Consider the following 57,671-nt stretch of genomic DNA (forward strand, 5'->3'; position numbering starts at 1 on the left):
AAGGAGCGATTGTCTTATGAAGCCTACGCGCAGGCCCAATATGACTATAACCGGGGGCTTGAGCTGCGGGTACTGGGCGGGGCGGGCATCCGCTATGCATTGGTGCAGAAAGAGAACATTAGGGTGCATTTGGGAACGGGCGCCATGTTTGAGCATGAGCGCTGGCATAACCTGGAGGAAGACCGCTACATTATGAAGGATATCCCCAAGCTTTCTAACTACGCCAGCGTGCGCTTGCCGCTAAACCCGTTTCTGGAGCTGAACACCATCCATTATTACCAGGTAGGGTATGACCAGCCCGCCGGCATGACCCGCCACCGGTTCAGCGGCGACATTTCCATTGTGGCCAAGATCAACAACCGGTTCCAGCTCACCACCAATTACTCGCACACCTATGAGAACCGGCCCATTGTGCCCATCCCCAACTACCTCTACAGCCTCACCAACGGCATTCAGCTAAGCTTCTAAAACTCGTGTATTTTTCCGTTTAGGGGCTGTTTTTGGAAAAAGAGGCCCTAAACGGAAAAGTGGTTCCGGGTGCTTTGGGCCCTAGGCTATTTGCTGGCTTCTTTCACCACTTTCATCTGCACCGGCACCACCCCACTTTTCACCATGTCCAGCTTGCGGGCCGCCGATTTTGACAGGTCTATGATGCGGCCGCCGGCGTAAGGTCCGCGGTCTGTGATCCTCACCTTCACTGACCTTCCGTTGCGTGGATTGGTGACCTTCACCTTGGTCCCGAAAGGTAATTTCTTGTGCGCGGCGGTGCGCTTGCTGGGGCGGTAGCGCTGCCCGTTGGCCATTTTGTTTCCGCGGAGCTTGTCTGAGTAATAAGAGGCCTTTCCGCTCTCTGTATACCCTTTCTCCCCGAAGGCGGGTGCGCTGGCACCACAGCCACTGAGCAAGGGAATCAAGATGACTAAACTAAGAAGAAGGTGACGGAGGGGAAAGAGAAGCTTACGCATATTAGAAAATAAAAATAAAGCCAGGCCTACAGCGGCCAGTAAGAGTGCGCGAGAGCGCGGTTAATGCTTGGTTCTGGTCCACTACGCTAAAGAACCAAGGTGCCATTGCCCAAGTTAAGGCTCTTTAAGGCGTTGGCCAAATGATGGCTGGTTTAGGGCTTGTTTGGGAAAAAGAGCCGCTAAACGCACATGCGCCAAAGGTAGCCGCCGCTCAGGAGTGGGCTACTCGGGTTATAGTTTCTTCAGGAAGTGGAAGCCTTTGATCACAAACCCCTCGCGGAGGTAGAACTTGTGCGCGGCGTGGTTCACCACGTAGGCGTCCAGCATCATGGTCTCGCATTGGTGCCGTTCTGCCTCCTGGGTAAGCCAGTCCAGCAGGTGTTTCCCAATCCGCTGCGAGCGGTACTGCTCCTCTACCACAAAATTGTCTACCTCCAGGTATTTGCCGCTATACAACTTGGTCCCAATCCAGTACCCAGACAACCCAACGCAGGTAGCGCCTTTGAACACACCCACCATGCGGTAGTTGAGCGGGAGCATCTGGCGGAGCAGGGCCTCATACCGCTCGGGCTCCATCTTGGGGTTGAGGTACTGAATGAGCGGGAACTGCTGTGCCATCTCGGCCCATCCCTCTATCTGCTTAATCTGAAAAGACGCATCCATGAGCTTACAACATCAGCCGCAAAGGTAGGGATGGGGAAAGGGTTGTAAAAGTTATGCTAACAAAATGTTAAAAGGAAGAGCGTTTATAGGAGCGAAGGTTAAATGTCTGTTAATTAATGCTATTGGTTGTTTTTAGGAAAATAGGACCTGTATATTTACTGCTGTATTAAGAAAAATAGCCAGGGGAATTACAGTAATAAAACTGTGTGATTAAGGCGTGAGAGACTGCACTGTTAAGGAAAAGTTAAACCCATGATTTCTCTATAGAGGATTATAGGAATTACATGGCCAGGTAAAAGAAGTGGAGCAGGGAAATGTCCAGTTCTGAAACAGGAATGTGCGGGAACGGACGCTTTAAGTGGATAGTTGTTTGTATATAATGCTGATTATTAATCCTTTATATTATTGGCATGCGTGTTGTAATAAAGAGTGCAGTAGAAGCAAGTACTTTACAGATGCTACCCAAGACCACAGATTATCATGAAAAATGAAATAAAGAGCAACAGCCAAGCAACCTTCTTTTAGATTCTGCATCTATAGATATATAAGCCAAATATGAGAATAGAAAATCATTGAAAAAGACATGCAAAATGTCTCCTGGAACTATACGTCCTTTTTGTAAATAAAAGGTGCTTTTATGAAGGTCTTATTTAGAAAGAAAAGTCTCTAATTACTAATTTAACTAACTACTTGTTATGAAACGTTTATTAATGATTGCCGCCCTTATTTGTATGCAAGCAGTAGCCGTGTTGGCGCAAGAGCCTACCAGCCGGGTGAACAGCGAGAAAGTGAAAATGTTCCGTCAGCCAAATGCGGCGGGTGAAGTAATGCGCCTGTTAAACCCCGACGATGAAATCATTGTGATGCGCAAGCAGAACCAGCAATGGACCCTGGTGCAGATAGACGGTGAAGCCGGTTATGTGGCCTCTTCTTACTTAAGAGCCAAAAAGAACAAAAAAGCCACGGCTGCCAAAGCCCCCGCTACTTTAGAGAAAAGCGCCAAACTCTAAAGAAGCATGTTCCCGCAAAAGCAGAAGGCCCGCTCCAACAGGAACGGGCCTTCTGCTTTTGTGCGGCTGCCAAGAACTGTTACCTTGGGTCATAGTTGTACAGGTCAATGGCTTCAGAGAGCTTGTCTTTCTTCACCAGCTTAATGATCTGCGGAAGCAAGGTAATGCCAGCCCCTACCAATAGCAGCGGCGAGATACTGGACCCAGACGATGTGCCCCGGAACTGCTGCTGCATACCGGCTATGATAAATCCGGCCCCGGCAATGTACATCCCGGTCTGGATGTTCTGCCCTCTCTTGTAATCCTGCAGGCTTTCCATGCTGCCGGGGTTGTCAGACAAGGCCACCCGAAGGTTTTTGTACGTGAGCGGCTCCAGCGGTCCCTGTTCCTTAGAGAAATAATACACCCGGCGCTGGGATGGATACCCGTACCCGCCCATGCCATAGCCTCCCATCCCGTACCCCCCCATTCCGTAGCGGCCCATGCCTATGCCAATACCGGGGCTGAAGGAGTTGTAGTCCATGCGGTACACGAAATAGGTGGAGATACGGCCGGCCTGTTCCCGCTGCGCGAAATCACTGAAGCGGCGGCCCGCGTTCACCCGGGCGAAGTATCCTTCCTGGTTCTGGAAGTATTTCACCGTCTCAGGGGCGTACCGCAGGGAGTCATCCAGCAGGAAGAAATTTTGTTTGAAGACCGGGCTTTTGAATTGCAGCTTGCGGGCGTAGATGCGTTCACCGTTGTACAGTTCCACAAAATAGGAACCGCCCGTGGAGACACCCTGCGCCCAGCTAAGGCCTATGGTTGCCCAGCCTATTATCAGGAGTAAAAACAGTTTTTTGATCATCATGTTTATCTAACGAAAAAGTGCTACTTCTATTGATAATGTTGAGTGAAAAAGGTTGAGGCAAAGATTATTGGCTCTTTTTCCCCTTTGGCGCAACAGCAGGCCAGAAAGGATAGTAAAAGAAGAAGGACTTCATGTTTTACTTAATCAGATTCGGCCATGTTTATTGCACTTTGTATCCTATTGATAGTTGCTTTGTTTATCACTGTGTATTATGTGAGAGCAAACAAAGCTAGTACGCCCGGTGGTGCGGCCACCCGTGTCTCAGGCGGCGGACCCAACCAACCAGCGGCACCCGGCCAAACTTCCCAGTCTTCTTTTAACCCCGGCAGCATCCCAGATGGCAGCGGGCGTGACAAAGGACAGGGCGGGGCGGCCATGAGCAGCGGCATGCAAGGCTAACCTTCCACTGTTTTGTAAAAATACTAGTTGGCTGTAAAGAAGCCTAAAAAAGAAGAGGCGCCTGTACCAGGCGCCTCTTCTTTTTCATCTGTTATGCATTCGCTTTCTCTGTTCAGTTAGCCTGTGCCGCCGCTTTCTCTTTGGAGCCAGAAGCTTTCTGTTTGGCCGGGCTGGCCTGCTCCTGGTGGTTGGCGGCATTTAAATGTACGGTAGTAGCACTGCTGCCGTCACGCACCTCAATGCGCCGCTTAGCGGTTTTCTGCTCATCTTTGGGCACCCGTACCTGCAGTACCCCGTTCTCAAAGACCGCCTCAATGGCCTCGGCCTTCACGGTGTCTGGGAACTGGAAAGAACGGCTGAAAGCACCGTATTGGCTTTCTATGAGGTGGTAGCGCTTGTCTTTCTGCTCCTGGTTGAAATGGCGCTCGCCGGAGATGGTAAGACGCCCCTGCTGAAAATCCAGGTGAATGTCTTCTTTCTTCAGGCCGGGCAAGGCTACCTCAATCTCATACGCCTGCTCTGTCTCACAGGTGTCTACCTGCGGACTAAACCTATTCAGCCGTTCGCGGCTGTTCACAGAGTCATTAAAAAAACGATCCAGCATGCTGCTGAAACTTTGCGGCATGATGTCATCAAAGCCGCTTCCTAAACGTTGGATGGCCATAACTTTATCTTCTTTTAATGGTGAAACATAGGGCAGTACTCTCGTCTGCCAGAACAACTAGCTACTTTCAAAAGCGCGAGGGCCGTTTTAGGCCGTTTTTCAGAAAAAGAGCCCCTAAACGCCACTTGAACGAGTAAGGTGCTCCAGGTCTTATTGTTGCTCAATCTCCAGGAACCGGGGCCCCTGCGGCAGATACGGAATGTGTACCCGCAGTGTGCTTCCTTCATGCACCACTTTAAGGGCGTTGAAGTCTACATGCGGAGGCAGCAGGAAATTCTGGTGGAACAGCGGCACCTGCATGGCCGGTGTGGATTCGCTTTGGTGCAGAGCCATCACGGTGAGCTGGTTTTTGTCCAGCACCACCTGGCATTGCTCGGGGGCAACCCCGGGCAGCAGTACCTGCAGCACCGCTTCTTTCTTGCGCTTCTGCATGTGCACCTGCGGCTGCACCACGCCTCCGCCCACGGTGTTGGTTAAGTCTATATAATGCGCAACGTTCTGTAAGAACTTTTTATCTTTAATGAGTTTCATGGCTTCTCCTCTTCCTTTCTTTTACTTTCTACAGGTGGGTATGCAAAGCGCGTACCAATGCCCCAGAAGTACTGCTAGAGCGGATTGTGAGACAAAATGACAATTAGATGCTAGTGGGTAGCTGGCAATGTGGCAGTTCTAGGGGCGCTGGAATTCTGTCACTATTCAAAGACCGTGATCTAGGTGCGCATGCGTCTTTCAGGGCCAGAAAATGGGGGCTTCCCATCGTACTTTTACGGAGAGATTGCGTATAACCTTAAAATTTGATAGAGGCTTTCTGCCGTGAAAGGTGGTGCTCTATAGAGGTAATTTGAGGTGTAATGATTCTCTATGAGAAAGATTTATTATGAGGCTGAGGGGCTTGTGTTGAGTTATGACGAGGGGCAGCAGGTAGCCTATGCGGTATGGAACGGTTTTTTGAACAGCCAGGAATTTAGAGAAGCCACCCTCAAGTGCGTGGAGCTGATGGAGGAAAAAGGTATCCTGCGGTGGCTCGCCGATAACCGCAAAATGAAGGCCATCCGGCAGGCAGACCAACTGTGGTTTGTAGACAACATATTGCCGCGTATCCTGCGCAGTCCGTTGCTGCGCATGGCAACCCTGGTATCTGAAGATCTCTTCAATAAAATGGCCGTAGAGCGGCTTCTGCAGCGGACCGGGGAAGTACAGTTAGCCCTCCGCGATTTTGATAGTGAGGCCGAGGCCATGGTGTGGCTCCTGTCCCCTTTTTCCACACAGAATTCCAGTCAGGCTGAATAGCGCTTTGTGTGTTAGCTTATTAGTGAGGCGCTGTGCGTTTAGCGGCCGTTTTTTCCAAAAAAATCAAGAACTGAAGAATAAGCGCATGGCCTGTTGCGGCCTCTCTTTCGCTGGTTTGGGCCTGATTTCAGAAAAGGAGCCGCTAAACGGGTAGATCAGGTGCTGCCGTTTTAGGTGGGAAGTTTGCTGGTATTGGCTGGGTTGGCAGAATTTACTGAAGGTAAAGGTCTTGTTTAAGCGCCAGTTGAATGAGTTCTGCCGTGTTCTTCACTTTCAGCTTTTGGTGGATGTTGCGCCGGTGCGTATCTACTGTAAGAATGGAAAGAAACAACGTGTCTGCTATTTCTGCGCTGGTGAGGCCCTTCGCCACCAGTTTTACAATTTCTACCTCCCGTTTAGACAGTTTATGCACATTGAGGAAATCGTCCTTGAACGTTGGGTCTTCTATGCGCTGGCCAGAGGCGCGTTGGTCAAGCACATAAGTACCCGCTACCACGGCTTTGATGGTGTCAATGACCACGTCCAGTTCTGTGTTTTTGAGGAGGTACGCGTCAATGCCTAAAGCCAGGCAGCTCTTGAGCAGGCGCTCATCGGCGTACATGGTAATAACAATTTTCTTGCAGCAGATACCCTGCTCTTTCATGCGCTGGAGCGTTTTCTCGCCGTTAAAGAAAGGCATGTTCAGGTCTATGAGCGCTACCTGCGTGGGCTGGCTCTGCAGGTGGTCAAGGAGGGAGCGTCCGTCGTTGAAAATCGCCGTCACCTGTAAGTCGGGGTCGGTGTTGAGGAGGTTGGCCAGGCCTTGGGCGAAGAGCTTGTGGTCATCGGCAATGACAATGTCAATCATGGGCTGGATTATTAGGTACCTGAACTGGCGGCAGGCAAGGGAACCGGAGCGCTGCCCAAGTACCGCTGTTGCGCCTTGAGGGGTTCTTGCCTGCATTTTTGGTGTTGGTGCGGCCAGAGCCTAGGGTGGCGGTCTGCTCAAAACCCTTGCCGTTGTCTGCAATCTCTAAGGTATACATCTGCGGGGGCAATGACAAATGGAATTTGACGGGTAAATAGGTTTCCCCTTCGTGTTGTAAGGTATTGCAGAGGCTCTCTGAGAACACCCACAAGCACAATCAGCCTCCATAATAGTTTGGTCATGCTGGGCTTTCAACTGCTCTTTCTCTCGTAGAGGCTTCTGGCTGTACAGGGGTGTTAGCGGCGCTGTTTTCGGTTGAAACGGTTTTGTCGTATTTTAGCAGAAATTTCTGCCGATAAATCCCCTACCTATCTTGCAAGCTTCCTTATCACAAATTCTTCAGAGCGACTTTCAGGTGTATTATGAAAGTTATCCGTTTACCGTAAAGTACAACCAGGAACTGAGGGTGGCCTGGGCTATCTGGCAGGGTAAGGTAAGCGGGGCAGAGTTGCAGGAAGCACTTCTCATCTGTACCCACGTCATAGACAAGTACCAGATTACCGGCTGGCTCGCCGATGACCGCAAACTCAAAGCCTACCCAGAGGAAGACAAGCTGTGGTTCGCGGAGAACGTGGTGCCGGCCTTTTTGGCCAGTACCCTGCGGCGTATGGCCGTGCTGCCCTCAGAAGATGAACAGCAAGTAGCCAACGTAAGCTACCTGGTAGAGCGCGGGGGAGATCTGGGAGAATTCAGGTTGCAGAACTTCCTTTCTGAGGAAGAAGGCCTCCGGTGGCTGCTGGAGGGGTAACGGCACCTCTGGAATTGCTTTCCTAAATCGGTAATAGTTACTGCGCAGCTGCGTCCGAAGCCGTTTAGCGGCTCTTTTTTCAATTTCAGCCCTAAACCAACGGCGGTTTCTCTTCGCGCTAAACCGCCACTGCCTTTTCTTTGCCGCCACCACACGGAAACTCTGGTTGAGATCCTCCGTTGGGTACCTGTATGGAAACATTGGAACACATTCTTGGAATTGGGCAGGAAGACCTTAACTGGTGGCAGATGTCTATTAGGGCCGTGTTGGTCTTTCTTATTTCTTTGGTCTACGTGCGCATTGCCAACAAGCGCATCTTTGGGCAGCACAGCGCCTTTGACATTGTGTTGGGGGTAATGTACGGTTCCATCATGAGCCGCGCCATTACCGGCACTTCCCCTTTTTTCCCCACGCTGGCGGCGGGTTTGGTGCTGGTGCTCCTGCACCGGGCATTGGCCGCACTGGCGTACCAGTTTAAGAATGGCCCGGTGAGCTCCTTCATCAAAGGGAAACCAGACACGCTGGTCAAGGACGGGCACTTCCTCAAAGATGCCATGCGGGCCCACAGCGTCACGGAGAATGACATTCTGGAAGCTCTGCAGCTCAAAGGCGGCCCCGTAGATGTGAAGCAGGTAGAAGTAGCCTGCTTGGAGCGCAGCGGCAACATTAGCGTGGTCTTCAAAAAGGACGATCAGTAAAGGTGCCTCTGGCGCTAAACTGTATACCTTCAGGCTTCCATCTTCCTTTTGCCGCCCAAAGAGGTGGTAGGCCAGAACATTGGGCCGCCAATCTGGTTATGGTCTTGTTTGTGCATTGATAATTGCTTTGATATGGATTTTTCCAGAATATTTAAACTCGCGCCAGACAATATGGTGGTCATTGGGCCAGATTTTACGGTGCTCACCGCCACAGACGCTTATCTGCGCATCACCAAACGGAAGCTGGACGACATTGTGGGCCTGCATTTCCTGCTGGAAGCGTTCCCAGACAAAACCTATTCCTTTGAGGAGAACCCTGTGCGCAAGTCCATTGCCAAGGTTTTGGAGACCAAACAGGTAGACCGTATGGAGCTGGTGCGCTACCACATCGCTTTGCCGGAGGAAGACGGCGGCGGGTTTTATGACAGCTTCTGGGAGGCCTCGCACACACCGGTACTAGATGCCCAGGGCAACATTGAATACATCATTCAGAAGACCACTGATGTCACGGAACGGGAGCTGGCCAAACAGGCCCACCTGCTCAGCGAGAACAAGTTCAGGATCATGACCGACACGGTGCCCCAGCTCATTTACACCGTGAGTCCAGACGGGCAGGTAAACTATGTGAACGAAAGATGGGCCAAGTACACCGGGCTGTCTACGCCGGAGCTGCTGGCCGCGCCGGAGACGTTCGCGCAGGCACTTCATCCCGAGGATAGAACCAATTTTCTGGCCAAAGCCGAGGAAAATTTCCGGAAGCAGACCGAGTTCCAGGCTGAGGTAAGGCTGCGGGGCCGGGGCGGAGACTACCGGTGGTTTGTGATCAAAAGCTCTCCGGTGGTGCTGGCCGGAGAAGAGAAAGTGTCTTTGTGGGTAGGCAGCGCCACAGACATCCACAGCACCAAACAGTTGGTGCAGGAACTGCTGGAGAGCAATGAGCAGATGGCCCTGCTGTCTGACCAGGTGCATACCGCCCTCCAGAAAGCTGAGTCTGAGCGCAAAACCCTGGAGAACATGGTCATGAACGCGCCGGCCATTTTCTGCACCATCAAAGGCGCTGAGCATAGGTTCGAGCTCATTAACCCGTATTACCAGGCGCTGTTCCCTGACCGTGAGCTAGAAGGCAAGACGGTGGCCGAAGCGGTGCCGGAGGCGGTGGAGCAGGGATTCATCAGCTTGCTGGACAATGTGTACCAAACCGGCACGCCTTTCTCCGCGAACGAGATTCTTTTCCAGCGCAGGCGGCAAGACACCGGCCAGGTGGAAGACGTGTACATGACCCTCCATTACCAGCCTATTTTTGGGGAAAACAACTCCATTATTGGGGTGCTGGTGTTTGGCTATGAAACCACCGCGCACGTGCAACTGCGCGAAAGCCTCCAGAAGGAAATCAATGGGTAAAGGACTAATAGGGCCACACATTCATAAAAGCTTTCCATGAACGCTGTCCAAAGTGATCTTCAGCAACTCAGGATAAAGCTGATTCTTTTCAAGTCAAAGGTGCGCTCAGCGGTGTACGGCGGCAGTCCAGACCATGAGTTTCTCTCGGCCAACGGTCCCGTGAGCCAATGGTTCCGTACCGTTGGCACCAGCCAGTACCAGAACATGCCGGAGCTGGGCACCATGCAACGCCTGTACAAAGAGCTACAGACGGCGGCCACGCATTTGATAGGTTTGTACAAGGCAGACAAGATAGAAGAGGCGCATGAAGGCCTCCGGGATATAGAAAAGCTCTCTGAGCAGCTAACCCGCGTCATCTCCAGCCTGGAACAGCGGCTGAGATAAACGGCATAATGCCACAATTGGGAACTTTAGGAAGATTTTTTGGGCAGAAATATTATTTTTGCCGTTCGCTCAATTGTTTTACCATGATAATGACGTACTTCCAGAATCATGTTTTCACCCTCACTTACGACGACGAACACCAATTAGGCGTGGCCCAGGCAGCTGGTTTCCTCAATTCCGAAGAGTTTAGGGAAGCCATGATGGCCTGCCTGCATCTGATAGAAGAACGCCAGCCCCTGCGCTGGATAGCCGATAACCGCCAGATGAAAGCCATTCGGCAAGCCGACCAGGAATGGTACCTGGAAACTATTTTCCCGGTGCTCAGAGACAGTACCATCAGGCGCAACGCCACCGTCATGTCTGAGGATATTTTCAATAAAATGGCCATCCAGCAGATCCTGAACCGGGTAGACCATTTTGGGGAGATGCTGCTCAAAGAGTTTGATGACAAAGACGAAGCCCTGGCCTGGGTGCTGCAACCCATTGCGCAGTAAGCTTCCATGATAGCAGAATCAAATACTAGAAAGGAGGCCCTGCGGCTTCCTTTTCCTGTTTTAAACGGTGCCGTTTAGCGCCCGTTTTTCCATTTTTGGGGCAAAAACAGCGGGGCGGGCAAAAGGCATGCAACCAATTGGGTACAGAATGACTCTACAGGGTAGAACAGCTTTATTTGCGTAATTTTTTTAACATGAAAACCTATCTGAACCGATTTGTCCTGGCGGTGGCCGCCACGTTTATGCTGGCAGGATGTGAGCTGGATGACCCGGAGCCCATGCCCTCCTCTTCCCCGGCTTTCCTGCTGAAAGTATCTACCACCACCGGCGACAGCCGCGAATTTGGCTATGATTCCCGGGGCTGGCTGGTGCGCCTGGACGGCAAAGGAGCCCTGGCCCTGAACGAGAAGCAGGAATCTAAGAGCGAAGTGATCTATGACGGCTGGGGCCGCATCTCCTACGTAGTCACTGATGGCCCCACTGAAGACATTGAGAATGTGTATAGCTACACCTCAGACAACAAGCTCTACAAGCTGGAAGAACTGATCAATAAAAAAGTGGAAAGCTACCATACCTTTGAGTATGATGGCACCGGCGAGAACGCCAGGCTGAAAACCCGTTCCAGCTTCTACAAAGACGCGCCCACAGACGCCGCCCCCCGTGAAGCGGGCAAAAGCACCTTCACCTATGACGCCAGCGGCAACCTGAGCGAAGTGACCCAGTCCCAGAAAACATCGGCCACAGCCGATTGGCAGGTAACGCAGCGCATCAAGTATGAGAACTATGACGGCAAAGTGGCCGTGCAGCACCTCACGGAAGGTTTCCTGTTTACGCCCGGCATCAGGCTGCACCAGAGCAACCCCGGTAAAGTAACCATCATCCTGGCCAACGGCGAGCAGCGGGTCACTACCCACACCTACCAGTACAATGAGCGGGGCCTGCCGGTAAAGAGAACCTCTACCCCAGACACCGGAGCTCCCTTTGAGACCGTGTACACGTATAATCTGTAAGCGCACCGCGTTTTACCCAACACCACAAAAGCCGTTTAGCGCCCGTTTTTCCAAAAACAGGCGCTAAACGGCTTTTTCTTTTACTGCCTCGCCCGAACGGGAAAACCTGTTCTTTGCCCGGCACAGCCGATGCAGAATCTGCGTGGGGTAGAGCTGTATCTGGTGGCTAAAAGGGGGTACAGGACAGGCTGCGTCATAGCCCAGGCGGTTAAGAGCTGTTTTTAGAAAAACGGGCGCTAAACGCCTGGGCTGCGGCAGTATCCTTTTTAGTTATGATTTGGGCACGTAAGCCGGTTGGAGCAGGCGTTTGATCTGTTTATAGGGCAGCAACAGCTCCGTAGGCCCGAAGGCGTAGGCGTTCACCTCATAAGCGTTGTAGTACAGGTGCAGCCCCTTGGCGGTGAGCGCCAGGTTCTGGGGGAACGGCAGGCTGCCGGCCTGGGTGTAGAAGCCTTGTGCCTCAAAAGATTGGGAACCCAGCTCCCGCACTCTCCTGAACTCCCGCTCCATCAGTTGGCGCAGGGCTACGGTGTCGGTGACCATGTCGGCTAGCCGGAGGGCGTGGCCGGTGCTGTCAAAGCTTTGCATGGTGGTCATGGCATACCCGTGCGCGCCACCGCTGTAGCCTACTGCCTTCATTTGCACCGAGACCAGCGCGGGCGTTTGGTACAGCACCTCAGAGGTAATGGTCAGTTGCCAGCCCATGTTAGTAGCCGCCTCCGGAAACTCTTTCCTGGCCTGGGCATACTGTTGCAGGAATACCTTCGCGGTGGCCTCCGCGGGGTTACCGGGTTGGTTCAGATGGGCGTCTGGGTTGTTGGTGAGCTGCTGTCGGAGCAGGTACCGCCGTACGTACTGGTTCAGGGAATCGCGGAGGGCTGTTGGGCCGCCCTCGGCAATCAGGTACTGGATCTCTACCTTGGCGCAGGTGTCTGCCTGGCAAAGCTCAGATTGCCGCTGGAGGCGCTCCGTCCGAAGGTTCAGTTCCTGCCCCGTCTGGGTTGCGGAGGTGTCTGCATCCGTGGCGGGCGTGGAAGTTTCTGAAGAGGATTGGCAGGAAAGCAGCAGACTGCCCACCAGCGCCAGCAGCGCAAACGTGTACTTGTGCATGAAAAAGGAAATTGGTACTGCCGTAGTTATACGGTGACTGCCGCAAACGCGCTGTATTACCTCTAAGGCAAGATGAACAGTAGCCCTATTAGAAATTCGGGCTTCCACTTGGCTCTTATTTTCGCTAGAGCTGAAAATGCATAGGGTTTAGCAAGGTAAATATCTCACTGCTTGTGATATAGGGAAAGAAAAATATTCTTGTTATCTTAAATAGATGAACAGAAAAATACTTTCGCTGCCGGGGCAAAAGAAACTGATCGTTTGGTTGGTGGGGTTGCTGTTTCTCGCCAGCTGTGCCCGCAAAGAAGTCTTCTACTTTTCAGGACCAGTGGTCAGAACCACCGCTACTCCTGTTCTCTCCCTTCCTGATTCCATTACCGCCCGGCATCTTGTGGCGCAGGATGAGCCTGCGCCTGCGTCTTTCTCTGCGTCTGCGGGGGAGCCTGTTCCTGTAATTTCATCGCCTGTTAATGAGGAAGCGTTGCTTGGGAAAGCCCCAGGTACTTCCCTCGGTACACCGGTGCCAGTCATGGTGCCTCGGGTACAGCAGAAGCAAGTGAACCGGCAATGGGTGATGAAAGCGGAGCCGGAAAAGCCTAAAGCTGGAATGGCCCGCACCGGGCTGCTCTTAGGAATGGGGTCTTTTGTAGTAGGCATAGCAGGGCTTTCCAGTCTCACCCGGGACGGAGCCATTCTGCTACCTCTTTCTCTGCTTCTTGCGCTAGGTGGCGTGGTGTTCAGTAGAAAACCCTTGTCCTGGAACCGGAAACACCCAGATAACCTAGCCAATGCCAAAGGAGCCAAAACAGGTCTGCTCTTTAGCTTATTCTCCATTGGGCTTCTGGTTTTCTTTGGCGCCCTTCTTCTGGTGCTTTTGTAATAGACTTAAACCCATTCCTGTTTAGAGCCTGTTTTTCCAGAATCAGGCCAGAAACAGGAAGTGATGCCTCTGTCTCTTGACGCAGTAGTTGAAAAGTAGATAAGAAGTTCACCCCCATTTTTGTCATCCTGAAAGGATCTTGTGGGCGAACTAGAAATACTTTGTTTATACACTACTACCGCTTGCTACCAAGTTCTTTTCAGGATGATAGGGGCGGTGGTAAAAAAACAAGGACCTTCTGCTCTCTGTTTGAGTGACTACCGTTGAGGGAGTATTTATAATAGATTGTATTTGTTCCCCTACCTGTAGCCCTGCCTTTGTTGGTGTTCTCACCAACAAGATAGTAGAGATTGCTTTCGCATTTCCCTGCCACTCTAAAGATATTGGGAAAGTTTTAATTGGCACGGCAGTCAAATGCTAATTGTTTATGCTATTTGCTGCTCACGAACCAGAACACTCGAGGCTTTAATCTTTGTAAGAGCATCTAATTTACCTGCTAATGTTGGTGCCCAACTTGGCATTTGCTCAATACTTATTATTTTTTCTTTGGCTAATCTAAATAACTTTAATCCTTTTGAAGTAGTACCTAAACCAAGACTTACATCAAATGTGGATTTAAAGCCTAGAAGACTATCATGAACATTTCCGTCTGGAAAATCTGCTTCAATGCCGAATAATTTTAGTAGAGCTCTGTTCTTTTTGATAGTTGGTCTTTCCTCTTGCGTTCCAATATGATTGTCATCTCCATCAAACATCAAAAAGCAAGGGATTCCAAATTCTGAATAAAGCCTATAGAACCTATCTAACTCATTTTTACCTCCACATCTAACAATTGTGATGCCCTTCGATAAATAATCAAACTTCATAATGTCAAATAAATGTGGCAGAATTAGCGATTCTGATTCACCTTCTACTAAAATTATTGCTTTCGCAAAAAAAGCTTCATTCGCTTTCTGAGTGTCACCAGTATGTTCATAGGCATTCATATATTGAAGCATCATTGCTTCATAATCAGAAACTATCTGATGTCTTTGATATAAATCTGTTATAAAATCAGAGCAAGCCGCACAATTTATATATGTGCCAGTAGTTGCCTCTTTCCGTACAACATATATCTCTTCAAATCTTGCTAGGTTTAAGAAGTTGGGAGAATGTGTAGTTAGGAAAATTTGGGTCCCATTGTCTGCAAGTTCATTAAGTAGTTTGTGAAAATTTCTTTGAGCTTGAGGATGAAGAAACAATTCTGGCTCATCTATAAAAATTGGAGTATTGTTTTTCAACTTTAATGTTGAATAAGCTTTTAGAACAGCTATAGAGATTGACGCTTGAACTCCCATGCCTAGTTTTGAGGCTTGAAATTCTAGGGTTGATTCACTGTCTTTTACTAGTAACTGAAGAGTTCTGTAGAAGTTCCAAGGGTCATATAAGTTGAAATCCACAGAAAATTCTTGTTCAGGCTTATTAAGTTGTTTAGCACTTTCTTTTTGGAGAAGTTCAATGAAGTTTTTCATAACTTCATTGCCTTCATCATCTCTTACTGAAAAAAGAGTATTGTCGCGAATGTCTCTAAGTTGAGACTTTAATAAGTCAGATTTATAAATCTCCTCGCCTGTTTCCTCGTCTACTACCTTTTCCTTGCAAAATGCTGCATTAATTTCTTGTAAAATTCTTCCCATCAAAGACCATCTGTTAGATGGTAGATAATCTAAAATCTGTCTATCTATTCCCAAATAAGCGGAACAATACTTTTGCCTAGTTATATCAGTTACATATTCACCTGTTAAATTTAGACCAGACTTCGGGTTGTCATATTTATCTATCCACTCTTCAGCAAGCTCTAGAAAATTACCATCATCAAAATACAAGCGGATTCGAATTTTATTTTCTAAGTCACCTTGATAATGGTCATTTGGCAAGGTAGAATTAAATGATGGATAAACAGGGCCGAGAAGCCAATTTATAGCATCGAATATATTGCTTTTGCCTACACTATTTTCGCCAATGAAAACATTTAGTCTTCCATTAGTTTGTATATCAAGTGATGATATGCTTTTGTAGTTCTTGATTCTTATTCTAGTAATTTTCACGTTATTATATTTATTATTTAATTAATTATATAAAATCAATAGGCACTAAAAAAAGGAGAAGTAACTTCTCCTTTTTTTAGTGCCTATTGATTTTAGCTACCACATGCCTCGCATGCATCTGGGTTATCCAGGCTACACGCCATGTCGCTTTGGTTTTGCTCTACGCTGCTGTACATAGGCGCCAGGGTTTCGGCGGCTTGTTTCTCCACGGTGAATTTGATGGCGTCTGCGGCGGCTTTGGTGCGCAGGTAGTACATGCCGGTTTTGAGGCCGCGCTTCCAGCTGTGGAAGTGCATAGACGTCAGCTTCCCGAAGTTCACGTTAGACACGTGCAGGTTCAGGCTTTGGCTTTGGCAGATGAACGCGCCGCGGTCGGCAGACATGTCAATGATGGTCCGCTGGCTGATCTCCCACACCGTTTTGTACAGGTCTTTGATGTGCTGCGGAATGTTAGGAATGCCCTGCACAGAGCCGTTGGCGGCAATGATGGCGTTCTTCATCTGGTCGTTCCAGAGGCCCAGGTCCACCAGGTCTTTCAGGAGGTGCTTGTTCACCACCATGAACTCCCCGCTCAGTACGCGGCGCACATAGATGTTGGAGGTGTAAGGCTCAAAGCCTTCGTTGTTGCCCAAGATCTGCGAGGTAGAGGCGGTAGGCATAGGTGCTACCAACAAAGAGTTGCGCACGCCGTGCTCTACTACTTCCTGGCGCAGGGCTTCCCAGTCCCAACGGCCGCTTTCGGGCTTCACGCCCCACATGTCAAACTGGAAGATACCGCGGCTGATAGGCGAACCTTCAAACGTCTCATACGCGCCGTCACGTTTGGCCAGGTCCTTAGAAGCCGTCATGGCCGCGAAGTAAATGGTCTCAAAGATGTCTTTGTTCAGGCGGGCAGCTTCTTCGCTGTCAAACGGCATGCGCAGTTTCAGGAAGGCATCAGCCAGACCCTGTACCCCCAACCCGATAGGGCGGTGACGCAGGTTTGATTTCTTGGCTTCAGGTACCGGGTAATAGTTGATGTCAATGACCTTGTTCAGGTTCTTGGTCACGGTATAGGTTACCTCATACAGCTTCTCGTGGTCAAAAGACTTATGGTTGCCTTCTTCTTTGATGAAGCGCGGCAGGGCCAGTGAAGCCAGGTTACACACGGCAATCTCATCGGCATCGGTGTACTCAATAATCTCGGTGCAGAGGTTGGAGCTCTTGATGGTACCCAGGTTCTGCTGGTTAGACTTGCCGTTGGCGTGGTCCTTGAACAGCATGTACGGCGTACCAGTCTCAGTCTGCGCTTCTAAGATGGCAAACCACAGTTCCTGTGCTTTGATGGTCTTGCGAGCCTTGCCTTCTTTCTCGTATTTCTCATACAGGCGCTCAAAGTCCTTGCCCCAGGTCTCAGAAAGGCCTGGGCACTCATTGGGGCACATCAGGCTCCAGTCGCCGTTGGCTTCCACGCGCTTCATGAACAAGTCTGGGGTCCAGAGAGCCAGGAACAGGTCACGGGTCCGCATTTCCTCTTTCCCGTGGTTCTTGCGCAGATCCAGGAACTCAAAGATATCGGCGTGCCACGGCTCCAGATAGATGGCGAACGCACCTTTGCGTTTTCCGCCGCCCTGGTCTACGTAACGGGCCGTATCATTGAACACTTTGAGCATCGGCACTAGTCCGTTAGATGTACCGTTGGTGCCTTTGATGTAAGAACCGGTGGCCCGGATGTTGTGGGCCGCCAACCCGATACCGCCCGCGCTTTGCGAGATCAAGGCGCAGTTCTTGAGCGTGTCATAGATGCCCGGGATGCTGTCCTCTTTCATGGTGAGCAGGAAGCAGCTAGACAACTGCGGCTTCGGCGTGCCCGCGTTGAACAGAGTAGGCGTGGCGTGTGTGAACCACTTCTCAGACATGAGATTGTAGGTCTCAATGGCCGCGTCAATGTCGTTTTTATGGATGCCTACCGCTACCCGCATGAGCATGTGCTGCGGACGCTCCACTACTTTGCCGTGTAGGCGCAGCAGGTAGGAGCGCTCCAGGGTCTTGTACCCGAAGTAGTCATAGTTGTAGTCACGGTCATAGATGATGCTGGAGTCCAGCACGGCCGCGTGTTTCTTGATGATGTCAAAGATGTCTTTGGCTATCAGAGACGCGTTCTCGCCGGTTTTGGGGTCTACATAGGTGTAGAGCTGCTTCATGGTGTTGAAGAACGACTTCTGGGTCACCTTGTGCAGGCTGGAGATAGCAATGCGCGCCGCCAGAATAGCGTAGTCTGGGTGTTTGGTGGTCAAAGACGCCGCGGTTTCTGCCGCCAGGTTGTCCAACTCCACGGTGGTCACGCCATCATAGATACCGTCAATTACCTTCTTGGCCACCTCAATGGGGCTCACAAACGTCATGTTCAGGCCATAGCACAGTTTCTCTATGCGGGCCGTGATCTTATCAAACTTGACCGACTCCCGGCGGCCATCTCTCTTTACAACTAACATATCTTTCCTGTTTTTTATAAGGTACTCGCAGGCTGGAAAGGCCTGTTTTAACTACTTATTTCCTGTGTCTGCTCTTGGCAAGCAGATACTATATAGCGTAAGGCTCCTGCCTTGTTTGCGTAGCAGAAGGCCGTACGTTACCTGTTCGCCCCTGAAACAGAGGTGAGGAACGGGCATTGGTTCTAAAAATGGAAGAAGGCTTGCCCAACCGGCTGTTAGGCGTTTTGGCCCCGTTTTCTGAAAAACAGCCCCTAAACGGAAACTGCTTTCTCTGTGATTGGTTAAAAGTCTTCGTCAAGAGAGAACACGTTGGAGTCACGGTCGCTCATCACGCCCGATTTCTGGTACTCACCCACGCGTTTCTCAAAGAAGTTGGTTTTGCCTTGCAGGGAGATCATCTCCATGAAGTCAAATGGATTGGTAGCGTTGTAGATTTTGCTGTAGCCCAGCGCCACTAACAGGCGGTCGGCCACAAACTCAATGTATTGTGTCATGAGTTTGGCGTTCATCCCTATGAGGTCCACAGGCAGCGCATCGGTCACAAATTCCTGCTCAATGCTCACCGCGTCGCGGATGATGGTGTGTACGCGCTCCTCCGGTAACTTGTTCACTAACATAGAGTATAGCAGGCATGCAAAGTCTGTATGCAGTCCTTCGTCGCGGGAGATCAACTCATTGGAGAAAGTTAAGCCCGGCATCAAACCACGCTTTTTGAGCCAGAATAGGGAGCAGAACGAGCCAGAGAAGAAAATGCCCTCTACGGCGGCAAACGCGATCAGACGCTCGGTGAAGTTCTCAGAGTTGATCCACTTAAGGGCCCACTCGCCTTTTTTCTTCACGCAGTCAATAGTCTCCAGCGCGTTGAACAGGCGGTCTTTTTCTACGCTGTCTTTAATATAAGTGTCAATCAGCAGCGAGTAGGTTTCTGAGTGGATGTTCTCCATCATGATCTGGAACCCATAGAAGCAGCGGGCTTCGGGCATCTGCACTTCCTGCATGAAGTTGATGGCCAGGTTTTCGTTCACAATGCCGTCTGAGGCGGCGAAGAAAGCCAACACGTGGGAAATGAAGTGGCGCTCGCCGTCGTTCAGCTTTTCCCAGTCTTTCAAGTCCGGCGACAAGTCAATCTCCTCGGCCGTCCAGAAGCTAGCTTCTGCTTTCTTATACATCTGCCACACGGCATCGTTTTGGATGGGGAACAGAACAAAGCGGTTCGGGTTTTCCTGTAAAATGGGCTCCATAGACTTTACGGTTAGTGCTCTATAAATAAATAAGGCGGAGAACGTTAAGCAGCCGTTTCTCCTCTCTGCGGCAGCCCCTCAACTCCATGATCTGAAGCAGGTGCCTCCGGCTTGAGAATTCAAATATAGGGACAAATACGTTGACAGCCCGATTGAAACGGTCTAATTTATCCATTTCTTATACAGCGGTTATCAACATTTTAAATTATTGATTATCAGTTATTTAAATTTTTATCAAAATTAGAAACTTTAAATATAGCTTAAATGCTATGAGCCAAAGGCGGTTACTCAGAGGATAGCAAACGGATGTGAGCCAGGGCATCGATGCTGTTCAAAAAATTTGTAAAAGAGACCGGAAAGGCAGAGGACTCATAGAGGTAGCAAGGCGTTTGGGAAGCGCTTTTGGCTAGCAGAGACAGACTCAAACGCGGCTACGAGGAAGCGGTGTGGCCTCCGGTGCAGCTGCGCTACAAAATACATAGGAGAGTTGGGGCGGGGGCGGAAGGGGCACCCATGCAGAGGCGGTTGAAAGGGAACGGCTGGGAGAATTATCCAGGTAAATTATCCACAGCTATCCACAGCGGGAGTGATGGGGCAAAGGTAAACTAAGGGACGGTGCGATTTAAGTCTCTCTTGAAATAAAGCCGCTGTTTCTCTTGGTTTTATCTTTAGAATAAGCCATTTTCAATCTGTGTTAGATATGCGGGGCTGCCTTGATTTTGCGGGCTTAAAAGCTGCCTTTTCCACCTCTTTCCAGGGGTGGTGTTGTTTTCCTTTGTCTTTATCCACGCGTAACTCATTGATAGTCATAACTGATTTGGTTTATCCACCTGAGTTATCCACAATATGGGGGATAACTTGCAAGTGGCTCAGTTACAGGAATCTGCCAAACTCGGCTAGGAGAAAAATAACCCCGGGCCACTTGTATTTTAGCGCCACTACGCCTACCTTTGCGGTTCATTTTTAAAAACTATCGTAAGCTGATGTACGCAATTGTAGAAATCGCTGGTATCCAGACGAAAGTAGAGAGCGGTAAGTTCTTCTACACTAACAAGCTTTCCGGCAATGAGGGTGACGCCGTAGAGTTCGCCAATGTTCTTCTTGTTGATGATAACGGATCTTTAACCGTTGGTGCTCCTTTTGTAGACGGAGTGAAGGTAACTGGTACCATCCAGGGCCACGCCAAAGGTGACAAAGTGATCGTTTTCAAGAAAAAGAGAAGAAAAGGCTACAAAAAGAAAAATGGTCACCGCCAGCAATACACCAAAGTGTTGATCAACACCATTGGCTAAGCAGAGATAAGAATACGTAAATTATTGTTGAACATATTTTCGGGGTTTCTCTCCGGGATTAACATAACTAGAAATGGCTCACAAAAAAGGTGTAGGTAGTTCTAACAACGGCCGTGAATCACATTCCAAGCGCTTAGGCGTGAAAATCTTCGGTGGCCAAGCCATCGCTGCTGGTAACATCATCGTGCGTCAGCGCGGTACTGCGCACCACCCAGGTGCGAACGTAGGTATCGGGAAAGACCACACGCTGTTCGCTTTGACAGACGGTGTTGTATCTTTCAAAAAAGGTGCTAAAAACCGCTCTTACGTTTCAGTTCTTCCAGTAGCTGAAACTGCTGAAGCACAAGCATAAGTTCTCCCTCGGCCCCGGCCGATCAAGAATCAGAAAAGGGCTGCTCCATAAGGGCAGCCCTTTTTTTATGCGCGTTTAGCGCCTGTTTTCAGAAAAACGGCCGCTAAATGGTTTTTGAATTTCACGGTTAAGCTTTAACAGGAGTATATGAGATCTGTAGACAATTCTCCTGATGTGCGCAGCACGAGTGTCTCTAGCCCCTGGTCTACGCTAATTGTCTACAATGCGGATCTCTATAGATGGCTTTGACAGAGCTGGAACCAAAACCAGTCTTTCCGATGAGCGCCTCTGATTTGACGGTGCTGCGTCAGCAGCAAAGCCGGAGGCTTAGGAAAAGCAGCAGTGCGAATCGGGAAGACGAGGCCTCGCGGCCACGAGCGCTTACCGGAAGCTATGAAACAATAAGGAAGTAAAGCCTTGAGGCAAACCGCCATTCCCGAGGGAGCAGCAGGCGGCAAGCCAAAGAATCCTCCTCAATGCGGGGCTTCCGCAAAAGAAACCGTAGCTGCCGCCATAGGGCTCAGCGCATACAGCACCGGCTTGCTGGGGCTGGCGTCCAGCACCAAACTGGTCACCTGCAAATTCAACAGATACCATCCATCCTCCACCGCATCTGGCACAAATATCAACTCCGTAATAGTAGCATTGGTGCGAATAGCCGCAGGATACTGCCAGAATGCACGGTGCGCCCGCAAAGCTCCGTCGTCTTCCTCCCGGTCCACCGACGGTAAATCCAGCAGCAGATGCTCCACTCCATGCAGAGCCAGATATTCAGCCAAGGCAGGCTCTATATAGGGAGGGTTAGTGCCTGAGTATTGAGCGGTGCGCTTCGTCTCTGAATTTGGGAGCGTGCGCAGAACCAAAGCCTCTGGCAAATTCTCCTGATCCAGCTGCGCCAACACATCTTCGGCCATCACTACCAGATCGCCGTTCTCCTGTTGCCGGGGCTTCACCGATACCAACTGGGCCACAAACAGGAACCGTTGCAGGCAGTTGTTTAGCGTGGCCGCCGGGTCTGGCGAGATGTGGCCGTAGCACTCTGTGTGGGTGCCGTTGCCGTGGGGCGTGAGGTGCACGCGCTGGTAATTGGTAGAACCGCCCTGGGCCACGCTGCCCACAAAGTTGCCTACGGTAATGGTGTCTACCTGTACCGGCTCAGCCCAAAAGCAGTTTACTTGATCTGGCCCTGCTGCTAAAGGCAGGGAAAGGTCCAGCGGCTGCAAGGGATTGAACTGGTAGGCTCGGTTCCCGAAGGTGATGGTGGCGGTAGTAGAAAGCATAGTGGGCGTTTAGGGGCTGTTTTTATGGAAATAAGCGAAAACCAGCAAAAGGTTGTGGCAAGGTAGCGAAAGCGGCAGTTTAAATTCTGGAGGCTGTTAAGGCTGCCATAAAAGCGTTTCAAAGCAAACCAGGGTGCTTTCTTTGGCGCAGAGTACAAATATGGGCACGAAGGCGTTTAGGGGCTCTTTTTCCAAAAACGGCCCCTAAACGAAAAACTATTTTACGACCAGATCATATTTGGCCAGAAGGCCCAGGGCACCCTGGGCGGAGATCTTCAGCTTCTTGACCCGGTTCTTCTCTGGGTCAAACGCGTAATTGTAGGCCGTGAGCAAGTCTGCCTTCTCCAGATTGGTGCGCTCAAAAACGGTTCTGAGCAAGTCGCACTGCGCAAAGGTGGCCTGCGTCAGGTCAGTGTCTGTGAAGTTGGCTTCTTTGATGCTACAGGAGTGAAAAAGGGTCTTCTTCAGGTTCTTTTTCCCGAAGAAAGTGTAGTCCAGGGTGCAGCCCTTGAACGCGACCGAAAAGAGGAAATCATGGCAACCGCTGAAGTCCACGCCCATGAGTTTGCAGTTGGTGAAGGTTACGTCCTGTAGCTTGGAGCCGTTCAGCTTGGCCATGCTCAGGTTGCAGTTGTCAAACACGCACTCAGAAAAGCTGTTGCCGGAAAGGTCACTGTTGGCGAAATCACAGTGCTTAAACGTGCAACCGTCAAACTCCCGGCCGCTGATGCCCTTGCCGGCGTAGGTGATTCCCTCAAAGACTTTGTTCTCGTGCAGGAGTTCTTGCATACACCAATGCGCTTAGCCTTACCACTCAATGTTTTTCTCAATAAACCCAATCAGCAACTGAGCCATGGCCTGCTGTTCTTCGCGGCGCGGGTGGCCGGGGGTGTTCTTGTAAGGCGCGAAGAGGGTGTGGATTTTCTTGTCTTGCAGGCCTGCCACGGCTTTCTCCACGTAGCCGGGCCACGGCGAGCCGGCGCGGGTAATGTCCATGTTGCCTAGGGCGGCAATAATGTGGGCCTGGGGGTATTTGGCTCTAATGCCCTTTACAAAGTTCTGGTAAGCCGTCACCAGGTCCTGCTCCGTGGGCTTTTCAGTCCCGAACCGGCGTTTGAACTGCTCATGCTCCGGGCGGTTCACGAGCCAGGAATCGTTCTGGAAGAGGTTGATCACCACCACGTCGGGCTGCTTCTGGGTGAAATCCCAGCGGCTGGAGGCATCTGAGGGGTTCAGGCGGTCGTAGATCTCCGGCATGATGATGGGGCCCCAGCTCACCGTAATGCCAATGCCGCTTTTGCAGACGCAGGTGTAGTCGGCGTTGAAGTAGCGGGCGGTGAGGGCGGCGTAGCTCACGTAATTGTCGGTGTTCAGGCCTTCCCAGGAGTCTTTCCCGGAGTAGTCATGAACGGCGTACCCGGCGGTGATGGAGTTGCCGTAGAACTCAATGCTTCTCTTCGGCTTCGCCGATGCCGGTAATACTTTTGCGCCCTGGGGCAATTCAAAGCCATAGAAGGTGGTGGTGCCTTTGTCCCACTCAGTGCGTTTGAACAGTTCCACCGTGTGTTTGCCCGGTTTAAGCTGGGAGCCCAGCGTGAAGAGCTTCGCCGCCGTGTCTGGCCTGATTACCGAAACGGTGTCGCCGTCCAGGATTACGTTATAATAGCTGTTGCCGGTATCGTCTTTGAGCCGGGCCTGTACGCCGGTTCCTTCAAAGTTCAGCTTCACGGAAGTGCCAGACCAATAGAGTTCAGCGGTTTGGGCAGAAGGCTTGCCCACCCGGCCCATGTACATCACCTGATCGTGCTGCGGCTGTACCAGAAGCTGCTTGGGCGAAGTGCATCGGCTGGCCGAAAAAACAAACAGGAAGGCGAAAACCGAGAAGAAAAGACGTTGGCGCATAGGGGTAGAGGGTGTTGCTAGAGACAGGTAAAGATGCTGAGAACGGCTTTACTTTCCAAAGGGGTGGCAAGGGAGTCTCTGTAAAATCTCTCCTCGTAAATGAAATCCCACCTGAAAGCCGTTGCGCCTGTCTGCCGCTTTCAGATGGGAGCCTGGGTTTGTCTGCACTTATTCTCCAAAGCCGGGTCTGAAGATTTTAGGCGTTGCATCTGCCGGTGCGGCTGTGAGCGGCGCAAACATAGGATGTTCAGCCATATTTGCCGCACTGCCGAAGCCCGGATGCGCCACTTGCTGGGGAACACTTCCTGGCGGTACTGCCGGAGGGAATTCAACGGCTAACCGGGGCACCTGAAGCAGGTAGAAGGCAAGGCTCAGGAGCAACGCGCACAAGGTGGCAACGCCAACCCCCACCAGCGAAAGGCATCTGCGGGGCCGTGCCACGGGAGCGGAAAAGGAAGCGGGATAATGCATTGATTTTGCCATAGCCGTAGAAGTTTAGTTCTATAGAGAAGATGCGTTTAGGGGCTGTTTTCCATAAAACAGCCCCTAAACGCATCTTCTCCTTCGGCGTAAGCCGTGGCTGGCAAAATTGCTTTACATGAGGAAATACCCGTCGGGCTGCTGGGGCTGGGGCACGTCTTTCTCTTCCAGAATCTGCTTCAGGTTAATCTCAATGGTGCGGGCAATGGCCGTCACGGGCGTGTCGGTGGGTTTGTTCCGGAAGGGGTCTTGCATGTGCCGGGCGGTTTTCTCCACCAGGAAAAACGTGGAGGCCACGGCGGTGAGCACCGGAATCTCCCAGATGCCAATGGTCTCTACCAGCGTAATGGAGAGGATGATCAGGAACAGGTAAATGAAGAAGTGGATGAACATTCTGTAGGTGGCCGGGAACACGGTGGTGTTGATGCGTTCGGCCTTGCCCATAGAATCTACCAGGCGCACCACCGTAGCCGATACCTGGGTCTGTTGCATGTGGTTGAGCACCTGCTGTTGGTGCAGTTCGTTTAAGTCCTGCATGTGCAGCACCTGCAAAGAAAGCGGCTTGTTCATCTTGTCCTGGATGTAGGCCAGCTCCTGCGGCGGCAGAAACTGGTGCATGTTCTCCATGGGGTCTTCTTTTCTCAGGCTCTGGCCCAGGCAGTAGCACCAGGCTATCTGCCTAAAGGCAATCTTCCTGAAAATGCTTTGCACGGGGGCTTTCTGGAAATCATCAGCAGCGATGAAGGCCTTCAGTTCCAGGACCAGAGAGCGCGAATCATTCACAATGGCGCCCCACACCATGCGGGCTTCCCACCAGCGGTCATAGGATTGGTTCAGGTTGAAAGCCAGCAACAGCGAAATGCCTGTACCCAGCACCGAGGGCAGGGCCGCCGGAATGGGTGGCCATTCCTCAATCCAGATCAGTTTGATGATATGGAACGTGAGCGAGAAAAGAAATACCCGCAGCACATCTACTTTCACTTTGTTAAAGATGTACCTAAATGGAATACCCTCAGATAATAACATATACGCTCTAGTAGAAGAAGTTCACAAAACAAGGGCGGTGTGCCAGATGCTACACCGCCCTTGTCTTTTACGGGCTCCTTCGCCGCAGGATATGCCTTTGCGTTTAGCGCCCGTTTTTGGAAAAAGAGCCCCTAAACAGAAAATTTAATTAAGTGGTTGCCACCATGGCCGTGCCGGGAGTTCTCGGCCTACCTGCCACCGCTGCCCAATGATGGGTGTAGCTACCGGGATGTTCTGCCGGGCGGCGGCTTTGGTGAGGCGCTCAATGGGTTCTTTCCAGTGGTGCAGCGCCAGAGAGAAGGCGCCCCAGTGCGTAGGCATGAGTACCTTGCCCTTAAGGTCCAGAAACGCTTGCGCAGTTTGCTCAGGCATCATGTGAATGTATTTCCAGGCTTCGTTGTACTGGCCGCACTCCAGCAGCGTGAGGTCAAAGGGGCCGTACTTCTCGCCTATCTGCTTAAAGTGCGTATCATAGCCCGAGTCTCCGCCAAAGTAGATGGAGTGTTGCGCGCCTTTGAGCACCCAGGAACACCAGAGTGTGCGGTCGCGGTCGGTGAGGCTCCGGCCCGAGAAGTGGCGTGCCGGGGCCGCCGCCAGAAAAATTCCTTCATAGGAAGCTGTCTCCCACCAATCCAGTTCGGTGATTTTCTCCGGAGCCACGCCCCATTTCACCAGGTGAGCGGCCACGCCCAGCGGCACGAAGAAATGCTTTGTCTTCTCCTTGAGTTTCTTGATGGTGCCGTGGTCTAAGTGGTCATAATGGTCATGCGAAAGCAACACCACATCCAGAGGCGGCAGGTCTTCTATCTTGATGGGTAGTTGGTCACTGAACCGCTTGGAGCCGATAAATGACACCGGCGAGGCCCGCTGCCCCAGCATAGGATCTGCGAAGATGCGTTTCCCGTCCAGTTCCAGGAGTACCGCTGAGTGCCCAAACCACGTGATTTTAGGAGTAGTGCTGGTGTCTGACAGGAAATCTTCTTTTGTAAGAGTAGCCATGGGCAGCGGGTCTGTGGGCGAGGAGCCTTCCACGCCACCCAAAAACTTAGCGAAGATCTTGACCTTGTCCAGCAGTGGAGACTCGTCCATCATGGGTGTGGGTGAGGTGTTGTGAAACTTCCCGTCACGGTACTGCGGTGACTTTTGCAGGCGCTCCAGGCTCTGTCCCTGCGCCGCTGCCCCAAACTGCGGGGCAAATGAGATAAACAAGATGCCGCCCACTGCCAGCAGGCCCAGGAGGGAGAATAATATGTACATGAATTTCTTCATTTGCTATGAGCCAGTAGAAGCCAATACTGCTTTGGGTGAAAGATAGTTAGCAGTAGCGTTAGGCTAACGTTTTTCTTTTTAAGAAACAGTTGCGTTTAGGGGCTCTTTTTGAAAAAAGAGCCCCTAAACGCAAACAAGATGCCTTCAAGCTCCTATCCGTTAGGCTTCTTCCTGCAAGAGAAATAAGTCCAGGGCTATTTCATCGGCGAGTAATTTGCCAGCCTCCGTAAGCAGAAGAACGCCTTGTTCCTGCCGCAGCAGTCCCTGGGTTGCTATCTTCTGCAGGTACGGGGCGTGGAGTGCAACTAAGTCTACTCCCCATTTCTCCTGGATAAACCTGGTGTCACAGCCCCAGCTGGTGCGCAGGGTAGTCATCACGTATTCGTTCACACGGTCTTCCACGGAGAGCTCCTCCACAGTGCAAGGCAACTGGCCCTCGGCCAAGGCCTGTACGTATTTAGAGTTGTTAGGGAGGTTGAACTGCCGGCTCACCCCATTGAACGAATGGGCGCTGGGACCAATGCCTACATACGGTACCTGTTTCCAGTAGCTGCTGTTGTGTTTGCTTTCATAGCCCGGCTGGCAGAAGTTGGAGATCTCATAATGCAGAAACCCATGGGCTTTGGCCTCTGTCATGAGGAGTTCAAACTGCCGGGCCACGCGTTCCTCGTCGGCGGGAGAGAACTTTCCCTTGCGGACCCGATGTCCGAAAACGGTGTTGGGCTCAATGGTAAGCGCGTAGCAGGAAAGATGCTGGGCCTGTAGCGCGAAGGCTTGGCTCAAATCCTGTTCCCACAGCGCCGGGTTTTCGGCCGGAATGCCATAGATAAGATCCAGGGAGATGTTCCTGAACCCCAGGTCCTGCGCCATTTTGATGGAAAGGGCCGCCTCCGCCGCGGTATGCGGCCGGTTCATGAGCTGCAGGTGCGGGTCATGGAAAGACTGTACCCCAATGCTCAGGCGATTGACGGGAGTTTGGCGTAAGGCCTGCAGTTTCTCCAGGGTTAAATCATCAGGATTGGCTTCCAGAGTAATTTCGGCGGCCGGGTTTACCGTATGTTGGGCGTAAACGGTTTCCAGCAGCTCGTTCAACTCCGCCACGGAGAGAATAGAAGGCGTACCCCCGCCGAAGTAAATGGTATCAATGGTTTCGCCGTTCAGGTAATGCTGCTGCAAGGCAAGTTCCTGTCGCATGGCCTGTAAGACTTGTTCTTTCAGACCCAGTGACGTACTGAAATGAAAATCACAGTAGTGACAGGCTTGTTTGCAGAAAGGGATATGGAGATAAATTCCGGCCAATGTGCGTAAGGGCTATGGAAAGCGTTTAGAGTAAATGAAAACGGCCTTTTTTCAATTTGAAGCGCAAGCCGTACCTTTAAGAAACAATGAAGAGGAGGTCTAGTTCCCGTCTGTACCAAAAGAATGTCTGGCAAAGATACGCAATTCTGGGGCTGTTTCTGGGCTTGCTGCTGCTTTGCCATGTGGGGCGAGCACAAGACCGGCTGGTGGTGCAGGTTATTTCCCAAGACCCTGATGCCGCCAAACTATGGCTCCGGCTACAGCCTAAGCTTTCGGCTCAGGATTCCCTTGGTCTGCGGCAGGATTTGCGGAACTGGCTCTCCCGGTTGCAGGAGGAAGGCTACCTGGCCGCCGCTATTGACAGCGTACATCGGCGAAATGACTCTTTGAAGGTGTACGTGTATTCCGGGAGGCCCTACACCTGGGCATCCCTCAGAAACGGCAACGTGGGCGAAGGGTTGTTGGAGAAAGTAGGGTTTAGAGAGAAACTGTACAGCAATACTCCTTTCCGGCCCGCCGAGTTTGCCCAACTACAACAGGCTTTGCTGCGGGAGGCCGAAAACAGCGGATATCCGTACGCGTCTGTGCAGATTGACTCGCTGCGGCTCTACCAGGATTCTTTAAGCGGGGTGCTGCGGGTAGTACGGGGGGCGCTTATGCTCATAGACTCGGTGCAGATCATGGGCACCAGTAGAATGCAGCTGCGCACGTTATACCGCTATACGCAATTAGCCCCTGGGCAGCCGTTCTCCCAGCAACGCATAGAGGCGGCCATGCGAGCGTTAAGGCAGTTGCCGTTTGTGCGCATTACCAGAGAACCGGAAGTGTTATTTGCGAAAAATCAGGCCCGGGTATATTTTTTCCTTGACGAGAAGAAGGCCAACCAGTTTGATGGCATTGTCGGTTTCCTTCCCGATCCAGAATCTTCCTCTTCCAGATTATTAATTACCGGCGAAGTGAACCTGCAGGTGCGGAACTTACGGGGCAGCGGCAAGCAGATTGGCCTGCACTGGCGAAAGGTGGAGCGTAATTCACAGTTGCTGGATGTGGAATACAGGCACCCGCATTTCTTTAATTCACCCTTTGAGGTAGCCGGTTTGTTCCATCTTTACAAACAAGATACTTCTTTCCTGAACCTGAGGCCCCGCCTGGAGATTGCCTATCCACTGTCTACCACCAGTCGGGTCACCTTTTTTGCCGAAGTGCTTAGTTCGCAACTGCTTTCGCCGGAAGCGTTGAGGCAGCGCCGCTCAGATTCTTCGGCCATTGACGCAAACTTTACCTCCTATGGCCTCTCCTATGCCTGGGGAAGCTTAGATGACTTGTTTTTCCCGCGGCGCGGAGCCCAGGTGTATTTCCAGGGTGCAGTGGGTAACAAACGGGTGCAACGCAATGCCCGCGTAGAAGCCAGCTATTATGATACCCTGCAACTGAAGACCTCGCAGCTCTCCTTAGCCGCGCGGCTGGAGCGGTACTGGCCGATTTCTAAAAATGGGGTGCTGCTCACCCGTCTGCGCTCCGAAATCTTGGTGAATCAACGACTGTATCTGAATGAGCTCTTCCGGTTGGGAGGCCTTACTTCCTTGCGCGGCTTTGACGATTATTTCTTCTACGCCTCCTCTTACGCCGTTAGTACGCTGGAATACCGGCAGTACACCGGGCAAGATTCTTACGTTTTCCTATTGTATGACCAGGGTTACCTGCGCCGCGACCTAAAATCAGAGAAAAATGTTCAATGGGCCAGCGGGGTTGGCGGTGGAATCAGTTTTTCTACGGGAGCCGGTGTGTTTCAGCTAGTTTACTCCGTTGGGAGAACTTCTCTGGAGACCTTCAGCCTCCAGAGAGGAAAGATCCATTTCGGGATTACAGGACGTTTCTAGCATCTTTTTTGAAAAACTTTGCCAAAACATTTGGAGGATTAAAATCTACCCCCTACTTTTGTATCACAATAACAGTGCGGGATGGAGCAGTTGGTAGCTCGTTGGGCTCATAACCCAAAGGTCACAGGTTCGAGTCCTGTTCCCGCTACCTAGAGAGGCTTGTAAGCAAATGCTTGCAAGCCTTTTTCTTTTCTAAGTCCTCTATACGCTTTCTTGCTTCTTTAATTCCGCACTAAGTTTCATGCTTATCTTGATGTGAAGGGAGAGCCTTGAGGAGATTTTTATTCTGGCTTTAGAGGGTTTTCAAGCGGCCTGTATGAAAACAGCATTCCCTTCAGTGGATTTCTTATCCTTGGAGCTAATCAAAATGCTAAATCCTTTTAGGAGCATTAATTTTGGTGTTTTCTGTCTTGCCTGCACAGGGTGAAAAGAATATATAGAAAATATAAATTATTTATTATTCGTTCTCGCGTCTCCTTTCTTTGCTGCACATATTGGTGGTCTAAATAGCATTCTATGCTTTACCTCTTTTAAGGTAGTTCTGCTGTGCAACTTCCTCTGTTATAGTGACTCTTCAGGAGTGGCAGTTTCTCAATATTAGTAGATGCTTATATAGAATGTTACATGTTTATTGCTTTTTATTTGATAGATTTGCTAAAAAGTGAAAACTTGTAATAAATCAACTTGATCAAATAGAAAAAGCTAAAAAGGATGCTTTGAGATCAAAGGAATTCTTCAATCCAGAAATGCTTATGCATTGAGTTAGCAAAGGTTCTTGATTTCAATTGTGAAAATTTAATTCAAGATCAATTTTATATAAGGATTTAAATTATTCTTTGAATAGTTATTAAATAGACATTGGAGGATTCTGCATGAAGATACGGTTGCTCCTGTTTTTGCTCTTGTTCCTAGCCCATTCGGCGCTCGTTGCGCAGACAAGTCCCAGCCTAAAAGCGTTGAGGGGTGTCTCTGTGGCAGGTGGTGCCGGCGTGAAAACTAGTGGCAATAGTAAAGTGCAGAAAGAAGTATTGCCCTTGACCAGTAAATCTCAAGCCACTCAGGAAGCTATAGCGGTGGTTTATGAAGAGCTGCGGAGCAAAATGCCAGCAAGTTCTCTGGTAGGTAACACCCTTTCTGGAGGAAAGATAACACCAGGGGTGTATCGGATAAAAGGAAATGCACACCTTCAAAAATCATTAGAACTAGTAAGTGGACAGCAGCCCAATGGGATATTTATCTTTCAGGTAGAGGGAGATTTGGTGGTAGATCCAGCTGTAAAGGTGGAGTTACGGCAGGGGGTACGAGCAAAGAACGTTTTTTGGCAGGTGGCAGGGAAGGTGCAGATTGGCGCAGGAGGCTCCTTGAAGGGGGTTGTGGTGGCCAAGGGTAACATTGAGGCATCTAAAGGTGCTACTGTACAGGGGAAACTGCTAAGTCAGGAGGGAAGCGTTTCTTTGGTGGGTGCCGAAGTGTCTGAAGTAAGGACAGAACATGTCTCAGACCTAGAAGTAAAGCATGTGGTGAGTGAAGGGCCCTACGGCGTAGGCCTTATTGTGACATATACCATCACCCTCAAGAACCTTGGGCCCGACGAGGAGACGAATGTGGTGATGAATTTTGAAACCCCCTCCGGTATTTCTTTCCTTAGCGCCGTCACTTCATTAGGGTATATCTTTGATCCGCTTAGGAGGGAACTGGTAATTGATCGTTTCCCAAGCGGTGCTGAAGTAACTATGGTGGCGAAGGCAAGCATCCTAAAGACTGAATTCTCCACTACGGTGGTCACTGTGACCGGAGACGGCACTGATCCTAACATCAAGAACAATACTTCAGAACTCTCTATCTGTGCCACGCCTTCTAAGTTAGGCGACATAAAGGGGAAAACTTCACTCTGTGTCAATACTACTGGGAATGTGTATCAGGTAGATCCTGTCGTGGGTGCGCGTAAGTACGCCTGGACATTGCCCGCGGGGTGGACGATTACAGGAGGGCATGATAGCAATGTTATTAAAGTAACTACCGGCGGGGCGGAAGCGAATGGAACCATTTCTGTACGGCCAGTAAATGCCTGCGGTGAAGGCCCCGCTAGTACTCTGGACGTAAGCACGGTTTCTTCACCCCCTCCTATGCCTTCTGCCGTTTCCGGGCCTCCTCAGGCATGTTTGCTGCAACAGAAGATTGTTTATTCTATCAACCCTGTCGCAGGGGCAACATCATATGTATGGGAATTACCCCTAGGCTGGACGGTTGAGGAAGGCCACGGCACGGCGGCAATCACTGTGAATGCAGGTATAACAGGAGGTACAGTGAAAGTAACCGCTGAAAATGCATGTGGCAAAAGCGCGAGCAGCAGTATTGAAGTGACTCTGGCGCCTGCGGCGCCACAAAAGCCTGCTTCTATTACTGGTTCAAACCAAGTCTGTGCTAACGCAGAAGGTATAAAATACCAGGTAGCGGCAGTTCCCTTTGCCACCAGTTACAATTGGGCTGTGCCAGATGGCTGGAGCATTACCGGTGGGCTGGGGACGCGGGAAATCACGGTCAAGGCTGGAGTAGCCGCCGGGCAGATTACTGTGACGGCACAGAATAGCTGTGGTGTCAGTGGTGTCACCACACTGGCCGTGTCTACCTCTTCAGGGATTCCTGTGCTGGGGAAAATTTCTGGGGAGGAAGCGGTCTGTTGGTCAAATGCGGCACGTACGTATTCAGTAGAAAGTATAGAGGGTGTTTCATCTTATCAATGGACTGTGCCGGCCGACTGGCAGATTCTCTCTGACAATGGCAGCCGCAGAATCAATGTGAAAGTTGGGAGCAGCGGAGAGATAAAACTTTTGGCCTCTAATGCCTGCGGTGAGGGAGCAGTTGCCACTTTGAAAGTAACGGTAAACACAAAGCTTCCTGCAACTCCTGGCCCAATTTCTGGCGCCAAGGAACCTTGCTTCAACCAAAAAGAGGTAGTTTATTCTGTTGCTCCTGTGTCTGGTGCAGTTAGTTATCATTGGACTCTTCCGGAGGGCTGGTCTATTATTGATGGGCGAGGCGCCGCAAGCATAAAAGTTCAAACTGGTCCTGCTGCCGGTACCATTTCAGTTGTAGCAAGTAACGGTTGCGGCAACAGCCCTGTGAGAACATTGCAGGTAATGCCGGCCACAGCGCCCCCTGCGGCTCCTGTGGGCATAATAGGAGAAGTTGCTCCTTGTATGGAGGGGCAGCAAAAGTATTCCGTTAAAAATCCCGTGCCTGGCATAACCTATACTTGGTCAGTCCCTGCCGGTTGGAGCATTATTTCTGAGCAAGGTGGTGCCTCTTTGGTGGTAAAGGTAGGAAGGGAGGCTGGAGTAGTGAAGGTTACCGCCAGCAATGCCTGTGGACAGAGTGCCTCTACAGAGGTACAGGTGTCTCCTTCTAACGAGGTGCCGGCTTTGGCTCCTGCTATTCAAGGAAGTGCAAGTGTCTGCGCCAATGCAGACCAGCTTATCTATCGTATTGCCTCTACTAACGCAGCTTCTTCTTTCCTCTGGAAAGTACCTTCCGGCTGGACTATTCTCAATGAGAATGGATCATCAGAGATAAGGGTAAAAGCAGGTACAGCTAACGGTACTATCCAGGTTACTGCAAAAAATGGTTGTGGGCAGAGTATCACCCGCAGTTTGTATGTTGCCGTCTCTTCGGCGGTGCCAGCTAAACCTGGAAAGATCACCGGGAACACTAACTTTTGCGCCAATGCAGGAGAAACTTCTTTTTCTATTGCCGAAGTAAACGGAGCCACCACCTATACCTGGAGCTTGCCTGAAGGATGGGAGTTTGTACGGGGGCAGGGAAAAACCACAGTTGTGGTACGTGTGGGTGCCGTGGCGGGGCAGGTGCAGGTAACAGCGAGTAATGCTTGTGGCACGAGTGCGGCCGTAGCGGCGAATGTGAATATCTCAGAGGCCGCACCCAAACCATTTAGCTTTACCGCAGGAGACAGAGAATTGTGCGTTTCCAGTAGTTCTCATACCTACTCAATTAAGGCTTCAGAAGGGGCAACAGACTATGTCTGGTCAGTGCCTGCAGGGTGGTCTTTTCTGTCTAGTCAGGGAGGTACATCCATCACAGTGAAGCCTGGGGCAAGCGGTGGATATGTGAAGGTGAAGGCGTCTAATGCCTGTGGTTCTCGTTCAGACTCCGTGAATGTAGTGATCACACAACCCCTTGCCGCCTCGCCAGGGGCAATCAAAGGAATAACCACTCCTTGTTTAACAGAAAGCTCTATTTCTTACTATGTTGATGAGGTGCCAGGAGCTACTGCCTATACTTGGATAGTACCTACTGGGTGGAGCATTATAGGCAGGCGCGATACCAAAGAAATCAAAGTAAAAGCGGGAGCCGGAGCCGGTACCATTACGGTGGTAGCCATGAATGCCTGCGGGGCCAGCGCTACTGTAAAGAGGGAGGTTATACCTCAGTCTCCTCCTGTTCTGCCCGCCGGGATCATAGGTGAAACGTTGCCATGTGGTGGTGGAACTGAAAAGAACTATAGTGTCAGGAACCCCGTGCCTGGCACAGTCTATACCTGGGCCGTGCCCAATGGTTGGGAAATTGTTTCTGACCAAGGTAAGCCTGAGGTAACGGTGAAAGTTGGAAACGAAGCCGGTACTGTTTCTGTAGTGGCTAGTAACAGTTGCGGCACCAGTGCGGCACAAGTAGTAATGGTAGTTCCAACGGCAGTTGTGCCAGCAACAGATGCTATCAACGGCAGTGCCGCTATATGCACCTCCGCGCTACAAACGTACTCAGTGGCTGCCAGAGCCGATATCACTAAATACCATTGGGAGGTGCCTGATGGTTGGATTATTGAAGGCGGTCGGGGAACCCGAGAGATACAGGTGAGGCCTGGTTTACAGTCTGGAGAAGTTTCTGTTACTTCCTACTATAGTTGTGGAACGGGATATAAAAGAACCTTAGCTGTAGCCGTAGGTACGCATAGCTTGGCAGCTCCAGCGGCTATCAAAGGAGAAAGTGGCGTATGTGCGGAGCAAAAGCAAATCGTGTATTCTATTGAACCCGTAGCCGGAGCCACTTCCTATGATTGGGATGTACCCGCCGGCTGGACTATTGTTTCTGGGCGCGGCTCTGTCTCTATCACTGTACAGGTAGGTAACACGGGAGGACAGGTAACAGTAGCTGCCAGAAATACCTGTGGTACCAGTGCCATTACGGTAAAAAATGTATCTATTTCTACGGGCGTTAAGCCAGTGCTGGGCAACATTCAAAGTCCGGCAGCCGCTTGCGCTACTACTCTTTTAACGTATAGTGTTGCAGCGGTAGATGGTGTTAACACCTATAACTGGACCTTACCCGACGGCTGGATGATCAAAGAGGGCCGAGGTACTAGAAGTATTACCGTTATAGCAGGTACGGCAGGTGGCACGCTGCGCGTGGTAGGGATTAATGGTTGTGGGGTCAGTTCTGACCCGCGTACACTGCAAGTGCAGGTACAGCCCGTTACGCTTGCTAAACCTGAGGCAATCACTACCTCTTTCACCGCGGCTCCATGTGTGGGGCAAAAGGGGCTAAGCTTTAAAATTGATGCTGTAGCCGGGGCGACTTCCTATGAATGGTCATTCCCAGCTGATTGGAAACTGGAGAAAGGCCAGGGAAGCACAACTTTATTCTTAACGGCCGGAAGTTCTCCCGGTGAAGTAAGCGTCATTGCCAAGAACGCTTGTGGTCAAAGTGAAAAACGTATTATAGCAGTAATCCCGGCCAATGGTGCGCCCACTATCAGTGGTGACATCATAGGCGAGTCAGATGTTTGTGTGAGTGCCGGGGCTGTTACCTATAGTATCACGGGTGTCAGTGGCGCGGAATCTTATTTCTGGTCAGTACCTGCTGGCTGGAAGCTTATAACTGACCATACCTCTAAAGAAATCACCGTTATTCCAGCTAATATCAGCGGTACTATCACTGTAAAAGCAGTGAGCAGCTGTGGATTGAGTACAGAGAAAAGCTTGAATGTCACCGCAAGTGCAATTGGGCAACTGAAGCCAGGTTCGATAACCGGGTTGGCTTCCTTTTGTGCTTCATCTGAACTACGGGAATTTAAAATTGCAGCCGTTCCTGGGGCAACTACTTACAACTGGACCGTGCCGGACGGTTGGATTATCAAAGAAGGAAGAGGAACAGAAAATATTAAAGTAATCGCACTGGCTGGTAGAGGCATCGTTACCGTGACAGCAGCCAATGCGTGTAGTGCCGGTGAGACGAGTTCTCTGGAAGTATCAGTGGCCCCATCAGTGGGAACTGTACCTGTTATCAAAGATGAAAGTTCTACCTGTGTGGGAAATCAGTTCTCTGTTCCGGCAGTGCCGGGAGCCACCTATACCTGGAGCATCATTACAGATGAACCGGGGTGGACCATCAAGGAGGGGCCGGGCAGTAACTATGTTTCTGTGCAGGCACCGGCCAATGCCCAAAGGAATTCCGCTAAGATTTCAGTAAAGATCAGCAACGGCGTTTGCTCCACAACTTCTGCCAGCCTTGACATTGAGCCAAAATATTTTGCCCCTGAAATAAAAGCGCCTAATGTTTTCTCGCCCAATAATGATGGCAAGAATGATCTGTGGGTAGTGAGAAACCTATTAGAATATCCAGACAATGATGTGGTGATCCTGAACCGCTGGGGCAGTGAAGTATACCGCATGAAAAACTACCGGAACAACTGGAACGGCGGCGGCCTGGCAGAAGGAACTTACTTTTATGTACTGCGGGTGCGCCTCTGTGACAACCAGGAGGTTGTAGAGAAAGGCTACGTAACCATTATGCGCTAGAGGGGATGAGGAAAAGGATACTATTTGTTTTAACGTGGTTAGTTTGGTGGAGTTTACCTCAGGCGTCGTTTGCCCAGCAGGATCCTCAGTTTACCCAATACATGTTCAATGGCCTGCTCCTGAATCCGGCCTATGCTGGCAGCAAAGGTTTTACTAGCCTGAGTGGGTCGCACCGCAGCCAATGGACGGGCTTAGAGGGAGCCCCGCTCAGTCAAACCCTGAGCGTAGATGGGAACCTGAACCGCAAGCTGGCGGGTGGGGTGATCATTACCAATGACCGTTTAGGGGCGCAACGCTTTACGGAGGTGTCCCTGAATTCTTCGGTGCGTATTTCCCTAGATGCGGTCACCAGGCTGGCAGTGGGTATCTCCTTGGGCGTAACGCAGCAAAGCTTAAACGGGACCCTGCTGGAACCGGAAGAAGGAAATGATGTGGCTATCCCAATGGGAATAGAGCGCGCTATCAAGCCTAACGCCAGGGTGGGTGCTTATCTGTACAGTAACCGGTTCTATACAGGACTGTCTGTTGGGAACGTGGTTTTCTTTCAGGACGGGCTTCCTACAGATCCCAAGCCGCACCTGTTTCTCACCTCCGGTGGTGTGTTTGACATTAGCCGGAAAATGAAATTCAGGCCTAGTATCCTGTTGAAGGAAGACTTTAATGGTCCGGCTGCCCTGGACCTTAACTCTTTCTTTCTATTTAATGAGCAGATTTGGCTGGGAACCTCCTTCAGAACAACCCTTAACATATTCAATAACAAGTCCTTTTCCAGCAATACCCGCTTGGGAAATGCGCTGGCTGTTCTGGTGGAACTACATCCGTCACCGTTGATGCGAGTGGGGTATTCCTATGATTTCTCCCTGAATAAACTTCGCCAATACTCTAGCCATGAGTTATCTTTGGGCTACAACTTCCTTAAAAAGAAGTATGGCCGTATGCTAACACCGCGCTACTTCTAACGCCTAAAGGGTAAAAGTGGTGCGGGTATAGAAGAGGGCAAAACAGAAACTATTTACTCACCAACTGGTGCAAGAACTGGAATTGTGAAGATTTTCCCCTTTTTACTAATGCTTTGCCTGGCGCTGTGTTGTCAACCTGCTTCCTCATGGGCGCAGGGAAATTCAGCCAAAGCAGACAAGCATTTCAATGATTTTGATTATGCCCTGGCACTGGAAGAATATAAAAAGCTTTTAGACAACGGCCAGCCTACGCTGCACATAACGGAACGTATTGCCCACTGCTACCGGCTCATCAACCAGCCTGGTTCCGCTGAGATCTGGTATAAGCAGACGCTGGTATTTCCCAACGCGGCCCCGGTCAACCTTTTTTACTACGCCAACGCCTGCCGGCAGAACGGGAAATACGAAGACGCCAAACAGGCGTATCAGCGTTTTGCCCAGCGTGAACCGTCCAGAAAGGCCGAGGCCGAAAGGTTGATGCAAGCCTGCGACATGGCCATGCGCTGGATAAACCGGCCCTTGCCCGTAGACGTTACCCGTGACAGCACTCTTAGCTCCAACTTCTCAGATTTCAGCACGGTCTTCTACGGCAATAACCTTGTTTTCTCGTCAGACCGGGGGCAAAGCTCCAGAGACAAAAAAGTTTATGGCTGGACCGGGGCCCCCTATCTGCAACTATACCAGGCAGAACGGCAGAGTAATAAAACATGGGGACCCATCACGCCTTTGGAAAACGGCATCAATACCCAATTCCATAACGCTACGGCTACTTTTTCGCCAGATCTTGAGGAAATTTTCTTTACCCGTACCAAGCGGGTGAAAAAACGGGTGTTGCCGCAGGAACTCACGGAGGAAGGGAGCTGGCAGCGCTACTCCAAGAACGATGACTTTATTGACCGGCTGGAGATTTACACCGCTACCCTCAAGAAAGGGAAATGGCAGGACGTGAAGCCGTTCATCCATAGCAAGGGAGATGTCTATTCTGTGGGGCACCCCGCTCTCTCGCCAGATGGGAAGATTCTCTACTTTGTCTCAGATATGCCCGGCGGGCAAGGCCAGACGGATATTTATTATAGCGTTAGGCAGGCCAATGGACAGTGGTCAGATCCGGTCAATGCGGGGCCGGTGATCAACACGCCCGGGAAAGAGGTGTTTCCGGTGGTGCACGCAGACGGAACGCTGTTTTTTTCCTCAGACGGACATTTGGGAATGGGCGGTTTAGATATCTTCTCGGCCAAAGGCAGCGCAAACCAGTGGCAGAAAGTGCAGAACCTCTATTATCCTTTTAACTCGCCGCGCGATGATTTCGGGCTCATCTATGAGAAAGACGGCAAGAACGGCTATCTCTCCTCTAACCGGGGCGGCGACGGTAGTTCAGATGATATTTACAAAGTAGGACCTTCCGCTACGCCTTGTCAATTGGTAGGGGCAACCTTTGTGCGCCTTCCTTCCCGCAATGGCCGCACCCAGAAGATACCGGTAGAGGCCGTGAACCTGGACGTAATTGTAAACGGAGATTCTGCCAACGCTTTCCGCACCATCTCAAACGAAGACGGCAAGTTCCAATTCACTGCCAAAGCCAACCAAACCTATACCATAAGGGGTAGCAAGAAAGGATACCTGATCAAGACCATACAGGTGGTGCCAGACTGCCGTAAGACCACAGACACCATCAATGTGGAACTGGTCCTGGACCGAAGCGCCTACAACCAAGCCATTGTGCTAGACAATATTTACTACGATCTCGACAAGCATGACCTTCGGCCGGAGGCCATGCAGGAGCTGGATAAGGTGGTAGACATGCTGAAGGATAACCCCACCATCAAGATTGAATTGAGCTCCCACACAGACAGCCGCGAGAGCCACCGCTACAATCTAATGCTTTCGCAGTTGCGGGCGGCAACCGCCGTGAAGTACATCATTTCAAAGGGAATTGACCCCAAGCGGGTAATTGACAAAGGCTACGGCGAAACCAAACTACTGAACCGCTGCAAAGACGGCGTTCCCTGCTCTGAGGAAGACCACCAGCTCAACCGGCGCACAGAGTTCAAGATTGTGCGCTAATAAGATGCAAACTTCCAGCTGCGTTTAGGGGCTCTTTTTCCAAAAACGGCCCCTAAACGCAACTGGAAGTTTTAGATATTTAGGTGCGTTTAAAAAGCTGCCCCGTAGCAGGCAAATTAGATAGCTTGTCAACTACCACAGGCTGAGCATCTGGAATATAGATCTCTGGCGATAGAGTGCCTTATTCTAACCCTTCTGGTACATGATGATGGCAATAAACTTTACATCTTTTGCAGCTATAAATGGAAAGGATAATCACTTGCGTTTAAGGGCTCTTTTTCCAAAAACAGCCCCTAAACAGAAGTCCCCTGCAATGTTGCCGGGGATTTCTGTTATATAGGAGGTTGCTGAGCAGCGGTTACCGCGCTATGAACACTTTCCGGGTGGTGACCGCGCCAGCGGTACGGTACTGGAGTAGGTACATGCCCTGCGGAAGATGCTGCACCGGAATCTCCTTTTTCAGGTCCCCGGCCGGTGCCGAAATGGTGGTAGTCAGGACTACATTGCCTTTGAGATCTGTCAATGAAAGGGTGATGACCTCCTTCTTGGTAAGCGTAACAGAGAAATTCAGTTTTTCCTGCACCGGGTTAGGGTAAATAGCAAGGGAAGCAGCCTGCAATTCATCTGCGGCGCTGAGGCAGTTGCCTACCGTTAAGGTTTGGGTGGCCGAGTTGGTGCAGCCGCGCTCGTCTGTGTACGTGTAGGTAATGGTGTGGGTGCCTTGTCCTGCAGTGGCCGCAAAGAACTTATTGTCAGTGACGCCGGGACCACTGTAGGTACCACCGGCCGGCAAGCCGCCCGTCAGTTCAAAACCGCTGCGGTCCTTGCAGATGGAGGCAAAGGGCGCCAGCGTAACGGTTGGTGGCGTGCCAATGGTCACCTGCGTTGGAGCCGAGGTAGCCTGACAGCCGCTGGCATTGGTAACTCTAACGGAATAGGCACCCGCTTCAGATACCGTGATGGAAGCAGTGGTGGCGCCGTTGCTCCACAGGTATTCCGTCCCGCCCGAAGCGGTTAACGTCACGTTCCCACCTGGGCAAAGCGTGGTAGAACCACTCGCCTGAATGGTGGCGGTAGGCAATGGATTGACGGTAACGTTAGCCGGAGCAGAAGTGGCCTGACAGCCGTTGGCGTTGGTGATTCTCACGGAATAAGCGCCTGCCTCAGATACGGTGATGGAAGGAGTGGTGGCGCCGTTGCTCCAGAGGTAGTCCGTCCCGCCCGAAGCGGTTAACGTCACGCTTCCTCCCGTGCAAAGGCTGGTTGGCCCACTTGCTTGGATAGTCGCCGTAGGCAGAGGGTTCGCGGTGATGGTGACCTGAGCCGTGTTAGAGCAGCCTTTGGCATCTGTGGCGGTAACGGTGTAGGTGGTTGTCTCTGTAACAGTGGCCACCGGCGAGGCGCTCCTAGGATTGTCAAGCCCCGTGCTGGGCGACCATTGGTAGGAGGTTCCGCCCGTAGCCGATAGATTCACCGTGCCACCCGCGCAAACCGTTGCCAGAGAAGCCGAAGCCGTTACGGTAGGGAGCGGGTTCACCGTTACTTTCACCTGATCGGTTTTCACACAGGTTCCGGCGGGGTTGGTAACGGTTACGGTATAGGTGGTCGTGGCGCTAGGGCTGGCGATGGGGTTGGCAACAGTAGGATCACTCAGGCCTGCGGCCGGACTCCAGCTGTACGTAAGTCCGCCGCTGGCTTGTAGTTGGGTGCTTGAGTTCTGGCAGATCGTCACATCAGGACCGGCATAGGCCGCCGGATTCACGGTTACTCTCACCACATCTGTAGAGGAGCAGCCATTGGCGGTAACGGTGAGGGTGTATTCAACGGTGATAGGTGTGTCGTTTGTGCCGGGGTACGTAAGCGTTGGGTTCGCCACATTTGCTTTGGACAAGCCTACCGCCGGAGACCAGGAATAGGTATAGCCCGTAACCGCGGCCGCACCCAATACAGTCCCTTGGCGTGAGCAAACAACTTTGTCTGGCCCGGCGTTGGCTACCGGAACAGGATTTACGCGCACGGTCACGGTTCTGGTGGAAACACAGCCTCCGGCAGAGGTTCCAGTAACAGTGTAGGTAGTGGTGGTGGTGGGAGAAGCAATGGGAGACGCACTGGTAGGATCACTCAAGCCAGCAGCAGGGCTCCAGGAATATGAGGTAGCGCCCGTTGCCTGTAATTGCAAAGAAGAACCCACGCAAATAGAAGGAGCTGCGGGTGTAACGGCAAGAGCGGGGGCTGGGTTCACGTTCACCATCACGGTATCATTGCGGCTACAGCCCTCTGCGTTGGTAACGGTGACAATGTAACGGGTAGTGGCCGTAGGAAACGCCACCGGATTCGCGATGTTAGGATCACTCAAATTCGTGGTGGGGCTCCAACGGTACGTGGTACCGCCGCTGGCCTGCAACTGGGCGCTGCCGCCGGTGCAGATAGAGACGTCTGGCCCTGCGCTGGCGGGTATAGCCGGGTTCACGGTAATTGCTACTTCGTCTGTAGTAGAACAACCGTTGCTGGTTACGGTAAGTTTATATACGGTAGTAATGGGCCGATTGCTGGTGTTCTGGAGGTTGAGGGTGGGTGTTTTAGCCGAGGCGCTGGATAAACCCGTTGCCGGTTCCCACAGATAAGTGCCGTTGGAAGAAGCCGCAGTACCTAACGTTAACGCCTGGCCAGAGCAGATGGTGCGGTCAAAACCGGCGTTGGCTACGGGTAACGGTTTAACCGTGACCGTGACTGTTTTCGTGTTCACGCAGCCACTGGCCGAAGTGCCGGTAACGGTATAGGTGGTGGTCACCAAAGGCGTAGCCACCGGCGAGGCACTGGTAGGATCGCTCAACCCAACGGCTGGGCTCCAGGAGTACGTAGCAGCACCAGAGGCTTGCAGTTGCACAGATGAACCTACGCAAATGGCCGGGGCTGCCGGGGCTATGGTAACAACAGGTAAAGGATTAACCGTTACCACTACCTGATCAGTGCGTACGCAGCCGTTTTCTCCGGTAACGGTTACCGTGTAAGTAGTACTGGCCGTTGGAGTGGCAACCGGATTGGCAATGGTCGCATCGCTTAAGGTAGCGCTAGGGCTCCAACTGTATCTCACTCCGCCGGTGGCGGTCAATTGTACCGGTTGCCCCGGGCAGGTAGCTACGTCTGGGCCGGCGTTAGCCAGGGCCGGTTGAATAACCGCGTCAATGCTGGCCGTGTTGGAGCAGCCGTTCAAGGAAACGGTAACGGTATACGTGCCGGAAGCACTTACTTCAGCCCTGGGCACGGAAGCGACTCTGCCGGTGGCGGTAAAGTTATTGGGGCCGGTCCATGTGTAGGTGGCGCCGCTAATGCTGCTGGCCGTAAGGGTTAAGGTACCGCCGGCGCAAACGGGTGCAGTAGTGATGGTAGGTTTGGCCAGAGGAGAACCAATGGTTACGTTAGTGCCATTATCCTGTATCACCATATTGGTGGTAGGGGTAGAGGCCACTACTCTAAAGCGGTAACCGGTACCCGCCGCAATAGTGGTAGGCAACGTCACCTCTATAGCCCCAGACCCGGTGCCGGGCATGGTACCCAAGGCCGTGGGGCTACTGAAACTACCTCTGTTGTTAGACAATTGCACCGTGAAAAAGTTACCTCCGGCAAAGGCCACATTGGTTTCAAAGGGAACGGTGACTTTGCTGCCCGGGCAAAAAGGAGAACCTGAGATAGGCAAGGTCTTGATAGTGTCTGTATTCGCGAAGGGCGAAAGCTTCAGGGCATATGCATCACTGCTTTGGCAGGTGAAGAACAGCAAGAAGCAAATGAGGGAGAGTGAAGATTGCCGCATAAAGTATAGTTAAGTTCAGACTCCTTATGTATGCCTTAGAATGATAATACTTCGATTTTGAATATAAAATTACGCGGGCAGCGGCAGGCCGGCAGGAATATTCGACTGATTAGCCCCTGCGCTCGTTGAGTACATCAAATTCAGAATTAATACGGTAAAGATATACGGTTTAGCTAACCGCTCAAGGGTGAGAATCCTATATTTTCTCCTCTAACCACAAGAAAGCGAGCGAAAGCAATAGAAGCAGGCCCAGCGGCCAAAGATAGATTTCCTCTTCCTGGGTAATCCTGGCGGGAGTTTCGGCAATAGAAGAAGTTTGTGCAGCTTTCTGCAGGGCTAAGCGCTTTTCATGATATTTCTGCGTCTGCCAGTCTGTGGAGGCATACACATAATAACTGCCGGTTCCCCCGTCCTCAACAGAGGAAGTGGCGTGCCACCCTGCCTTGGCCGGCCACAGAATATATTCTTCGCGTTGTGGCATGAGAGCAGACGTATTAGCCCGGAAAGAGCCTGCCGTTTCATGGCCTGTTACCTGCAGATTTTCAGCAGTGGGTGCTTGCCCAGTAGGCTGGAGGAAAACGGATGCATCTATCTGCGGCCGTACCGGAGCCACCGCTACACCGATTTCTCTAGCCGGTTTGGCTAGCGCCGATAGAAGTGTGGCCCAATACTGTCTGTACAGCGCCTCCTTGCCCTCCAGCGCCAACGGAAAGGTTTCCGGAACAAGGCTGATGCCCACCTGGCCCATGCCTTTTCGGGCGTGTACCACCACCGCCTGCTGCGGATTCTGCTCCCAGGCCAAGACCTGCTGCCCTTCCTGGGCCTGTAGAATGACAGAGGGTAAGGCGAAGACGGCAGAGGTATTGGGGCGCTGCCCTTTCCACCGTACCGGTGCGTTTAGAGGCTGTTTTTCTGAAATCTGCCTAAACCTAGCCTCGGCGAAGAAAGGAATTGGTTTGGCGCTGTTTTGGGAAAAACAGGTCAGAATCCCGAGCCCCTGCTGCCGCACCGCCTGTTGCAGCGCCTGCTTCTCCTGCGCACTTAAACCTTGCAGCGTGGCCTCCTCCAACAGCACCACGTCAAAGTTCTGGAGTAAAGCGGGCGTTAACCTGTTCAGCGACTGTTTGGAGAGATTGATGGTTTCGGTTTGGTAAATATTCTGACTCACCTCCTGCCGTACCGCCACGCCATGCCCTTGTTCGGCTAACGCGTTCTTCAGGAACTTCACCTCAAACGACGGTGCCGAGGACAGCAGCAGTACATTCAGCAGGCGCGGTTCTTCTACAATAACGGGAATAACCTCCCGGTGGAGCGAATCTCCCTCCTGCCACTGCACCTGGTACACAAACCGCCCGCTGGTTTTAGGCGTGAACCCCAGCTGAAAAGCCTGCCCCGCTCCTTTCTTCACTTCCATCGAGTCACGGTTTCCGCCTGCCGCCTGTAAATAAAGGATCACCGGTTTTTCTGGCGAAGTGAAAATTCCCTGCACCTGAACCGGCTCGCCTAACGTGATTTTCTTCGGCCAGGAGGCCGAAAGCACCCCCGCAGGCAACGGCGAAAGGTGCGGCACTAAGCGCAAGGTAGCTACGCTGGCTAACTCTTCCTCCGCCAGGCCGTGCCCCAGCACATGCAGTGTCTGCACAGCTGGGTGTTGCTGACGGAAAGCGGCGAAATCCTTGACCGGAATAGCCTGCTGGGCCTCTGTCTCAAAAGCGAAGACCTGCGGCTTGGGTTGCAGGCGGTTCAACAGGGCTTGCAGTGAGTCTGGGCTATAACCGTCCGTGATCAAAATGGCTTCTGAGGCGCTGTAGGTACGGGTAATTTTGGGCGGTGAAGCCAACAGCGCCAGACACGCCACCGCTACCCACGACGCCACTAGCCGTCCCGCCAGCCGCCGACGGTCTGCCCGGCGCACGGCCAGCCACGTGAGCCACGCGCCCAGCAGGAGCGCCAAAGAAAGAACAAGCGGCAACGGAAGGTTCACGGTTAATCTAGGCGGTTAAAGTAATCTTGGGCTAAATTTTTCTCAGTTGCGGCAGAGGTGCGTTTAGCGGCTCTTTTTTCAGAAACAGGCAAAAAACGGTGTAGCGCGCTTTCCACCCGCAGAAGGCAGTCGGCGCAAATGGCCCGCTGCGCCCGGATATCCTGCACTATATGGCGTACATCCTGCAAGGCTTTTAGGTACTGCCCAGGCTCGCGCACAGCGGCTTTACCAAGCTCCTGCCCGGCCCGCTCCAGTAGGGCGGCATCCTCTGCTTTCGGGGTGGCACCTTGTTTCAAGCTCTCCACGCGTTGCAGCGCCTGCCGCACCACGGGATAAGAAGCCTCGGGTTTTTCTTCCCGTCTGAGCGCCACAGTCTGCACTTTGGTTAAGTCGCCAGTGAGGCGCTTTTCGGGTTCTTTGAGCGGCGGCGGTTCAAACCCAGATTTTTTCACGTACACCCTAGATTTCTGCTGCACGTCTTTGAGCATTCTGAGTGCCTTGTACTCAAACGGAAGGGCCTCCTTCGGCCGACCTGTTCTCAGTCTTAGCTCAGCCTCCCACATCTGGGCTAGTGCGCCTTTGAGTTGGGCTTTGATGGCGGGCTCAAAGAAGGTGGCGGCTTCTTCCTGGTCGTGCTTGTGCAGGTACGGGTCCAGCAGTTCGTTCATCTGGGTCTGGTGCTCACTCTCGCCTTTCTTAGGCGAATGGTCGTGGCCGTCATCTACGCTGTGTCCTTCGGCTAAACCTTCCGGCAGGGCGGCTGCGCCGATGTTTGATTCAAACTCCTCGCCCAGGAACTTACCGTAACGCAGCCGGAGCAGTTTCTGGTCCACCCCGATGTTGTTGGACCGCTCCGCGAAGACTGGTTGGGCAAGGCTTTTCTGTTCCTGAATCAGTTTTTCGGTGTCAATGATAATCTGCCGCTGGCTCCGGAAGTACTCTGGGTTAGGGGTCACGCCCAGCGATAGATCATCCATGGTTTCCACGATGGTGGTGTCTTCAATCTCCACCAGAAACGCCTCGGTGCGGGTGTAGCCGCGGTGGTTGTCGTAGGCCTGCAGGTAGAAATAGAGCTCATCGCCGTAGGTCATGCCCAGTTGCTGAAGGTTCAGGATTTGGTTCAGTTGCACCTGCCGCGGCTGCCCGTTGAACGACACCCGCAACGGAATGCGCTGCTCTCTGAACTTCACCGCCTCGCCCTCGCCTTTGGCCACGGTGGCCACCAAATCTGCCGTTTTGAGACCGTAGTCATCCTGCAACGTGGCTTGCACCGTCACCCGCTGCGGCTCCCCGAAGAGAATCTCGGTGTACTGGGCGGGTTTCTTCACGGTGAGAACGGGCGCCTCGTCTGGAATGGCCTCTATGGAATAAAAATCAGAGTTCTGGCCGTTCAGTTGGAGGTGGTACAGCGTGGACTGCGTCACGGTGATGGCGGCGGTGTACGTGTGCTCCCGCCCCGCCACCGCCCTCAGCGAAATAGGTTTCTGGTTGCCCAACACCAACTGCAATGATTTGACAGGTTGGTTCGTCTGCACCGTCCATTCCACCTTTGCGCCCACTTCAGCCTTAAACGAGGGCGTGGTGACGGCGTAGCGGGTTTTGCGGGTATAAGTTGGCGGCGAAATGCGCACGTGCATCTGCTCTATGGCGGGTAAAATGGCCTTCGGCTGGGCCACGGGCGCATTGACATTGGTAGTAGTTTTTTCTGGCAACGGCTCCGCCGAGGGCTGTATAGTGACAAGCGCCGGCACAAACCAGATAATGACCGCTAGAACCAGCCCCGCCAGAAGCGTCAGCCAGCCGTTTCTGAAGTTCACCTGAGAGGCTTCGGCGGTGGAAATCTGCGCGGCCGCTTCTGCCGTCCGTTGCCGCTGCAGGTTAGCCAACAGACCCAGCTCCGTTTCAGACTGCAATAACAGCTCCGCGCTTTCCTCCAGCTGCGGATACTTCCGGTTCAGGTGTTGGGCCACTTTCAGCAGGCTGGTTTTCTTGCGTACCTCCCGCCACCGCGCCACCTGAAACCCGATGCTAAGCACAATTAAAATGCCCGCGCCTATACTGGCTTCCCCGGTTCCATGTTGCCAACTTCGATACGCCCACATTGCCAAGGGCAGCGCCACCGCCACCGCCTGAAGCGCATACAGCCACGCCTTCTTCTGAAGGTACTGCGCCCGTACTTGTTGCAGGACCGTGGCAGTTGGGGCGGTATGGGAGGTGGGGTGGTTCAAAAAGTTATTAAGGTCTCTGTAAGTTGCTTTTTATTAATTGACGTTACGCACTTTATCTGATCGTCCCCCTTTGAAGGCCCGGGATGACTACTCGTGCTGGGCCACTCGTGCAGCGTTATCCATTCCCGAGAATCATCTTTTCATTCCTTTGCTTTAAGCTTATGGTTCTTCTCATAGCCTTGTCATCCCCCTACCCCCTTCAAAGGGGGACGATCAGATAACTCATAGAATCTCTCTCACCTGTCATCTTGGAAAGATCTTGTGGGCGAACGGTAGTGGCAGTTATTCTACGCTTTTCTAGTTTGCCCACAGGTTCCTTTCAGGATGACAAAAGGAAGGGCTGTTCTTTTAGTCAAAGAACAATACAGTAGCAATAAGCTTTTGCTCAATATCAGAGATTCCAATGAAGAGGAAATAGTATCCATAAACCCAAAACTCTGGTGCTTTTAATCTTATATCTGCCTGCTCCCAATTCTTCCTGTTTCTTTCTACATCAAACCAATCAAGAGATATTAAATAGAATGAAAAATTATCATGAAGGGAGAGTATTCTTTCCTTTACTTCTTCCCAATAGATGTTAAAGTAATATGTATCCTCCGTCGCTCCACTAGAATATGTATCAAAGTAAGAGCATAACTCATTCTTGGAATATTTTTTAAAATCCTTTATGCTGAGTTCTTTTAAGTTGAATGGAGATTTAAGATACATGTTCTGTTCTTGCACTGGCAACTGCTTAACGATATCACTAGTGCATTCGTCTTGGAAATATGAAGAGTTTATGAAGTCAATGACTTCTTCTCCATGCTCAATACTTTTTTCTGAAAAAGAAAAAGTATTAATCCTACCACCCTCAAATCTTGTTCCTTCAAAAAAGGATTCAATAGCTTCCTAGCTTTCTCGTGTAAGTTTCATTTTACTATTTCTTATTGTTCTGAAAACTTACGTCCCTCCCCGCCAACCACCGCTCTACCGCCAGCAGCAACGCCAGCAATCCCACCAGCCACGGCTTCAAATCCAGTACTTCTTCCTTTTTTGGCCTGTTTTCTGAAAAAGAGCCGCTAAACGCCCGTGGCTGTTCCAGCTCCTGGGGAAGAGTGCGGGTGTCATATAACGTTTCCCAAGCAGAGTTCTCAGGGAAGAGCAGACGCAGGAGCAGTTCGGGGAACTGGCCGTTGTCGGGGAGGGCGTTCCAGGTGGGGTGGAAGCGGCTGTAGAAACGGTAATGCGTCTGGAGCGAATCTAGCTGTTGCGTGAGCAGGGGGTGGCCGTATCCGTCTTGCCACAGCACCTGGGCCGCGGGGTTTTCTGGGGCTGGGGTGCGCTGGTGCAAAGGCACGTGCTGCGCGAGGCCCGGTATCTGGAGCCAACTTTCAAGTTTCTGCACGCGGGCGGAGGCTGGGGCGTCTTGCAGCGTTTTTAGCCTGTTTTTGGGAAAACGAGCCAAAAACGGAGCCAGCGGTTCATCTGTGAGCCAGAAAACCCAGTTGGGCGCGGCGGTGGGCAGCGGCAGCGGCAGCGGCTCTCGGGAAACGGTCAACTCAAATGCGGCACCGCGGTATTCCAGCGCCGTTTGCAGGGCTGCCCGCAAATATTTCACATCGGCTTGCCGGGATTTGGCGTAGCGCACCAGCACGCGCAAGGGTTCTTTGGCCAGCGGAATAGAGTTACGGGCTCCGCCTTGCAGGGCGAGCGAATCCGCCTCAGCGTGCGCCGAAAACCGGACGCTAGGCAGCGCAGGCAGGGAAATGGTTTGGCCCGCCGCGGGTTTGGCTACCGTTCGTTCCAGAAACGTAACTTCTTGGGCATCACTTCGCCCGAACTGCAACCGCAGCTGGCCTTTACTGGTGTAGTAGGCATCTTGCAGCCAGGCGTTGGTTTGCGGCACGGGCACGGGGATCCATTTGAAGTTGGGGCGCAGCTGGGGGTACTTGCCGCGGTGGTGCCGCAGCAAGTCTGTGGTGAAAATCCAGGCGTGGGCGTGGGAAGGGAGGCTTCGGTTGAGCACCCGCAGCATGGCCCAGGCGTTGGTGGTATCGGCGGCCAGCGAATCTGATTGAAAGCTCTGAATGGAGGTTTCCTGGGTCAGCGGCAACATGGGGAAGCCTGGCTGCAACTTGTGGATTTGCCAACCTTTTTGCGCCAGCGAATCTACGGTGGCGGCTACCAAAGGCAAGGCGTTGGCCTGGAACAGCGAAGGGTGCAGGTAAACGTGTTTTGCGGGGACGGCGGGCACTTGGCGGATGAACTGCGGTTGGGCCAGAACCAGCGCCAGCAATAGCAGCAATAGGCACCGCAGAAGCAGGAGCCAAGGCTGGGTGAGGCGCAGACTGCTGAGCTTTCGGCTTTCTGAGGGTTGCAGCCACCGAATGCTGCCCACCTGCACGGTCTTGGGCTGCCGCTTGTTCCATAAATGAATGGCAATGGGCACCGCCACACTGGCCATCGCCCATAACCAAACCGGATTGAGAAACTGGAACAAAGCTACTTTTTAGACACAAGACGTAAGACAAAAGACACAAGACGGGCCTGGTCTGGAAAAGGAAAGATAAACGGGATTGGGCAGAATTCCTACTGCTTGGGCGGTACTATTTGCCTCCAGTGGCGAGGTTTGCCATCCATCTATATAACCCACCCCTAGAGGCTTTTACCTGCCACCTGTGCAGATCTTGCCCTCCGTTGGCGGTGATGGTTGCCATTAGCCTCAATTCTACCTGAGTTCCTGCGGGGCGAAGGCTTTTTACAGCTGTTTTGCCAAGGCGCTTTTGAGGTGACGGTCATACAGCACCACCGTTCCCGCCGAGGCCACGTTCAGTGAGGTTTCGCCGGGAAGCTGCACCAGGTGGTGGCACTTGGCGAGGACGGTAGGCGGCAAACCGTGGTCTTCGGCGCCCAGCAGGTACACGCAGCGCTCTGGGTGCCGGAACTGCTCTACGGGCACGGCTTTTCCGTCCAGTTCCACGGCTACCAACTGGCAGCTGTACGGCAAGTGCCGAAAGAAATCCTCGAAGTCGGTGTAGTGGTACAGCGGAATCTCGGTCCAGCTTTTGTTGGTGTCGGTGCTCTGCTTCTTGTACCGCTTGCCGATAGTAAAAATAAAGCTCGCCCCCAGAATGGCTGCCGACCGCCACAAGGTGCCCATGTTGGTCTCGTTCTTCGGCATAAAAATGCCTATGCCAAAGTAGCCTGTCATGTAATGAGTGAGTATGTGATGGAGTGAATGGGTGAATGTTGGGGTAAAGATAGGCAGCAAGATTTCTGTTTAGCGGCCCTTTTTCGGAAATGGTGCCAAAAACAGGAATTGGCGCAGACGCTCGCAGGTCCTCCGGACGCTACGAGGTCATTGGAGCCCGCGCTGTTGCCGGAGGTTAGCAGCTTATTTGATAATAATATTTTCGAACGCATTCCCGAAAAGTCCCCCTTAGAAGGGGGTAGGGGGATGATGGCTCGTGCAGAGAACGCATTCCCGAAGCGGACTATTTGCTTTCAGTATTAGGTTTCAGCAGTTCTAACTTCAGCTGTCCTTGTCATCCCCCTACCCCCTTCAAAGGGGGACGAAGGTGTACCTGGAAGAATAGGTTTCCACCGAAGAAGCATCTGTTTTTGCCTTGATTTTGAAAAAAGAGCCGCTAAACGGAATTCCACACAGAACTTAGGACTTAAGACTCAGAACTCCTTCCTTATTGTCTTGCACGGCTTTGCAGAAACGCTCTTAGCGCTTTGTCCAGCGGCTCATGCAGGTGGAAGCGCTCGTAGTGGATTTGCTTTTTGCGGGTGTCGGTTTCTAAGTTCCTTAGCCAGGTTTGTAGGTTCTGTAAATAAGCTTCACGGTGGGTTTCTGCGTTCACCTGCACTGTTTGCCCGGTCTCCAAATCCTGAAAGCTGAGTTGGCCTTGGTAAGAGAACTCCAGCTCGTTCTGGCCCATGAGATGGAACAGGAGCGTGTCTTTCTCGCGGGCCCCCAGTTTGCGCAGCGTTTCAGAAATCTCCGAAGTCTGCTCGTACATATCGGTGATGAGAACGGTGATCTCTTTTTGTCGTTTTTTCGCAAAAACAGGCGCTAAACGGTCGGGGGCGGGGAAGGGACCGAGGGGCTTCACGTGCTCCAGCTGATGGAAGAACCGTTGCAGGTGCTGGCTCGTTTGCTGCGGCGCTAGTTGTACCAGCTGGTTTTCCTGCAATACAAACAGGCCCACGGCATCGCCCTGTTGGGTGGCCAGGTAGGCCAGGGCTGCCACCAAAAAGCGGGCGTAGTCCAGTTTGGTGAGGGTGCCGTCTTGGTGCGCCATGGAGCCGCTGGCATCTACCACAAACCGAACCGCCACGCTGCTGTCCACCTCAGATTCCCGAATGTAGTACCTATCTGACCGCGCGAACATCTTCCAGTCTAGCTGCCGCAAATCATCACCGGGTTGGTAGCTTCTGTACTGCGCGAACTCAATGCCCGCCCCCCGCCTAATGCTCTGGTTCTGCCCCAGCATGAACCCATCTACCACCGCCTTGGCAATGAGGCGCAGGTCTTTGATCGCGGCAAACGTCTGTGGGTTGAGCAGGCGGTGGGGCATAGTTGGCTTAATTTAGGTACTTTTTCGTCCCCCTTTGAAGGGGGTAGGGGGATGATGACTCGTGCAGAGTTCCGCATTCCCGAAGCGGACTATTTATTTTTCAGCATTGAATAAAGCAGTTCTAACTTCAGCGGCTTTTGTCATCCCCCTACCCCCTTCAAAGGGGGACGGAATGCGTGCATTACAAACTAAGTTGAAATTTTGCCTCTCTTCTCTGCTATCCAGGTTTCTAGAGTTCGTTGCACGTTGGGTAAGTCATGTATGACTTCTACATCGGTAAACCGAAGGACAGTAAAGCCGAGGGCAGTTAGTTCTTTATCTCTTGCTGTGTCTTCGTCTGTTTTGAAGTTATGGGAATAACCATCTACTTCAATGATCAGCTTTAGTTCTTTGCATAGGAAGTCTGCAATAAAATTACCTATGGGCCGCTGCCGAAGAAAAGAGACACCTGTTTTCCCTTTGCTCAACAACTCGCACCACAACCTGACTTCGGCTTTGGTAGAACCTGCCCGATGGGCTTTCGCGAGTGGCTTCAGGTGCTTGTTGTAGTGGTGGTTGTCAGGCATATAAACAAGGGTTCCCTTCTTTATACGCTCTAACTGTTATTTGAACTACCGCAGTACTTCCCTCGGCAGCTCCACTCCTTTCAGCAGTTCCTCCACCACTTTGTCGGTAGTGATGTTATCTGCCTCGGCGGTGAAGTTCACGAGTACACGGTGCCGTAACACAGGATAGGCCATCGTCTGCAAGTCTGGTAAGGTCACGGCAAAGCGGCCTTGTAGCAATGCTCGGGCTTTGGCGGTGAGAATAAGTGCCTGTCCAGCGCGCGGACCAGCTCCCCAACGCACAAATTCCTGCACAAAGGGCACCGAGCTTTCGGCGGGGCGGGTTGCCCGAACCACGCGGGCGGAGTAGGCTACTAATTCATCTGAAATACTTACTTCGCGCACCAGGCTTTGCAGAGCCAGAATCTCTTCGCCAGACAGAATAGGTTGCACGGTTTCCCGCTTGCCGCCGGTAGTGTTTTTCAGGACGGAGATTTCCTCCAGTTCTGTAAGGTACTTGATTTTGATGTAGAGCAGGAAACGGTCCAATTGCGCCTCGGGTAAGGGGTAGGTGCCGCTTTGCTCAATGGGGTTCTGCGTGGCAAGCAGGAAGAACGGGCGCGGCAGCGGGTACGTTTTGCCTGCGTAGGTCACCTCAAATTCCTGCATGGCCTCCAATAGCGCCGCCTGCGTTTTGGGCGGGGTACGGTTAATTTCATCGGCGAGCACGATGCTGGCGAAAATGGGGCCTTCGTTGAACTGAAAGAACCGCTTGCCCGTGGTGTGGTCTTCTTCTAAGACCTCGGTGCCCAGAATGTCGGTGGGCATGAGGTCTGGCGTGAACTGAATGCGGCGGAACGGCAAATCCACGGCGCTGGCCAGGGTGCGCACCAACAGCGTTTTGGCGAGACCGGGTACGCCTTCCAGCAAGCCGTGGCCGCCCGCCAGCAGCGTAATGAGCACTTCGTCCAGTACTTCCTGCTGACCGACAATGATTTTACTTATTTCCTGCCGTAGGGCGGGGAGTTTGTTTAAAAGCTGGGTTACTTCTTGGGTGGTCACGGGTGGCGGAAACTTAGAAAGAGAAATACTTGAAGGAGTAAGTAAGCAATTGTTTCTGTAATGGCTTTTCGTTTTTGGCTTGATTTCTGAAAAAGAGGCCAAAAACGGGAAGCAGGTATTTTCTGTAGTACGCTGGCGCGAGCTTGCAGCTCGTGCCTTTCTATTGCTGAACCGTCAGATGCGTTGAAATGCGTACGGACACGAGCTGCAAGCTCGCGCCAGCGGGGTAATTGTTTCTGAAATGACTTTCCGTTTTTGGCTCGTTTTAGGAAAAACAGGCTCTAAACGCAATTAACTGGTGAGCGCGTACATCAGGATATTTACGCCAAACTTGGTGTTGTCCTCGGCTAGCCAGCGCTTGTTCCGGAAGTCATAGTCCCACTCGCAGCCGTAGTCTTTGTTGCTGTACAACACGGCAATGCGGCCGTTAACTTCGTAGGCTTTGAGGTAATCATGCACCAGGTCATCGCCCCAGCCGTTGAGCTCGAAAGACGTGGTGGGCGGTCCTTCCTCGAACTTGAAAAAAGAGCGGTACAGGGCGTGGGTATTAGGTATTTTCTTTAAGGCCTTCGGCCCGAAGCAGACGCGCATCTGTTCCTCAAAGGACCGCGCGAACAGGCCGTCAATGTCATGGTTGCAGTCATCCACAAACACGAAGCCGCCGTTCTGCACATACTTCTCAAAATTGGCCCGCTCTTTGGCGTTGAACTGCACCAGTTTGTGCCCGCTCAGGTAGCAGAAAGGGTATTTGAACAGGTCGGTGCTTTCCAGGTTGATAATCTTCTCCTGTTCCACCACGGGCACGGTGGTATATTCCACCAGCGAGTGCAGCAGGTTAGAAGGCATGCGCTGGTCGGTGTCCCAGTTGCCGGAGCGGTATTGCAGGCGGGCGAAGGTGAAGGGGGTAGGCATGAAAAGGCTAGCCGGTAAATGTATGGTCGTAATAGAATTCTGTAGACAACATTAGAACTACGTTCAAAATTGAGGGTACAAGTCATCCATATTTACTTAGGGATTGCTTTGATTTTCGCTCTTCTTTATTAAGAACCTAACTCCTGCTCCAAGAAATAGTTTTTTTGAAAACCCGACTTCGCCGTATAAGCCAATCTTAGGGAGAAAGTTATAAGATAAGCCTACCAACCCTCCAAAATAGGTGTCATGAATTTTTGTGTTGAAGTCATCTCGGTAGATGTTCTTCTTGTCATACACTACAGACCTATAGGTGTAGCCGTAAAATCCAGTAAAGTAGAGGTCTCCGTTTAGCTTGGTAAACAAAAAAGAACTGGTATGGAAAGAACCTCTCATTCCGGCATCAAAGCCTGAATTGACATCTTTGGAGTTTAAGGCGGGGTAATAAGGATCTACATAGGTGGCCACTTCACGTGAATAAAGGAGGTAGGGACCAACGCTAAATAATTTACCTATACCATATTCTGCAAAAAGTGTTGCTGTGTTTATTCCGCTATCGCTTTCTGGTAATCTATAAACAGGATGTCCATTACCTGAAGCGAGCCCTAGGCCTATAGACAGTTCTTTTTTGTTTATTTGGCCAACAGATGCTGTAGCCTTTAAAACAAAAATCAGAACAGCTGAAAGAAACATTCTGACACTAAATGTCATGGGTTTAACCTTTTAACTTAAAGCCGGTAGGAAAAGAGTTTTGGTCTGTGTTCTTCAGAACAGTCTCTAGACAGAAAACAGAAAGCCCCTCTCCGTGGGAGAGGGGTTGGGGTGAGGTCTTATACCGCGTCTGACAAGCTGGTGAAGGTGAAGTCTCTGATTTTCATGGGGGGCACTAGGTTGCCACCGATGCGCTGCGGTTTGCCCAGGGCCTCCAGGTTGTTGAGCATGATCACCGGGCTCTCGTTGAAGCGGAAGTTCTTCACGGGGTGCTTGATCTTGCCGTTCTCAATGTAGAAGGTTCCGTCGCGGGTGAGGCCGGTGTAGAGCAGAGTCTGCGGATCTACGGCTCTGATGTACCAGAGGCGCGTGACCAGAATGCCTTTCTGGGTGCCTTTGATGAGGTCTTCCAGGCTTTGGTTGCCACCGGCCATGATGAAACCGCCCGGCGAAGGCAGACCTTTCACGCCTTTTTTCTCGGCCCAGAAGCGGGAATACGGAATGTTCTTGATAACGCCTTTGTCAATCCAGATCACTTTCTCGTGGGCACGACCGTCACCGGACCAGGTAGAGGAAGGAACTTCTGGGTTGGTGGGGTCTGAGGTGATGGTCACGCGGTCATCAAACATTTTCTCGCCCAGCTTGATTTTGCCGCCGGGTTTGCTCAGGAAGCTTCGGCCTTCTTCGGCGCTACGGGCGTCCATGCTCCGGAACATGTTTTGCAGCAAATCAACCGCGGCGGTGGGCTCCAGAATGACCGTGTATTTGCCAGGCTCCACGGCTTTGGCGTTCACAGAGGTCAAGGCTTTCTGGGCGGCTATCTCAGAGGCGGCGCCAGTGTCCAGTTTTGAAACATCGCTCACGTCACGGGTCACGTAGCCAGAGCCGGTGCCGTCTGCGGTACGCATAGTCACGGAGAAATCTACGCCCGAGCTTTGGTTGTAGGCGAACAGGCCTTTAGAGTTCATCTTGGCGCTGAACCCGCTGCGGTCTTCCCAGAAGCCGGCGGCGGTCAGTTTCTTGCTGTCGGCCAGTTGCATGCTTTTGGCGGCGGCGTTGGCCCGGTATTCCGGGTCAATGTCATGCGTGGATTTAAACCAGGCGTTGCTGGGCAGGTAGTTCTGCGGTCCCAGCATGGGCACGTACTCGGGGCTTTCGGGGGCAATACGGGCCACCTCTTCGGCGCGGCGCACTACTTTCTCCAGCGAGGCATCATCAAACTCATTGATGGTGGCCACGCCGGAGCGTTTCCCAAAGCGGGCTTCCACGGCCAGCGACATGTTTTCTTCCTCACCGCTGGTGGAAACGGTGCTGCGGGCGTAGCGGATGTTGCCGCCCTTGTAGCCGCTGAGGTTTACCTCGCACTCATCGGCTTTGGAGTAGCTCAGGGCTTTTTTGAGGAGCGCCTGGGCCTGATCTTTTGATAATATTGCCATTATGTTGATACGTCTGATGTTGGTTGAAGCTGATTGGTATTAGTCCTGAGTCTTGAGTTCTGAGTCCTGAGTGGGTGGTGTAATTTCCTTCTTTTCGTTCTTCTTTGAAGTGAGAATAATGCTCTTCAGGATTTTAATGAGTTCTTGGCAGTCATTGTGCACGCTGTCAAAAGATGTAACAGATATAATCTCTGAGTCTTTCAAAAGTCTGAGCCAGTAGCTGGTTTCACGGGCTTCTTTGAGAGCGATAGTCAGTTTATTTCTGAAATCAGCACCAGAAGGACTGCCTAATGCCTCCTCCACATTGGCTCCAATAGAGGTGCCGCTGCGTAAGACTTGCTTGGTCAGCACATAAAACTCCCGCTGTTCTTTCTGCAGATGCTTGTACAACTTGATCATCCGCAGCGCGAAACTATAAGACTTAGCAGCAATGATACTTTCAGCCATAAATGTGCTTCTTTCTACACTTTCAA

Annotated in this window: 48 protein-coding genes and 1 tRNA gene (1 of these 49 only partly in view); 18 read left to right on the forward strand and 31 right to left on the reverse strand. The window is 51.8% G+C overall.

The genetic code is table 11. The annotated features are described in order from the left end of the window. A protein-coding gene (locus EFA69_RS03690) for a DUF481 domain-containing protein (RefSeq protein WP_221175665.1) crosses the window boundary here: on the forward strand, window positions 1–468 show its 3' portion. 339 nt of this gene lie to the left of the window's left edge; 468 of the gene's 807 nt are visible here — the last part of the coding sequence; its start codon lies off the left edge, out of view; its stop codon occupies window positions 466–468. Window positions 469–554: 86 nt separating this feature from the next. Here EFA69_RS03690 and EFA69_RS03695 read toward each other — a convergent pair whose 3' ends face one another. Beyond that, window positions 555–965, reverse strand: a complete 411-nt coding sequence (locus tag EFA69_RS03695) for a septal ring lytic transglycosylase RlpA family protein (RefSeq protein WP_123131738.1) — start codon at window positions 963–965, stop codon at window positions 555–557. Between the two features lie 231 nt (window positions 966–1,196). Continuing rightward, window positions 1,197–1,628: a GNAT family N-acetyltransferase gene (locus tag EFA69_RS03700; protein WP_123131739.1), complete on the reverse strand. Its 432-nt coding sequence runs from the start codon at window positions 1,626–1,628 to the stop codon at window positions 1,197–1,199. Window positions 1,629–2,323: 695 nt separating this feature from the next. Between EFA69_RS03700 and EFA69_RS03705 the strand changes: the two genes are divergently transcribed. Beyond that, complete coding sequence (locus EFA69_RS03705) at window positions 2,324–2,638, forward strand: SH3 domain-containing protein (RefSeq protein ID WP_148041247.1); 315 nt, start codon at window positions 2,324–2,326, stop codon at window positions 2,636–2,638. Between the two features lie 79 nt (window positions 2,639–2,717). Here the strand turns inward: EFA69_RS03705 and EFA69_RS03710 are convergent, their stop codons facing one another. After that, complete coding sequence (locus tag EFA69_RS03710; protein WP_148041248.1) at window positions 2,718–3,488, reverse strand: hypothetical protein; 771 nt, start codon at window positions 3,486–3,488, stop codon at window positions 2,718–2,720. A 213-nt stretch (window positions 3,489–3,701) separates the two neighbouring features. Here EFA69_RS03710 and EFA69_RS03715 point away from each other — a divergent pair, with 213 nt between their 5' ends. Further along, window positions 3,702–3,887, forward strand: a complete 186-nt coding sequence (locus EFA69_RS03715; RefSeq protein WP_148041249.1) for a hypothetical protein — start codon at window positions 3,702–3,704, stop codon at window positions 3,885–3,887. 112 nt (window positions 3,888–3,999) lie between these two features. On the opposite strand, the gene EFA69_RS03720 is transcribed toward EFA69_RS03715, so the two are convergent. Further along, complete coding sequence (locus EFA69_RS03720; protein WP_123131743.1) at window positions 4,000–4,551, reverse strand: Hsp20/alpha crystallin family protein; 552 nt, start codon at window positions 4,549–4,551, stop codon at window positions 4,000–4,002. Between the two features lie 150 nt (window positions 4,552–4,701). Next, a complete protein-coding gene (locus EFA69_RS03725) occupies window positions 4,702–5,082 on the reverse strand; it encodes an Hsp20/alpha crystallin family protein (RefSeq protein WP_123131744.1) in 381 nt (126 codons plus the stop codon). A gap of 330 nt (window positions 5,083–5,412) precedes the next feature. Between EFA69_RS03725 and EFA69_RS03730 the strand changes: the two genes are divergently transcribed. Then, window positions 5,413–5,841: a hypothetical protein gene (locus tag EFA69_RS03730; protein WP_123131745.1), complete on the forward strand. Its 429-nt coding sequence runs from the start codon at window positions 5,413–5,415 to the stop codon at window positions 5,839–5,841. A gap of 211 nt (window positions 5,842–6,052) precedes the next feature. On the opposite strand, the gene EFA69_RS03735 is transcribed toward EFA69_RS03730, so the two are convergent. Next, on the reverse strand, window positions 6,053–6,688 hold the full coding sequence (locus EFA69_RS03735; protein ID WP_183906684.1) for a response regulator transcription factor: 636 nt from the start codon (window positions 6,686–6,688) through the stop codon (window positions 6,053–6,055). Then, entirely contained in the window at window positions 6,681–6,866 is a 186-nt protein-coding gene (locus EFA69_RS20215) for a hypothetical protein (protein WP_183906685.1), read from the reverse strand. The genes EFA69_RS03735 and EFA69_RS20215 overlap by 8 nt, the downstream gene beginning before the upstream one ends. Window positions 6,867–7,121: 255 nt before the next feature. On the opposite strand from EFA69_RS20215, the gene EFA69_RS03740 reads away from it, so the two are divergent. From EFA69_RS03740 to EFA69_RS03765, 6 genes are all read left to right on the forward strand, one after another. Further along, a complete protein-coding gene (locus tag EFA69_RS03740; protein ID WP_123131747.1) occupies window positions 7,122–7,556 on the forward strand; it encodes a hypothetical protein in 435 nt (144 codons plus the stop codon). Between the two features lie 191 nt (window positions 7,557–7,747). After that, window positions 7,748–8,254 (forward strand): DUF421 domain-containing protein, encoded by a 507-nt coding sequence (locus EFA69_RS03745; RefSeq protein WP_245964486.1) that lies wholly within the window; start codon window positions 7,748–7,750, stop codon window positions 8,252–8,254. 132 nt (window positions 8,255–8,386) lie between these two features. Next, window positions 8,387–9,655 carry a PAS domain-containing protein gene (locus tag EFA69_RS03750; RefSeq protein WP_123131748.1) on the forward strand — a complete coding sequence of 423 codons (1,269 nt, stop codon included), beginning with the start codon at window positions 8,387–8,389 and terminating at the stop codon, window positions 9,653–9,655. Window positions 9,656–9,691: 36 nt separating this feature from the next. Then, complete coding sequence (locus EFA69_RS03755) at window positions 9,692–10,039, forward strand: histidine kinase (protein WP_123131749.1); 348 nt, start codon at window positions 9,692–9,694, stop codon at window positions 10,037–10,039. An 83-nt stretch (window positions 10,040–10,122) separates the two neighbouring features. Continuing rightward, window positions 10,123–10,533 carry a hypothetical protein gene (locus tag EFA69_RS03760; RefSeq protein WP_123131750.1) on the forward strand — a complete coding sequence of 137 codons (411 nt, stop codon included), beginning with the start codon at window positions 10,123–10,125 and terminating at the stop codon, window positions 10,531–10,533. 194 nt (window positions 10,534–10,727) lie between these two features. Further along, window positions 10,728–11,543, forward strand: coding sequence for a hypothetical protein (locus EFA69_RS03765; RefSeq protein WP_123131751.1), 816 nt, complete (start codon window positions 10,728–10,730; stop codon window positions 11,541–11,543). A 270-nt stretch (window positions 11,544–11,813) separates the two neighbouring features. Here EFA69_RS03765 and EFA69_RS03770 read toward each other — a convergent pair whose 3' ends face one another. After that, on the reverse strand, window positions 11,814–12,653 hold the full coding sequence (locus EFA69_RS03770) for a DUF3298 and DUF4163 domain-containing protein (protein ID WP_123131752.1): 840 nt from the start codon (window positions 12,651–12,653) through the stop codon (window positions 11,814–11,816). 214 nt (window positions 12,654–12,867) lie between these two features. Here EFA69_RS03770 and EFA69_RS03775 point away from each other — a divergent pair, with 214 nt between their 5' ends. Then, complete coding sequence (locus EFA69_RS03775) at window positions 12,868–13,533, forward strand: hypothetical protein (RefSeq protein ID WP_123131753.1); 666 nt, start codon at window positions 12,868–12,870, stop codon at window positions 13,531–13,533. Between the two features lie 425 nt (window positions 13,534–13,958). On the opposite strand, the gene EFA69_RS03780 is transcribed toward EFA69_RS03775, so the two are convergent. The 3 genes from EFA69_RS03780 to EFA69_RS03790 all read right to left on the reverse strand — a co-directional run bounded on the left by EFA69_RS03780 (window position 13,959) and on the right by EFA69_RS03790 (window position 19,335). Beyond that, entirely contained in the window at window positions 13,959–15,620 is a 1,662-nt protein-coding gene (locus EFA69_RS03780; RefSeq protein ID WP_123131754.1) for an ATP-dependent nuclease, read from the reverse strand. A 92-nt stretch (window positions 15,621–15,712) separates the two neighbouring features. Beyond that, window positions 15,713–18,094 carry a ribonucleoside-diphosphate reductase subunit alpha gene (locus EFA69_RS03785; RefSeq protein WP_123131755.1) on the reverse strand — a complete coding sequence of 794 codons (2,382 nt, stop codon included), beginning with the start codon at window positions 18,092–18,094 and terminating at the stop codon, window positions 15,713–15,715. Window positions 18,095–18,375: 281 nt separating this feature from the next. Then, window positions 18,376–19,335, reverse strand: a complete 960-nt coding sequence (locus EFA69_RS03790; protein ID WP_123131756.1) for a ribonucleoside-diphosphate reductase small subunit — start codon at window positions 19,333–19,335, stop codon at window positions 18,376–18,378. Window positions 19,336–20,318: 983 nt separating this feature from the next. Here EFA69_RS03790 and rplU point away from each other — a divergent pair. After that, window positions 20,319–20,627, forward strand: a complete 309-nt coding sequence (gene rplU / locus EFA69_RS03800) for a 50S ribosomal protein L21 (protein WP_123131758.1) — start codon at window positions 20,319–20,321, stop codon at window positions 20,625–20,627. A 73-nt stretch (window positions 20,628–20,700) separates the two neighbouring features. Next, window positions 20,701–20,979 carry a 50S ribosomal protein L27 gene (rpmA, locus tag EFA69_RS03805; RefSeq protein WP_123131759.1) on the forward strand — a complete coding sequence of 93 codons (279 nt, stop codon included), beginning with the start codon at window positions 20,701–20,703 and terminating at the stop codon, window positions 20,977–20,979. A 473-nt stretch (window positions 20,980–21,452) separates the two neighbouring features. Here rpmA and EFA69_RS03810 read toward each other — a convergent pair whose 3' ends face one another. From EFA69_RS03810 to hemW, 7 genes are all read right to left on the reverse strand, one after another. Then, complete coding sequence (locus EFA69_RS03810; RefSeq protein WP_123131760.1) at window positions 21,453–22,259, reverse strand: cyclase family protein; 807 nt, start codon at window positions 22,257–22,259, stop codon at window positions 21,453–21,455. A 216-nt stretch (window positions 22,260–22,475) separates the two neighbouring features. Next, on the reverse strand, window positions 22,476–23,048 hold the full coding sequence (locus EFA69_RS03815) for a pentapeptide repeat-containing protein (RefSeq protein ID WP_123131761.1): 573 nt from the start codon (window positions 23,046–23,048) through the stop codon (window positions 22,476–22,478). Window positions 23,049–23,066: 18 nt separating this feature from the next. After that, a complete protein-coding gene (locus tag EFA69_RS03820) occupies window positions 23,067–24,161 on the reverse strand; it encodes an SGNH/GDSL hydrolase family protein (protein WP_123131762.1) in 1,095 nt (364 codons plus the stop codon). Between the two features lie 168 nt (window positions 24,162–24,329). Next, window positions 24,330–24,644 (reverse strand): hypothetical protein, encoded by a 315-nt coding sequence (locus EFA69_RS03825; RefSeq protein WP_148041250.1) that lies wholly within the window; start codon window positions 24,642–24,644, stop codon window positions 24,330–24,332. Between the two features lie 111 nt (window positions 24,645–24,755). Then, the gene (locus EFA69_RS03830) at window positions 24,756–25,667 is read right to left on the reverse strand and encodes a bestrophin family protein (RefSeq protein WP_123131764.1); all 912 of its coding nucleotides are present in this window, start codon (window positions 25,665–25,667) and stop codon (window positions 24,756–24,758) included. Between the two features lie 144 nt (window positions 25,668–25,811). Then, complete coding sequence (locus EFA69_RS03835) at window positions 25,812–26,924, reverse strand: MBL fold metallo-hydrolase (RefSeq protein ID WP_123131765.1); 1,113 nt, start codon at window positions 26,922–26,924, stop codon at window positions 25,812–25,814. A gap of 171 nt (window positions 26,925–27,095) precedes the next feature. Continuing rightward, window positions 27,096–28,235 carry a radical SAM family heme chaperone HemW gene (gene hemW, locus EFA69_RS03840; RefSeq protein WP_123131766.1) on the reverse strand — a complete coding sequence of 380 codons (1,140 nt, stop codon included), beginning with the start codon at window positions 28,233–28,235 and terminating at the stop codon, window positions 27,096–27,098. An 86-nt stretch (window positions 28,236–28,321) separates the two neighbouring features. On the opposite strand from hemW, the gene EFA69_RS03845 reads away from it, so the two are divergent. From EFA69_RS03845 to EFA69_RS03865, 5 genes are all read left to right on the forward strand, one after another. Then, window positions 28,322–30,115 carry a BamA/OMP85 family outer membrane protein gene (locus EFA69_RS03845; RefSeq protein WP_123131767.1) on the forward strand — a complete coding sequence of 598 codons (1,794 nt, stop codon included), beginning with the start codon at window positions 28,322–28,324 and terminating at the stop codon, window positions 30,113–30,115. A gap of 75 nt (window positions 30,116–30,190) precedes the next feature. Further along, window positions 30,191–30,263 (forward strand) — tRNA-Met (locus tag EFA69_RS03850). An 841-nt stretch (window positions 30,264–31,104) separates the two neighbouring features. After that, complete coding sequence (locus EFA69_RS03855; RefSeq protein WP_183906686.1) at window positions 31,105–36,927, forward strand: ice-binding family protein; 5,823 nt, start codon at window positions 31,105–31,107, stop codon at window positions 36,925–36,927. Window positions 36,928–36,932: 5 nt separating this feature from the next. Continuing rightward, window positions 36,933–37,886 (forward strand): PorP/SprF family type IX secretion system membrane protein, encoded by a 954-nt coding sequence (locus EFA69_RS03860; protein WP_123131769.1) that lies wholly within the window; start codon window positions 36,933–36,935, stop codon window positions 37,884–37,886. A gap of 84 nt (window positions 37,887–37,970) precedes the next feature. After that, window positions 37,971–39,950: an OmpA family protein gene (locus EFA69_RS03865; RefSeq protein WP_148041251.1), complete on the forward strand. Its 1,980-nt coding sequence runs from the start codon at window positions 37,971–37,973 to the stop codon at window positions 39,948–39,950. 358 nt (window positions 39,951–40,308) lie between these two features. Here EFA69_RS03865 and EFA69_RS03870 read toward each other — a convergent pair whose 3' ends face one another. The 13 genes from EFA69_RS03870 to EFA69_RS03935 form a co-directional block, all read right to left on the reverse strand. Beyond that, window positions 40,309–43,761, reverse strand: coding sequence for a T9SS type A sorting domain-containing protein (locus tag EFA69_RS03870; RefSeq protein ID WP_123131771.1), 3,453 nt, complete (start codon window positions 43,759–43,761; stop codon window positions 40,309–40,311). 196 nt (window positions 43,762–43,957) lie between these two features. Then, window positions 43,958–45,745, reverse strand: coding sequence for a hypothetical protein (locus EFA69_RS03875; protein WP_123131772.1), 1,788 nt, complete (start codon window positions 45,743–45,745; stop codon window positions 43,958–43,960). A 2-nt stretch (window positions 45,746–45,747) separates the two neighbouring features. Further along, window positions 45,748–47,973: a DUF4175 family protein gene (locus EFA69_RS03880; RefSeq protein ID WP_123131773.1), complete on the reverse strand. Its 2,226-nt coding sequence runs from the start codon at window positions 47,971–47,973 to the stop codon at window positions 45,748–45,750. Window positions 47,974–48,321: 348 nt separating this feature from the next. Further along, the gene (locus EFA69_RS03885; RefSeq protein ID WP_123131774.1) at window positions 48,322–48,681 is read right to left on the reverse strand and encodes a hypothetical protein; all 360 of its coding nucleotides are present in this window, start codon (window positions 48,679–48,681) and stop codon (window positions 48,322–48,324) included. Between the two features lie 208 nt (window positions 48,682–48,889). Further along, on the reverse strand, window positions 48,890–50,452 hold the full coding sequence (locus EFA69_RS03890) for a BatA domain-containing protein (protein ID WP_123131775.1): 1,563 nt from the start codon (window positions 50,450–50,452) through the stop codon (window positions 48,890–48,892). Between the two features lie 258 nt (window positions 50,453–50,710). After that, window positions 50,711–51,163, reverse strand: coding sequence for an RNA methyltransferase (locus EFA69_RS03895; RefSeq protein ID WP_123131776.1), 453 nt, complete (start codon window positions 51,161–51,163; stop codon window positions 50,711–50,713). Between the two features lie 487 nt (window positions 51,164–51,650). After that, a complete protein-coding gene (locus tag EFA69_RS03905; RefSeq protein ID WP_123131778.1) occupies window positions 51,651–52,535 on the reverse strand; it encodes a DUF58 domain-containing protein in 885 nt (294 codons plus the stop codon). Between the two features lie 188 nt (window positions 52,536–52,723). After that, on the reverse strand, window positions 52,724–53,101 hold the full coding sequence (locus EFA69_RS03910; RefSeq protein WP_123131779.1) for an endonuclease domain-containing protein: 378 nt from the start codon (window positions 53,099–53,101) through the stop codon (window positions 52,724–52,726). Window positions 53,102–53,146: 45 nt separating this feature from the next. Then, the gene (locus EFA69_RS03915) at window positions 53,147–54,142 is read right to left on the reverse strand and encodes an AAA family ATPase (protein ID WP_123131981.1); all 996 of its coding nucleotides are present in this window, start codon (window positions 54,140–54,142) and stop codon (window positions 53,147–53,149) included. 291 nt (window positions 54,143–54,433) lie between these two features. Further along, window positions 54,434–55,054 carry a DUF4159 domain-containing protein gene (locus EFA69_RS03920; protein ID WP_123131780.1) on the reverse strand — a complete coding sequence of 207 codons (621 nt, stop codon included), beginning with the start codon at window positions 55,052–55,054 and terminating at the stop codon, window positions 54,434–54,436. A 96-nt stretch (window positions 55,055–55,150) separates the two neighbouring features. Next, window positions 55,151–55,762, reverse strand: coding sequence for a hypothetical protein (locus EFA69_RS03925; protein WP_148041252.1), 612 nt, complete (start codon window positions 55,760–55,762; stop codon window positions 55,151–55,153). 119 nt (window positions 55,763–55,881) lie between these two features. Continuing rightward, window positions 55,882–57,198, reverse strand: a complete 1,317-nt coding sequence (locus EFA69_RS03930; RefSeq protein WP_123131782.1) for a TldD/PmbA family protein — start codon at window positions 57,196–57,198, stop codon at window positions 55,882–55,884. A gap of 39 nt (window positions 57,199–57,237) precedes the next feature. Further along, window positions 57,238–57,645, reverse strand: a complete 408-nt coding sequence (locus EFA69_RS03935; protein WP_123131783.1) for a four helix bundle protein — start codon at window positions 57,643–57,645, stop codon at window positions 57,238–57,240. Window positions 57,646–57,671 lie beyond the last annotated feature (26 nt).

Source organism: Rufibacter immobilis, from assembly GCF_003721565.1.
Lineage (GTDB): Bacteria > Bacteroidota > Bacteroidia > Cytophagales > Hymenobacteraceae > Nibribacter > Nibribacter immobilis.

What these genes read in the sequence shown, in the direction of transcription:
- EFA69_RS03695 (WP_123131738.1), bottom strand. Translation starts at nt 965, where the DNA reads ATGCGTAAGCTTCTCTTTCCCCTCCGTCACCTTCTTCTTAGTTTAGTC.
- EFA69_RS03700 (WP_123131739.1), bottom strand. Translation starts at nt 1,628, where the DNA reads ATGGATGCGTCTTTTCAGATTAAGCAGATAGAGGGATGGGCCGAGATG.
- EFA69_RS03705 (WP_148041247.1), top strand. Translation starts at nt 2,324, where the DNA reads ATGAAACGTTTATTAATGATTGCCGCCCTTATTTGTATGCAAGCAGTA.
- EFA69_RS03710 (WP_148041248.1), bottom strand. Translation starts at nt 3,488, where the DNA reads ATGATGATCAAAAAACTGTTTTTACTCCTGATAATAGGCTGGGCAACC.
- EFA69_RS03720 (WP_123131743.1), bottom strand. Translation starts at nt 4,551, where the DNA reads ATGGCCATCCAACGTTTAGGAAGCGGCTTTGATGACATCATGCCGCAA.
- EFA69_RS03725 (WP_123131744.1), bottom strand. Translation starts at nt 5,082, where the DNA reads ATGAAACTCATTAAAGATAAAAAGTTCTTACAGAACGTTGCGCATTAT.
- EFA69_RS03730 (WP_123131745.1), top strand. Translation starts at nt 5,413, where the DNA reads ATGAGAAAGATTTATTATGAGGCTGAGGGGCTTGTGTTGAGTTATGAC.
- EFA69_RS03735 (WP_183906684.1), bottom strand. Translation starts at nt 6,688, where the DNA reads ATGATTGACATTGTCATTGCCGATGACCACAAGCTCTTCGCCCAAGGC.
- EFA69_RS20215 (WP_183906685.1), bottom strand. Translation starts at nt 6,866, where the DNA reads ATGTATACCTTAGAGATTGCAGACAACGGCAAGGGTTTTGAGCAGACC.
- EFA69_RS03745 (WP_245964486.1), top strand. Translation starts at nt 7,748, where the DNA reads ATGGAAACATTGGAACACATTCTTGGAATTGGGCAGGAAGACCTTAAC.
- EFA69_RS03750 (WP_123131748.1), top strand. Translation starts at nt 8,387, where the DNA reads ATGGATTTTTCCAGAATATTTAAACTCGCGCCAGACAATATGGTGGTC.
- EFA69_RS03755 (WP_123131749.1), top strand. Translation starts at nt 9,692, where the DNA reads ATGAACGCTGTCCAAAGTGATCTTCAGCAACTCAGGATAAAGCTGATT.
- EFA69_RS03760 (WP_123131750.1), top strand. Translation starts at nt 10,123, where the DNA reads ATGATAATGACGTACTTCCAGAATCATGTTTTCACCCTCACTTACGAC.
- EFA69_RS03765 (WP_123131751.1), top strand. Translation starts at nt 10,728, where the DNA reads ATGAAAACCTATCTGAACCGATTTGTCCTGGCGGTGGCCGCCACGTTT.
- EFA69_RS03770 (WP_123131752.1), bottom strand. Translation starts at nt 12,653, where the DNA reads ATGCACAAGTACACGTTTGCGCTGCTGGCGCTGGTGGGCAGTCTGCTG.
- EFA69_RS03775 (WP_123131753.1), top strand. Translation starts at nt 12,868, where the DNA reads ATGAACAGAAAAATACTTTCGCTGCCGGGGCAAAAGAAACTGATCGTT.
- EFA69_RS03785 (WP_123131755.1), bottom strand. Translation starts at nt 18,094, where the DNA reads ATGTTAGTTGTAAAGAGAGATGGCCGCCGGGAGTCGGTCAAGTTTGAT.
- EFA69_RS03790 (WP_123131756.1), bottom strand. Translation starts at nt 19,335, where the DNA reads ATGGAGCCCATTTTACAGGAAAACCCGAACCGCTTTGTTCTGTTCCCC.
- rplU (WP_123131758.1), top strand. Translation starts at nt 20,319, where the DNA reads ATGTACGCAATTGTAGAAATCGCTGGTATCCAGACGAAAGTAGAGAGC.
- rpmA (WP_123131759.1), top strand. Translation starts at nt 20,701, where the DNA reads ATGGCTCACAAAAAAGGTGTAGGTAGTTCTAACAACGGCCGTGAATCA.
- EFA69_RS03810 (WP_123131760.1), bottom strand. Translation starts at nt 22,259, where the DNA reads ATGCTTTCTACTACCGCCACCATCACCTTCGGGAACCGAGCCTACCAG.
- EFA69_RS03815 (WP_123131761.1), bottom strand. Translation starts at nt 23,048, where the DNA reads ATGCAAGAACTCCTGCACGAGAACAAAGTCTTTGAGGGAATCACCTAC.
- EFA69_RS03820 (WP_123131762.1), bottom strand. Translation starts at nt 24,161, where the DNA reads ATGCGCCAACGTCTTTTCTTCTCGGTTTTCGCCTTCCTGTTTGTTTTT.
- EFA69_RS03825 (WP_148041250.1), bottom strand. Translation starts at nt 24,644, where the DNA reads ATGGCAAAATCAATGCATTATCCCGCTTCCTTTTCCGCTCCCGTGGCA.
- EFA69_RS03830 (WP_123131764.1), bottom strand. Translation starts at nt 25,667, where the DNA reads ATGTTATTATCTGAGGGTATTCCATTTAGGTACATCTTTAACAAAGTG.
- EFA69_RS03835 (WP_123131765.1), bottom strand. Translation starts at nt 26,924, where the DNA reads ATGTACATATTATTCTCCCTCCTGGGCCTGCTGGCAGTGGGCGGCATC.
- EFA69_RS03845 (WP_123131767.1), top strand. Translation starts at nt 28,322, where the DNA reads ATGAAGAGGAGGTCTAGTTCCCGTCTGTACCAAAAGAATGTCTGGCAA.
- EFA69_RS03860 (WP_123131769.1), top strand. Translation starts at nt 36,933, where the DNA reads ATGAGGAAAAGGATACTATTTGTTTTAACGTGGTTAGTTTGGTGGAGT.
- EFA69_RS03870 (WP_123131771.1), bottom strand. Translation starts at nt 43,761, where the DNA reads ATGCGGCAATCTTCACTCTCCCTCATTTGCTTCTTGCTGTTCTTCACC.
- EFA69_RS03885 (WP_123131774.1), bottom strand. Translation starts at nt 48,681, where the DNA reads ATGTATCTTAAATCTCCATTCAACTTAAAAGAACTCAGCATAAAGGAT.
- EFA69_RS03895 (WP_123131776.1), bottom strand. Translation starts at nt 51,163, where the DNA reads ATGACAGGCTACTTTGGCATAGGCATTTTTATGCCGAAGAACGAGACC.
- EFA69_RS03905 (WP_123131778.1), bottom strand. Translation starts at nt 52,535, where the DNA reads ATGCCCCACCGCCTGCTCAACCCACAGACGTTTGCCGCGATCAAAGAC.
- EFA69_RS03910 (WP_123131779.1), bottom strand. Translation starts at nt 53,101, where the DNA reads ATGCCTGACAACCACCACTACAACAAGCACCTGAAGCCACTCGCGAAA.
- EFA69_RS03920 (WP_123131780.1), bottom strand. Translation starts at nt 55,054, where the DNA reads ATGCCTACCCCCTTCACCTTCGCCCGCCTGCAATACCGCTCCGGCAAC.
- EFA69_RS03925 (WP_148041252.1), bottom strand. Translation starts at nt 55,762, where the DNA reads ATGACATTTAGTGTCAGAATGTTTCTTTCAGCTGTTCTGATTTTTGTT.
- EFA69_RS03930 (WP_123131782.1), bottom strand. Translation starts at nt 57,198, where the DNA reads ATGGCAATATTATCAAAAGATCAGGCCCAGGCGCTCCTCAAAAAAGCC.
- EFA69_RS03935 (WP_123131783.1), bottom strand. Translation starts at nt 57,645, where the DNA reads ATGGCTGAAAGTATCATTGCTGCTAAGTCTTATAGTTTCGCGCTGCGG.